General features: G+C 66.9%; 55 protein-coding genes (2 of these 55 only partly in view). 38 read left to right on the top strand and 17 right to left on the bottom strand.

Translation table 11 applies throughout. The features are described 5' to 3' along the window. The 10 genes in view from RD110_RS22790 to RD110_RS22745 are tightly spaced (at most 52 nt apart) and all read left to right on the top strand, a layout consistent with a single transcriptional unit that may run on beyond the window. On the top strand, window positions 1-803 hold the 3' portion of the coding sequence (locus tag RD110_RS22790) for an amidohydrolase family protein (RefSeq protein ID WP_239467102.1). The gene continues 295 nt to the left of window position 1, outside the view; only the last 803 of its 1,098 coding nucleotides appear in the window; its start codon lies off the left edge, out of view; its stop codon occupies window positions 801-803. Continuing rightward, entirely contained in the window at window positions 800-1,714 is a 915-nt protein-coding gene (locus RD110_RS22785; protein WP_076202216.1) for a VOC family protein, read from the top strand. Before RD110_RS22790 ends, RD110_RS22785 begins: the two co-directional genes overlap by 4 nt. A gap of 40 nt (window positions 1,715-1,754) precedes the next feature. Further along, on the top strand, window positions 1,755-2,618 hold the full coding sequence (locus RD110_RS22780; protein WP_076202214.1) for a fumarylacetoacetate hydrolase family protein: 864 nt from the start codon (window positions 1,755-1,757) through the stop codon (window positions 2,616-2,618). 4 nt (window positions 2,619-2,622) lie between these two features. Further along, window positions 2,623-4,179 (top strand): bifunctional 3-(3-hydroxy-phenyl)propionate/3-hydroxycinnamic acid hydroxylase, encoded by a 1,557-nt coding sequence (locus RD110_RS22775; protein WP_076202213.1) that lies wholly within the window; start codon window positions 2,623-2,625, stop codon window positions 4,177-4,179. Window positions 4,180-4,202: 23 nt separating this feature from the next. Then, entirely contained in the window at window positions 4,203-5,177 is a 975-nt protein-coding gene (locus RD110_RS22770) for a Bug family tripartite tricarboxylate transporter substrate binding protein (RefSeq protein ID WP_083686487.1), read from the top strand. A 13-nt stretch (window positions 5,178-5,190) separates the two neighbouring features. After that, window positions 5,191-6,213, top strand: a complete 1,023-nt coding sequence (locus tag RD110_RS22765) for a Bug family tripartite tricarboxylate transporter substrate binding protein (RefSeq protein ID WP_083686485.1) — start codon at window positions 5,191-5,193, stop codon at window positions 6,211-6,213. Between the two features lie 51 nt (window positions 6,214-6,264). After that, window positions 6,265-6,690, top strand: coding sequence for a GlcG/HbpS family heme-binding protein (locus tag RD110_RS22760; protein WP_157900306.1), 426 nt, complete (start codon window positions 6,265-6,267; stop codon window positions 6,688-6,690). 52 nt (window positions 6,691-6,742) lie between these two features. Next, window positions 6,743-7,654: a tripartite tricarboxylate transporter substrate binding protein gene (locus tag RD110_RS22755; protein WP_083686483.1), complete on the top strand. Its 912-nt coding sequence runs from the start codon at window positions 6,743-6,745 to the stop codon at window positions 7,652-7,654. A 33-nt stretch (window positions 7,655-7,687) separates the two neighbouring features. After that, window positions 7,688-8,665 (top strand): Bug family tripartite tricarboxylate transporter substrate binding protein, encoded by a 978-nt coding sequence (locus RD110_RS22750; RefSeq protein WP_076202207.1) that lies wholly within the window; start codon window positions 7,688-7,690, stop codon window positions 8,663-8,665. Beyond that, window positions 8,665-9,900, top strand: a complete 1,236-nt coding sequence (locus RD110_RS22745; RefSeq protein ID WP_239467101.1) for an alpha-hydroxy acid oxidase — start codon at window positions 8,665-8,667, stop codon at window positions 9,898-9,900. Before RD110_RS22750 ends, RD110_RS22745 begins: the two co-directional genes overlap by 1 nt. Here RD110_RS22745 and RD110_RS22740 read toward each other — a convergent pair. From RD110_RS22740 to RD110_RS22730, 3 genes are all read right to left on the bottom strand, one after another. Further along, on the bottom strand, window positions 9,874-11,328 hold the full coding sequence (locus tag RD110_RS22740) for a class II fumarate hydratase (protein ID WP_076202205.1): 1,455 nt from the start codon (window positions 11,326-11,328) through the stop codon (window positions 9,874-9,876). The two genes, RD110_RS22745 and RD110_RS22740, sit on opposite strands and share 27 nt — an antisense overlap. Before the next feature lie 2 nt (window positions 11,329-11,330). After that, on the bottom strand, window positions 11,331-12,305 hold the full coding sequence (locus RD110_RS22735) for a tripartite tricarboxylate transporter substrate binding protein BugD (protein WP_076202203.1): 975 nt from the start codon (window positions 12,303-12,305) through the stop codon (window positions 11,331-11,333). Between the two features lie 69 nt (window positions 12,306-12,374). Beyond that, the gene (locus RD110_RS22730; protein ID WP_076202201.1) at window positions 12,375-13,751 is read right to left on the bottom strand and encodes a class-II fumarase/aspartase family protein; all 1,377 of its coding nucleotides are present in this window, start codon (window positions 13,749-13,751) and stop codon (window positions 12,375-12,377) included. Between the two features lie 104 nt (window positions 13,752-13,855). Between RD110_RS22730 and RD110_RS22725 the strand changes: the two genes are divergently transcribed. Further along, window positions 13,856-14,605: a GntR family transcriptional regulator gene (locus tag RD110_RS22725; RefSeq protein ID WP_076202199.1), complete on the top strand. Its 750-nt coding sequence runs from the start codon at window positions 13,856-13,858 to the stop codon at window positions 14,603-14,605. A 39-nt stretch (window positions 14,606-14,644) separates the two neighbouring features. Here RD110_RS22725 and RD110_RS22720 read toward each other — a convergent pair whose 3' ends face one another. Beyond that, window positions 14,645-15,784 carry an aminotransferase class V-fold PLP-dependent enzyme gene (locus RD110_RS22720; RefSeq protein ID WP_076202198.1) on the bottom strand — a complete coding sequence of 380 codons (1,140 nt, stop codon included), beginning with the start codon at window positions 15,782-15,784 and terminating at the stop codon, window positions 14,645-14,647. A 116-nt stretch (window positions 15,785-15,900) separates the two neighbouring features. Between RD110_RS22720 and RD110_RS22715 the strand changes: the two genes are divergently transcribed. Next, window positions 15,901-16,617 (top strand): Crp/Fnr family transcriptional regulator, encoded by a 717-nt coding sequence (locus RD110_RS22715; RefSeq protein WP_076202196.1) that lies wholly within the window; start codon window positions 15,901-15,903, stop codon window positions 16,615-16,617. Between the two features lie 15 nt (window positions 16,618-16,632). On the opposite strand, the gene RD110_RS22710 is transcribed toward RD110_RS22715, so the two are convergent. Then, window positions 16,633-17,547, bottom strand: coding sequence for a LysR family transcriptional regulator (locus RD110_RS22710; protein WP_076202195.1), 915 nt, complete (start codon window positions 17,545-17,547; stop codon window positions 16,633-16,635). A gap of 270 nt (window positions 17,548-17,817) precedes the next feature. On the opposite strand from RD110_RS22710, the gene RD110_RS22705 reads away from it, so the two are divergent. The 4 genes from RD110_RS22705 (at window position 17,818) to RD110_RS22690 (ending at window position 22,716) form a co-directional block, all read left to right on the top strand. Beyond that, the gene (locus RD110_RS22705; protein ID WP_076205502.1) at window positions 17,818-19,185 is read left to right on the top strand and encodes a M20 family metallopeptidase; all 1,368 of its coding nucleotides are present in this window, start codon (window positions 17,818-17,820) and stop codon (window positions 19,183-19,185) included. 128 nt (window positions 19,186-19,313) lie between these two features. After that, on the top strand, window positions 19,314-20,468 hold the full coding sequence (locus RD110_RS22700; protein WP_076202193.1) for a porin: 1,155 nt from the start codon (window positions 19,314-19,316) through the stop codon (window positions 20,466-20,468). A gap of 39 nt (window positions 20,469-20,507) precedes the next feature. Beyond that, window positions 20,508-21,515, top strand: coding sequence for a Bug family tripartite tricarboxylate transporter substrate binding protein (locus tag RD110_RS22695; protein WP_076202192.1), 1,008 nt, complete (start codon window positions 20,508-20,510; stop codon window positions 21,513-21,515). Between the two features lie 34 nt (window positions 21,516-21,549). Further along, a complete protein-coding gene (locus RD110_RS22690) occupies window positions 21,550-22,716 on the top strand; it encodes a cupin domain-containing protein (protein ID WP_083686479.1) in 1,167 nt (388 codons plus the stop codon). Between the two features lie 15 nt (window positions 22,717-22,731). Here RD110_RS22690 and RD110_RS22685 read toward each other — a convergent pair whose 3' ends face one another. Beyond that, entirely contained in the window at window positions 22,732-23,592 is an 861-nt protein-coding gene (locus RD110_RS22685) for a LysR family transcriptional regulator (RefSeq protein ID WP_076202190.1), read from the bottom strand. 22 nt (window positions 23,593-23,614) lie between these two features. On the opposite strand from RD110_RS22685, the gene RD110_RS28875 reads away from it, so the two are divergent. From RD110_RS28875 to RD110_RS22665, 5 genes are read left to right on the top strand one after another with little or no spacing between them, the layout of a single operon-like run. Next, window positions 23,615-23,749 (top strand): hypothetical protein, encoded by a 135-nt coding sequence (locus RD110_RS28875; RefSeq protein ID WP_275425856.1) that lies wholly within the window; start codon window positions 23,615-23,617, stop codon window positions 23,747-23,749. Between the two features lie 40 nt (window positions 23,750-23,789). Beyond that, on the top strand, window positions 23,790-24,791 hold the full coding sequence (locus tag RD110_RS22680) for a TRAP transporter substrate-binding protein (RefSeq protein WP_076202189.1): 1,002 nt from the start codon (window positions 23,790-23,792) through the stop codon (window positions 24,789-24,791). Between the two features lie 11 nt (window positions 24,792-24,802). Next, window positions 24,803-25,321 (top strand): TRAP transporter small permease, encoded by a 519-nt coding sequence (locus RD110_RS22675; RefSeq protein WP_076202187.1) that lies wholly within the window; start codon window positions 24,803-24,805, stop codon window positions 25,319-25,321. Beyond that, window positions 25,318-26,604 (top strand): TRAP transporter large permease, encoded by a 1,287-nt coding sequence (locus RD110_RS22670; RefSeq protein ID WP_076202185.1) that lies wholly within the window; start codon window positions 25,318-25,320, stop codon window positions 26,602-26,604. Before RD110_RS22675 ends, RD110_RS22670 begins: the two co-directional genes overlap by 4 nt. 3 nt (window positions 26,605-26,607) lie before the next feature. Next, window positions 26,608-27,855: an aspartate aminotransferase family protein gene (locus RD110_RS22665; RefSeq protein ID WP_076202183.1), complete on the top strand. Its 1,248-nt coding sequence runs from the start codon at window positions 26,608-26,610 to the stop codon at window positions 27,853-27,855. Between the two features lie 27 nt (window positions 27,856-27,882). Here the strand turns inward: RD110_RS22665 and RD110_RS22660 are convergent, their stop codons facing one another. Continuing rightward, window positions 27,883-28,851, bottom strand: a complete 969-nt coding sequence (locus RD110_RS22660; protein ID WP_076202182.1) for a Bug family tripartite tricarboxylate transporter substrate binding protein — start codon at window positions 28,849-28,851, stop codon at window positions 27,883-27,885. 187 nt (window positions 28,852-29,038) lie between these two features. Continuing rightward, window positions 29,039-29,797: an IclR family transcriptional regulator gene (locus tag RD110_RS22655; protein WP_076202180.1), complete on the bottom strand. Its 759-nt coding sequence runs from the start codon at window positions 29,795-29,797 to the stop codon at window positions 29,039-29,041. 154 nt (window positions 29,798-29,951) lie between these two features. Between RD110_RS22655 and RD110_RS22650 the strand changes: the two genes are divergently transcribed. From RD110_RS22650 to RD110_RS22610, 9 genes are all read left to right on the top strand, one after another. Continuing rightward, window positions 29,952-30,884 carry a Bug family tripartite tricarboxylate transporter substrate binding protein gene (locus RD110_RS22650; protein WP_076205497.1) on the top strand — a complete coding sequence of 311 codons (933 nt, stop codon included), beginning with the start codon at window positions 29,952-29,954 and terminating at the stop codon, window positions 30,882-30,884. Between the two features lie 23 nt (window positions 30,885-30,907). Beyond that, window positions 30,908-31,819 (top strand): amidohydrolase family protein, encoded by a 912-nt coding sequence (locus tag RD110_RS22645; protein WP_076205495.1) that lies wholly within the window; start codon window positions 30,908-30,910, stop codon window positions 31,817-31,819. Window positions 31,820-31,840: 21 nt separating this feature from the next. Beyond that, entirely contained in the window at window positions 31,841-32,827 is a 987-nt protein-coding gene (locus tag RD110_RS22640) for a Bug family tripartite tricarboxylate transporter substrate binding protein (RefSeq protein WP_076202179.1), read from the top strand. A 50-nt stretch (window positions 32,828-32,877) separates the two neighbouring features. Then, on the top strand, window positions 32,878-33,567 hold the full coding sequence (locus tag RD110_RS22635; protein WP_076202177.1) for an RraA family protein: 690 nt from the start codon (window positions 32,878-32,880) through the stop codon (window positions 33,565-33,567). Continuing rightward, entirely contained in the window at window positions 33,564-34,490 is a 927-nt protein-coding gene (locus tag RD110_RS22630; RefSeq protein WP_076202176.1) for an NAD(P)-dependent oxidoreductase, read from the top strand. Before RD110_RS22635 ends, RD110_RS22630 begins: the two co-directional genes overlap by 4 nt. A gap of 9 nt (window positions 34,491-34,499) precedes the next feature. Further along, window positions 34,500-35,564, top strand: coding sequence for a cyclase family protein (locus tag RD110_RS22625; RefSeq protein ID WP_076202174.1), 1,065 nt, complete (start codon window positions 34,500-34,502; stop codon window positions 35,562-35,564). A 54-nt stretch (window positions 35,565-35,618) separates the two neighbouring features. Beyond that, the gene (locus tag RD110_RS22620) at window positions 35,619-36,608 is read left to right on the top strand and encodes a Bug family tripartite tricarboxylate transporter substrate binding protein (protein WP_076202173.1); all 990 of its coding nucleotides are present in this window, start codon (window positions 35,619-35,621) and stop codon (window positions 36,606-36,608) included. Between the two features lie 83 nt (window positions 36,609-36,691). After that, the gene (locus RD110_RS22615) at window positions 36,692-37,684 is read left to right on the top strand and encodes a Bug family tripartite tricarboxylate transporter substrate binding protein (protein ID WP_157900305.1); all 993 of its coding nucleotides are present in this window, start codon (window positions 36,692-36,694) and stop codon (window positions 37,682-37,684) included. A gap of 9 nt (window positions 37,685-37,693) precedes the next feature. Next, the gene (locus RD110_RS22610) at window positions 37,694-38,614 is read left to right on the top strand and encodes an SMP-30/gluconolactonase/LRE family protein (RefSeq protein ID WP_076202171.1); all 921 of its coding nucleotides are present in this window, start codon (window positions 37,694-37,696) and stop codon (window positions 38,612-38,614) included. A 25-nt stretch (window positions 38,615-38,639) separates the two neighbouring features. Here the strand turns inward: RD110_RS22610 and RD110_RS22605 are convergent, their stop codons facing one another. The 4 genes from RD110_RS22605 to RD110_RS22590 form a co-directional block, all read right to left on the bottom strand. Beyond that, window positions 38,640-41,168, bottom strand: coding sequence for a response regulator (locus RD110_RS22605; protein WP_076202169.1), 2,529 nt, complete (start codon window positions 41,166-41,168; stop codon window positions 38,640-38,642). Further along, complete coding sequence (locus tag RD110_RS22600) at window positions 41,165-41,626, bottom strand: response regulator (protein ID WP_076202168.1); 462 nt, start codon at window positions 41,624-41,626, stop codon at window positions 41,165-41,167. The genes RD110_RS22605 and RD110_RS22600 overlap by 4 nt, the downstream gene beginning before the upstream one ends. After that, window positions 41,619-43,862, bottom strand: coding sequence for an ATP-binding protein (locus RD110_RS22595; protein WP_083686475.1), 2,244 nt, complete (start codon window positions 43,860-43,862; stop codon window positions 41,619-41,621). The genes RD110_RS22600 and RD110_RS22595 overlap by 8 nt, the downstream gene beginning before the upstream one ends. Before the next feature lie 107 nt (window positions 43,863-43,969). Beyond that, window positions 43,970-44,887 carry a LysR substrate-binding domain-containing protein gene (locus RD110_RS22590; RefSeq protein ID WP_076202166.1) on the bottom strand — a complete coding sequence of 306 codons (918 nt, stop codon included), beginning with the start codon at window positions 44,885-44,887 and terminating at the stop codon, window positions 43,970-43,972. Window positions 44,888-45,043: 156 nt separating this feature from the next. Here RD110_RS22590 and RD110_RS22585 point away from each other — a divergent pair, with 156 nt between their 5' ends. The 5 genes from RD110_RS22585 to RD110_RS22565 are packed head-to-tail and all read left to right on the top strand — an operon-like array spanning window position 45,044 to window position 49,332. Next, complete coding sequence (locus RD110_RS22585) at window positions 45,044-45,844, top strand: ABC transporter permease (protein WP_076202164.1); 801 nt, start codon at window positions 45,044-45,046, stop codon at window positions 45,842-45,844. Then, entirely contained in the window at window positions 45,841-46,869 is a 1,029-nt protein-coding gene (locus tag RD110_RS22580; protein ID WP_076202162.1) for an ABC transporter ATP-binding protein, read from the top strand. Before RD110_RS22585 ends, RD110_RS22580 begins: the two co-directional genes overlap by 4 nt. Window positions 46,870-46,928: 59 nt before the next feature. Beyond that, window positions 46,929-48,008, top strand: coding sequence for an extracellular solute-binding protein (locus tag RD110_RS22575; RefSeq protein WP_076202160.1), 1,080 nt, complete (start codon window positions 46,929-46,931; stop codon window positions 48,006-48,008). 3 nt (window positions 48,009-48,011) lie between these two features. Further along, a complete protein-coding gene (locus tag RD110_RS22570; protein ID WP_076202158.1) occupies window positions 48,012-48,833 on the top strand; it encodes an ABC transporter permease in 822 nt (273 codons plus the stop codon). Next, the gene (locus RD110_RS22565; protein ID WP_076202157.1) at window positions 48,784-49,332 is read left to right on the top strand and encodes a TIGR00725 family protein; all 549 of its coding nucleotides are present in this window, start codon (window positions 48,784-48,786) and stop codon (window positions 49,330-49,332) included. Before RD110_RS22570 ends, RD110_RS22565 begins: the two co-directional genes overlap by 50 nt. 12 nt (window positions 49,333-49,344) lie before the next feature. Here the strand turns inward: RD110_RS22565 and RD110_RS22560 are convergent, their stop codons facing one another. After that, window positions 49,345-49,551, bottom strand: a complete 207-nt coding sequence (locus RD110_RS22560; RefSeq protein WP_076202155.1) for a YgaP family membrane protein — start codon at window positions 49,549-49,551, stop codon at window positions 49,345-49,347. A 28-nt stretch (window positions 49,552-49,579) separates the two neighbouring features. After that, the gene (locus tag RD110_RS22555) at window positions 49,580-49,990 is read right to left on the bottom strand and encodes a hypothetical protein (RefSeq protein ID WP_157900304.1); all 411 of its coding nucleotides are present in this window, start codon (window positions 49,988-49,990) and stop codon (window positions 49,580-49,582) included. A gap of 187 nt (window positions 49,991-50,177) precedes the next feature. Here RD110_RS22555 and RD110_RS22550 point away from each other — a divergent pair, with 187 nt between their 5' ends. Further along, a complete protein-coding gene (locus RD110_RS22550; RefSeq protein WP_076202152.1) occupies window positions 50,178-50,996 on the top strand; it encodes a universal stress protein in 819 nt (272 codons plus the stop codon). A gap of 62 nt (window positions 50,997-51,058) precedes the next feature. Here RD110_RS22550 and RD110_RS22545 read toward each other — a convergent pair whose 3' ends face one another. Beyond that, the gene (locus RD110_RS22545; protein WP_157900303.1) at window positions 51,059-51,544 is read right to left on the bottom strand and encodes a Rossmann-fold NAD(P)-binding domain-containing protein; all 486 of its coding nucleotides are present in this window, start codon (window positions 51,542-51,544) and stop codon (window positions 51,059-51,061) included. 232 nt (window positions 51,545-51,776) lie between these two features. Here RD110_RS22545 and RD110_RS22540 point away from each other — a divergent pair, with 232 nt between their 5' ends. Further along, window positions 51,777-52,580, top strand: a complete 804-nt coding sequence (locus RD110_RS22540; RefSeq protein ID WP_083686473.1) for a Crp/Fnr family transcriptional regulator — start codon at window positions 51,777-51,779, stop codon at window positions 52,578-52,580. A 95-nt stretch (window positions 52,581-52,675) separates the two neighbouring features. Here the strand turns inward: RD110_RS22540 and RD110_RS22535 are convergent, their stop codons facing one another. Together RD110_RS22535 and RD110_RS22530 are read right to left on the bottom strand one after the other, a co-directional pair. Next, the gene (locus RD110_RS22535) at window positions 52,676-54,766 is read right to left on the bottom strand and encodes an ATP-binding protein (RefSeq protein WP_239467100.1); all 2,091 of its coding nucleotides are present in this window, start codon (window positions 54,764-54,766) and stop codon (window positions 52,676-52,678) included. A 2-nt stretch (window positions 54,767-54,768) separates the two neighbouring features. Beyond that, the gene (locus tag RD110_RS22530) at window positions 54,769-55,503 is read right to left on the bottom strand and encodes a winged helix-turn-helix domain-containing protein (RefSeq protein ID WP_076202147.1); all 735 of its coding nucleotides are present in this window, start codon (window positions 55,501-55,503) and stop codon (window positions 54,769-54,771) included. Window positions 55,504-55,673: 170 nt separating this feature from the next. Between RD110_RS22530 and RD110_RS22525 the strand changes: the two genes are divergently transcribed. After that, window positions 55,674-55,805: the beginning of an FAD-dependent oxidoreductase gene (locus tag RD110_RS22525; protein ID WP_076202146.1), read on the top strand. 2,202 nt of this gene lie beyond the right edge of the window; 132 of the gene's 2,334 nt are visible here — the first part of the coding sequence; the start codon lies at window positions 55,674-55,676; its stop codon lies beyond the right edge, outside the window.

Below are 55,805 nucleotides of genomic sequence, written 5' to 3'. Positions count from 1 at the left end.
TCTCGCCGATGCCCGAGTTGCTGTCCTACTGGATGAGCGCCGAGGACGCCGGCCCGCTGCTGCGGTACCTGAACGAACAGATTGCCGCGATGGTGGCCGAATCGGGCGGGCGGCTCATCGGCATGGGCGCCGTACCGCTGCAGGACATCGACAAGGCCATTGCCGAGCTGAGGTACGTGACACAGACCCTGGGCTTCGCGGGCGTGGAGATCGGCAGCAACGTCAACGGCACGCCGATCGGCGACCCGAGATTCCTTCCTTTCTTCGAGGCGTGCGAAGCGCTGGACGCGGCGGTCTTCGTGCATGCGTTGAAGCCCGCCGGCATGGACCGACTGGTGGGGCCGGCACCCCTGCAGCAGGTGCTGGCCTACCCGACCGAGGTGGGCCTGGCCGCCGCCTCGGTGATCACCGGCAATCTCCTGGTCCATCGGCCGCGGCTGCGCATCGCGTTCAGCCACGGCGGCGGCACGCTGGCCTCGCTGCTGCCGCGGCTGCACAAGGGATGGGGCGTATTCCCCGCGGTGCGCGACCAGTTGCAGCGCGACCCCATCGAGCAGGCCCGCCAGCTGTTCTACGACACGCTGGTCTTCGATCCGCTGACGCTGCGGCATCTCGCCGCGCAGTTCGGTTCTTCGCAGCTGATGGCGGGCACCGACTACCCCTTCAATTTCCACGATGCGGCGCCGCTGGCCCACATCGAGGCGGCTTTCGACGACGTGGCCACGGTGGCCGCGCTGGCCCACGGCAATGCGCGGCGCTTCCTGGCCCGCGCCTTCACCTCTCTTGAAAAGGAAACGACATGACATCGCCCTGGATCGGCGGACTGCGCAGCGTGGCCCTGAATGTGCCCGACCTGGCGCGCGCCGAGGATTTCTACACCCGCGTCTGGCATCTCGACGTCGCGGCACGCGAGGCCGGCGCGCTCTACCTGCGGGGCACCGGCGCCGACCACCATCTGCTCGCGCTGCACCAGGGCGGCCCGTCCGTCGAGATCCGGCAGGTCACCCTGAGGGCGCGCAACCCGGCGGCGCTCGACGCCATCGCGCTGGCCGCCGTTGCAGCCGGTGGCCGTGTGGCAAAGCCGCTGGCTGCGCTGGCAGAGCCTGCCGGCGGCATCGGCCTGACCATCCGCGACGCGGCGGGGCGGCTGATCCAGGTCGTGCATGGCGACGCGCAGCATGCCGATGCACACGAGGCCAAGGACCGGCCGATCCGCCTGGCGCATGCGGTGCTCAACAGCCACGACGTCGAAGCCACGCGGCGCTTCTTCGAGCAGGCGCTCGGGTTCACGCTGGCGGATCGCACCCGGATCATGGCCTTCCTCAATTGCGCCAGCGACCACCACAGCATCGCCCTGGGCGACACCGACAACGACGCGTTGAACCACATCGCCTTCGTGATGCCCGATCTCGAATCCGTCATGCGCGGAGGAGGGCGCATGCGCGACGCCGGCCACGAGATCGAATGGGGACCGGGCCGGCACGGGCCCGGCGACAACGCCTTCAACTACTTCATCGGGCCGTTTGGCGAAGTCATCGAATACACCGCGGAAGTGGAGCAGATCGACGACAGCTACAAGGCGGGAGGGCCCGATGACTGGCAGTGGCCGCCCGGCCGCGTCGACCAGTGGGGCATTTCCCAGCCGCCTTCGCCCCGGCTCAAGGCAGCGCAAAGGCAGGTCTTTTTCGTGCAGACACCCGCCGCGGCCGGCTGACCGCCGTCGCGATTTTTTCCGACCTTCACCCTCGACAACCATGAAATTCACGACTTTCCTCCAAGATGGCCAGGCCCGGTTGGGCGTGGTCGACGGCGATGCCGTCATCGATTTGAACCGGGCGCAACCGGATGTGCCTGCGGGCCTGCGCGAGGCCTTGCGTGCGGGTGTTGACCTGCAGGCCGCCGGCGCCCGCGCGATCGCGTCCGGCGCCCCACGCGCGGCCATGGCCGGCCTCACGTTGGCGCCGCTGGTGCCTGAGCCCGGCAAGGTCATCTGCCTCGGGCTCAACTACTTCGACCATGCCAAGGAAGGCGGCCGCGAGAAGCCGGAATACCCGTGGTTCTTCTACCGCGGCGCCACGTCGTTGATCGCGCATGGGCAAGCCGGCATCCTGCCCAAGGTGTCCGCCAAGTTCGACTACGAGGCGGAACTCGCCCTGGTGATCGGCCGGCGCGTGCCACGCCACGTGGCCCAGGCCGATGCGCCGGCCTATGTCTTCGGCTACACCTGCTTCAACGACATGTCGGTGCGCGACTACCAGAAGCGCACGCCGCAATGGACCATCGGCAAGAACTTCGACGGCACGGGCGGCTTCGGCCCGGTGCTGGTCACGGCCGACGCTATGCCGCCGGCGGCGGTGGGGCTGAAGATCGAAGGACGCCTGAACGGCGAGGTCATGCAGAGCGCCAACACGGCCGACATGATCTGGGGCGTGGCCGAGACCATCTCGCTGCTGAGCGACGTGCTCACGCTGGAGCCCGGCGACGTGATCGTCATGGGCACGCCGGCCGGCGTCGGCCAGGCCCGCACCCCGCCGGTCTGGATGAAGGCGGGCGACAGTTTCGAGGTCGAGATCGAAGGCATCGGCCGGCTGGTCAACCCGATCCGCGCCGAGGACTGAAACCATGGTTTCCAGCACAGAACGCGGCCTCTACGACGTCGCGGTGGTCGGCTTCGGCCCGTCGGGCGCGGTGGCGGCCGGCCTGCTCTCCGGCATGGGCCTGACGGTGTATGTCTGCGACCGGCTCAAGGACGTCTACGACAAGCCGCGCGCGATCGCCATCGACCACGAAGTCCTGCGCGTCTTCCAGCAGTTGGGCGTGGTGGATGCGGTGGCCGGGTACGTGGAGCCTTTCACGCCGTCCGAGTACTACGGCGTGGACGGCCAGTTGATCAAGCGGCTGACCATGGTCGAGCCGCCTTACCCGCTCGGCTACACGCCGTCGAACGTTTTCACCCAGCCACCGGTCGAGGCCATCCTGCGCGAGCACGTGCGCAAGGCGGAAACGGCGCGGGTCGAACTCGGCGTCCATGTGATCGACCTGTTCCAGGACGCGGACGCGGTGACCCTGAAGGTGCGCGGGGAAGACGGGGAGGAAGGCCAGGTCCGCGCGCGCTACGTGGTGGCCTGCGACGGTGCCTCCAGCACTGTTCGGGACCTGGTCGGCCTGAAGCTGGAAGACCTCGAATTCGACGAGCCGTGGCTGGTGGTCGACGTGCTGGCGAATGCGCAAGGCCTGGCCAAGCTGCCGAAGACCAGCGTCCAGTACTGCGAGCCCGGGCGGCCCTGTACGCTGGTCATCGGCCCCGGCAACCACCGCCGTTGGGAGATCTCGCTCAAGGCCGGGGAAGACCCGAAGAAGTTCGCCGAGCCCGCGGAAATCTGGAAGCTGCTGGCGCGCTGGCTCACGCCGGAAGACGGCGTGTTGTGGCGGCAGGCCAGCTACCGCTTCCATGCGCTGGTCGCCGAGCGGTGGCGGCACGGCCGGGTCTTCATCGCCGGCGACGCCGCGCACCAGCAGCCGCCCTTTCTGGGGCAGGGCATGTGCCAGGGCGTGCGGGACGTGGCCAATCTGAGCTGGAAGCTCGCTTCGGTCATCCATGGAGAAGTGCATGGCGCAGCGGCCGAAATGCTGCTCGATTCGTATGCGGAGGAACGTAGGGCCCACGTGTGCCAGCTCACCAGCCGCATCAAGGGCATCGGCGCGGTGATCGGTGAGCGCGACGAACACAGGGCCCGGGAGCGCGATGCGCGCATGCTGGCCGAATGCGGCGGTGTCGTGCGCGACATGCCGCGCCAGGACGTCATCCCGGGCCTGGAGGCCGGGCTGCTTTCGCCTTCCGCCCACGCGGCCAATGGCCGCATCTTTCCGCAGCCGTGGATCGCCATCGGTGGAGACCGCGTGCGCTTCGATGCCCTGGCCGGCAACGGCTGGTGGCTGGTCCTGGCCGAGGAGGCGCCCGGCGCCGATGCTGTGGCACGGGCCGCATCGCCCGCCTGGCTGAAGACGCTGCAGATGGGGCCCGATCTGCGCGAGGCGGACGGGGTCGTCGCTGCGTGGTTCCAGCAGCATGGCTGCGTGGCCGCAGTGGTCCGGCCCGACCGCTACGTCTACGGCGTGGCCGCCAATGCCGCCGAGCTGCAGGCCCTGCTGACCGCGCTCGGTGCGCTGCTGAACTAGAAAAACAACCAACGGAGACAGACATGCAAAGAAGAACCTTCCAACTCGGCCTGGCCGGCGCGGCGTTGCTGCAAGCCAGACTCGCCGCCGCGCAGGACGCCTGGCCGAGCAAGCCGATCAAGATGATCCTGTCCCAGCCCGCGGGCTCGGGGCCGGACAACGTGGCCCGCCTGCTGGGCGATGGCCTGGGCCATGCGCTCGGGCAGCCGCTGGTCATCGACAACAAGCCCGGTGGCCAGAACCTGATCGGCGCGCAGTCGGCCGCGCGTGCACCGGCGGATGGCTACACCCTGTATTTCGCAACCACCGCCGCCCTGGTGACGAACAGCTATCTGTTCAAGACGCTGCCGTACGACCCTCTCAAGGATTTCGTGCCCGTCGCCTTCGTCGCCAACAGTCCGTTCGCCGTCCTGGTGCGGGCCGATTCCAACATCGCCTCGCTGCCCGATCTGGTGGCGCAGAGTCAGCGCGATCCGGGCAAGCTCTCCATCGCCAACGAAGGCCCGCGCACCTTCGGCGGCATGATCGCGCGCCTCATCAATGCCCGCGCCAAGGCCCAGGCGAACCTGGTGTCCTACAGCTCGGTGGGGGTGGCGCTGCAGGACATCATCGGTGGCCACGCGCAGGCGGTGGTGGCCGATCTGGCCTCGAGTTCCCAGTTGGCCAAACAGGGACGGCTCCGCGTGCTGGCCGTCACCTCGTCCAAACGCGTGCCGGGCTGGGAGCAGGTGCCCACGGCGGCCGAATACCTGCCGGGCGTGGAGATGACGGGCTGGATGGCCGTGGTCGCACCGACCGGCACCGCGGCCACCACCGTGACGCGGTTGAACGCGGAGATCAACAGGCTGCTGGCGCTGCCGGCCAACGCCGAAAAGATCCTGGCCGTCGGCCCCATTCCGTCGCCCGGTGGCTCGCCGAAGGATTTCGAGGCCTTCCTGCTGGAAGAGCACAAGCGGCTGGCGCAGATCGTCGGCGAAATCGGCCTGCTGCCGGAATGAGGAGCGATCTCTCATGAGGACACGCACGATCCACAGCGCGCAGCCTTCGCCGGGCCGCCGGCAGTGGCTGCGCATCGCCGCCTCGATGGCCGCATTGGTGACGCTGGGCCAGCGCGCCGGCATGGCCCTGGCCCAGACGCCTTACCCTGCGCGGCCGGTCAGGCTGATCGTGCCCAACGCCGCGGGCAGCTCCGTGGACACCATCGGCCGCATCACCGCCAACCAGCTCGCGGTGGCTCTGCAACAGCCCGTGGTGGTCGACAACCGCGCGGGCGCCGCCGGCGCCATCGGTGTCGATGTGACGCGCGCGGCGCCGGCGGACGGCTACACCCTGATGATCGCCTCCAGCAGCGCCATCAGCGTGGCGCCACTGCTGCAGAAGGCGGTGAGCTACGACCCGTTGAGGGATTTCGAGTTCATTTCGCTGATGGCGGTGCTGCCGAACGTCCTCGTCTGCCATCCGGCTTTGCCGGTGCACACGCCGGCCGAGCTGATCAGCTTTGCCAAGGCCCGCGGCGGCCGGACGCACATGGCCTCGGCCGGGATCGGTTCGGTCAGCCATCTGGCCGGCGTCGCGCTGCAGAACGCGGGGGGATTCGAATCGCTGCACGTGCCCTACAAGGGCGGCAGCCAGGGCGTGGCCTCGGTGGTCTCCGGCGAGACGGATTGGGTGCTGACGCCGGCGCCCGCGGCGCTCGGGCTGGTCGGGGCCGGCAGGCTCAGGCTCCTGGGGCACAGCATGGGACGCGATGCGCATCCACTGCCGAACGTGCCTTCCATCGCAGAAACGCTGCCGGGTTTCGAATTCGCCAGCTGGATCGGGCTGATGGGGCCGAAGGGACTGCCGGCCTCCATCGTGGAAAGCCTTCGTACCGCGCTCGCCACGGCCCTGCAGCAGCCCGCAGTGCGAGAAGCCTTCGAAGCCAACGGCGCCGTGCCCGCACCCAGCACGCCACAGGAATTCCGCAGCCACCTGGTGCGCGACATCGAGATCAACCGCAAGGCGATCCAGTCCGCAGGCATCAAGCCCGAATAGCCGCGCGGCGCGGCAAGACGCTTTCCAACCACTTCACCCGAGGACCACCCCGTGCCCCATCTGACGCTCGATCAGGCGAATCAAATCATCCAGGCCGCACTGGCCCGCGCCAGGGAGGCCGGCTACAAGCCCATGGCGGTCGCCGTGCTCGACGACGCCGGCCAGTTGAAGGCTTTCCAGCGAGAGGACGGCGCCAGCATGTTCCGCTTCGACGTGGCCCGGGCCAAGGCCTGGGGCGCGGTCGGCATGGGCGCCTCCAGTCGTGTGCTCGCGGAGCGCGCCAAGGGCAACCCCAACTTCTTCGTGTCGCTGGCGGCGACGGCCGAAGGCAAGTTCCTGGCACAGCCGGGCGCCGTTCTCATCGTCGACGCGGCGGGCGCCCTGCTCGGAGCCGTCGGTGCCAGTGGCGGCAGCGGTGACGAGGACGAGGAAATCTGCACCGCAGGCGTTCGGGCCGCGGGGCTGTCGACGGGTTGATCCACCACAGCCCTCCGCGTCCACCAGACCTTCAACCCAGAGAGACAAAAGCATGGAAAAACTACCCCCGAAGATCCGGATGGTGCTGCCCTACGTGGCCGGCGGCGGCAGCGACCAGCGCGCGCGCCTGACCGCCAGGTATCTGGCGCGCCACCTCGAGCGCGAAGTCACCGTGGAAAACCTCACCGGCGCGGTGAAGGGCCACACCGCCATCGCGTCAGCTGTGCCGGACGGCGCGACGATCGGCATGATCACCGGCGAGATCGGCATGATGCACTGGCACGAGGGCGTCACGGAACTGACGCCGGCGGACTACACACCGCTGGCTGTGCCCTTCGTGGAGTCGGCCGCGGTCATCGTCAAGGCCGATGCGCCTTTTCGCAACCTGGCGGAGTTCCTGGCGCATGGCCGGCAGGGGCCCATCGTCGGCTCCGGCGGGCCGGACTTCAGCGTCTGGAAGTTCGCGCTGGTCGGCCTGCTGCACGCGGCCGGCATCCCCACCAGCCATGTGCGCTACATCGAAACCTACAGCGGCGAACAGGGCCTGCAAAAGGTGCTGGAAGGCCAGGCGCTGGTGGCACCGATCACCATGACCGATGCACGCGGCCCCCTGCGCGCCGGCCAGGCCCGTGCGCTGGCCACGATGGAAGACACACGGCATGCGGCCTTCCCCGAGGTGCCCACTGTGCACGAAGCCTCGGGCCTTTCCTGGTCGGTCGCCCACTGGCGCGGGGTGGTTGCGCCGCGTGGCCTGTCGCCGGACTTCACGGGCCAGTTCATCGACGCATTGCGCAAGGTGGCGGCCGACCCCGACTTTGTTCGCGAGGCCGCCGCCAGTTCGTTCACGGTGCGCTGGCGCGACGGCGACGCGTTCGCGGCCTACATGGCCGAGGACGATGCCCGCTTCGGCGAAATCATCCGGCTGCTGGGCACGACGGCCGGCAGTGCCACCGGGCTGTACTGAATCGTCATCGATCAAACAACGAAGGAGACAAACATGCGATCCATCAGGCTTTCTCTTCGGGCGCTCGCCCTCGTCGGCGCCGCATGGCTGGCGTCCGCAGGCCACGCGCAGACCTATCCGTCCAAACCCATCAAGCTGGTCGTGCCGATCGCGGCGGGCAGCGTGACCGATGTGGTGCTGCGCGCGGCCGTGCCCGCCCTGCAGCAGCGGCTGGGGCAGCCGCTCATCATCGACAACCGCCCCGGCGCGAGCGGTATCGTCGGCGCGGAAGCCTGTACGAAGGCGCCCGCGGATGGCTACACCATCTGCGCGGTCTACCACTCGACCATGTCGTTCAACCCCTTCATGTTCGACAAGCTCCCCTACGACCCCGCGACCGATTTCGCGCCCGTGGGGCGGCTGTTCTTCGTGACCGAGGCCATCGTCGTGCCCACCGCGCTGCCGGTGCAGAGCGTCGCCGACCTCAAGGCTTATGCGCTCAAGCATCCGAACGGCGTGAACCTGGGCACGCTCGGCGAGGGGTCGCTGCAGGAACTGTTCGTTGCCTGGCTCAACAGCGAGTGGAAGACGCAGATCATCGGCGTCCCGTACAAGGGCGGCGCGCCGATCGCCAATGCCGTCACGGCCGGTGAGATCCAGGTCGGGCAAATGGGCCTGGGCAACTTCATCGGCCTGGTCCAGGCCGGGCAATTGCGGGCCCTGACGGTTTCGACGGCCCAGCGGTCCAGGCAGCTGCCGAACGTGCAGACGATCGGCGAGGCCGGCCTGGGCGGCTTCCCCTCGCGGCCTTGGTGGGGCATCGCTGCGCCGGCGGCCACACCGGCCGCCATCGTGGCCAGGCTCAATGCCGAGTTCAACGCGGTGTTTTCCGACCCCAAGATGATCGAGTTCATGGATGCACGCTATGTCGAGCCCGCCGTCGACTCGCCCGGCGAATTCGCCGATTTCCTCAAGCAGGACCGGGAGGCCGCAGGCGCCCTGGTGCGCATGGCCAAGGGCGTGAAGCGCTGATGCCGTCGCGCATGCGGGGCGGCCTGGACCGCGCGTTTTCGATCGACGATCTCGCCGCCTTGGCCAGGCGCCGTCTGCCACGCGCCGTCTACGACTTCTATGAGGGCGGTGCGGAAGACGAGACGAGCCTGCGCGCGAACAGGGAAGCGTTCGGCGGCGTGCGGCTGCTGCCCAGGGCGCTGGTGGACGTCGGCACGGTGGACACGGCGGCGAGCCTCCTCGGCGCAACAGTGGCCCTGCCGCTGGGCATTGCGCCCATGGGAGCTGTCGGATTCGGCCGACGCGGGGGTGACGTCGATCTCGCCAGGGCGGCGGCGAAAGCCGGCATTCCCTACGTGCTTTCGACCACGGGCACGGCATCCATCGAGCGCATCGGCGACGTGGGCGGCCGCCTCTGGTTCCAGCTCTACCCCTTGAAGCGGCGGGACGCGGCCGTGCGTCTCGTCGAACGGGCGCGCGCCGCGGGATTCGAGGCACTGGTCCTCACGGTGGATGTGCCGGTCGGCGGCAAGCGCGAACGGGACCTGCGCAACGACTTCGCCATGCCTTTCCGGTACACGCCGCGCAACGTGCTCGACTTCGCGTCGAGGCCCGCCTGGGCCCTCGACATGCTTTGGCACGGCGTGCCGGTCCTGGAGAACATGGCCGGGCTGGCCGATACCGCGGCCGATGCATCGCAGATGGCTTCTTCGGTCGGCCGTGAATTCGACCCCGCGTTCGGCTGGCACGATCTCGACGCCTTGCGCGACGCGTGGCGGGGCAAGCTCATCGTCAAGGGCATCCTGCGTGCCGCCGATGCACGCCGCGCGGTTGATATCGGCTGTGACGGCGTGATCGTCTCGAACCATGGCGGGCGCCAGCTGGATGCGGCGGTGGACAGCCTCACCGCGCTGCCCGCCATCGTGGCAGAGGTGGGCCACCGCGCCGACGTGATGGTGGACGGCGGCATCCGTCGCGGCAGCGACATCGTCAAGGCCCTGGCCCTGGGCGCCAAGGCGGTACTGATCGGCAGGCCCGCCCTCTACGGCGTGTGTGCGCAGGGCGAAGCCGGCGCCACGCGCTCGATCGACATCCTGCGCGACGAGCTGGTGCGCACGCTGCGACTGTGCGGGCTGCCGGCCGTGGCGCGCGTCACGGCGGATGCGTTGTACGAGCCGGAGGCCATCTTCGGTGCGCGCCACACAGGGGAGGCCGCGCATGGAACGGCTTCAGCGGGGGCCGTCCACCGGGAGTGAGGGCGCTGCGGCGTCAGGATGCGGGCGCGCCCGGGTGGGCGATGGCCCGACGGCCATGCGCCAGGGATCGGCGAGCCGGTCGTAGTCTTCGCCGCTCAGGTGGCCCAGCTGAATGCAGGCCGCGCGGGTGCCAATGCCCTGCGCCAACGCGGTCCGGGTGATCTGCGCCACCTTCTCGTAGCCGATCTCGGTGTTGAGCGCGGTGGCCAGCATGAGGCTGTTGTCCACATTGGCGGCAAGCTGGCGCTCGTGGATGCCGATGCCCCGTACCATGCGCTCGGCGAAGACGCTGCAGCCGTCGCTCAGGAGTTCGATCGACTGCAGCAGGTTGTGGATCAGCAGCGGCTTGGCCACGTTGAGCTCGAAGTTGCTCGAAGCGTTGGCCATGGTCACGGTGAAATGGTTGCCCATCACCTGCAGGCTTGCCTGGACCAGGACCTCGGCAATGGTCGGGTTGCGCTTGCCGGGCATGATCGAACTCGTCAGGCCGTCATCGGGCAGTGCCAGTTCGCCGAGGCCGCACCGCGGGCCCGAGCCCAGGAGCCGCAGGTCGTTGGCCATTTTCACCAGCGACGTGGCAATGACATTGAGGGCCCCCGATACTTCGACCAGCGCATCGTGGGCGCCCATGCCTTCGAACTTGCTGGGGTTCGGCGTGAAGGCGAGGCCAGTCAGTGCGCTGATCTCTTCGCAGAAGAAAGTGTCGAATCCCGGCGGCGCGTTCAGGCCCGTGCCAGCCGCGGTGCCGCCCTGCGGCAGCGACAGCAACCGGGGCATCGTGGCGTCGATGCGGTCGACGCCGTGCCCGACCTGCCGCGCGAACGCGTCGAAGGCCTGGCCCAACGTCATCGGCACCGCGTCCATCAGGTGTGTGCGGGCGATCTTCAGCACGTCGGCGAAGGCTACCGCGCGTTCCGCCCAGGCGTCGCGCAGGAACGCGAGCGCCGGTTTCAAGCGGCGTTCCAGTTCCAGCGCTGTCACCACATGCATGACCGTCGGGAAGCTGTCGTTCGACGACTGCGAGGCGTTCACATGGTCGTTGGGATGCACCGGCGACTTGGTGCCCAGGGGTTGCCCGAGAAGGCCGTTGGCCCGGTTGGCGATGACCTCGTTGGCGTTCATGTTGGTCTGAGTACCCGAGCCCGTCTGCCAGACCGTCAACGGAAAGTGCTGGTCGAACAGCCCGCGGCTCAACTCCGAGGCCGCCGAGACGATGGACGTGGCCAGTTCCGCCGGCAAGACCCCGCAGCGAAGGTTGGCCCGCGCGGCGGCCATCTTCTGCAGGCCGAGGGTGCGCACCAGGCCGACCGGGAAACGCTCGTGGCCGATGTCGAAGACGCCGAGTGCGCGCTGGGTCTGCGCCCCCCAGTAGCGGTCGGCCGGAATCTCGACCGGGCCGAAGGCGTCATGCTCGATGCGCGTGGCCATCTTCAGTCCAGCGAGATGTTCGCCTTGGCCGCGACGGCTCGCCAGCGCGCCACCTCGGCCTCCGTGTGTTTGCCAAGCGCCGAACCCGTGTACTCTTGCGCCGGTAGCATCTGAATGGCCTGGGCCGCCATCTTGTCGGTGAAGGACTTGTCGGTCATCACTTTCAGATAGGCCTGCTGCACCTTGTCGAGCACGGGTTTGGGCGTGCCCTTGGGCGCGTAGATGCCGTACCAGGTCGAGGCCTCGAACCCCGGCAGCACGGTTTCGTTGAGCGTCGGCACGTTCTTGAGCTGTGGCAGGCGCACCTTGGACGTCACGGCCAGTGCGCGCACTTTCTCCTCCGTGATCTGTGGCAGCGCGGTGTTGGTCTGGTCGAAGATGCCATCGACTTGGCCACCGATCACGTCCACCAAAGCCGGGCCTGCGCCCTTGTAGGGCACCAGCGTGACCTTCATGCCGGCGGAATTCGCCACCAGCGCGGCGATGAGGTGCGAGCTGGACCCCACGCCGGCGTTGCTGATGAACAGCTTGTCGGGGTTCTTCCTGCCGAAGTCGATCAGGCCTTGGATGTCCTTGGCCGGATGTTCGCGGCGGACCATGAGCACCAGCGGCGTGTCCGGGAAGCGGAACACGGGCTCGAAATCCTTCACCGGGTCATAAGCCAGTTTCTTGTACAGCGCGGGGGCCGCGCCCATGTAGCCCATGTGGCCGACGAGCATGGTGTAGCCATCGGCCGTGGCGCGTGCCGCCTTCGCCGCGCCCACCGTGCCACCGGCACCTGGGGCGTTGTCGATGATGATGGGCTGGCCCAGTTCGCGGGACACGCGCTCGGCGATGCCGCGTGCGAGCGCATCCGTCGGGCCGCCGGCGGCAAACGGCACGATCCAGCTGATCGGCTTGTTCGGATAGGTCTGCGCGAAGGCGAGCGAGGTGCTCGCCAGGCCGGCGAAGATGGCAGTGCGGATCAGGTTCTTCATGTCTCTCTCCAGGGATTTGTAAATGGATCGGGTTCAGGTCGGTGCGGGTCTCGTTCGCGTGACGCGTGCTCAGGCCGCGATTTCGGCCGACAGGGTCAGCGCGCGGTCCACCATCTGCGGTGCCAGGCCAAGGTAGTTCGCGGGGTCGGTGAGGCGGTCGATGTCGGCGCGGTCGAACACCTCGGTGACGGCGGGCAGCGCGGCCAGTGCGTCGGCGAGGGTGCCGCCGTGTTCGTTGACGGTGCGGCACGCGTCGTAGACCACGTCGTGCGCCCGCTGCCGTCCGATGTGCGGCGCCATGCCCATCATCACGGCCTCGGCCACGATCAGGCCCTTGGTGATACCCAGGTTGTGCGCCATGCGGGCTTCGTCCACGATCAGGCCGCCGAGCGCGAACTTGGCCTGGTGCAGCGCGCCCGCACTGAGGATGAAGCTTTCGGGAATGGCGATCCACTCCGCGTGCCAGGGGCCGGTGGCGCGTTCGAAATCCTGCACCATCGCATCCACCATCAGGCCGGCGTGCTGGCGCACGGCCTTGCTCGCGGCCAGCATCAGCTCGCTGGAGATCGGGTTGCGCTTTTGCGGCATGGTGCTGCTCGCACCGCGGCCCTTGACGAAAGGCTCGTAGACCTCGGCGAACTCGGTCGAGGCCATGATCATGATGTCGAGCGCGATCTTGCCGAGCGAACCGGTGACCAGCGCCAGCAGGTTCACGGCTTCGGCAAAGCCGTCGCGCGCCACGTGCCAGGTGGTGGCCGGCACACCCAGGCCGAGTTCTTCTGCCATGGCGCGCTGCACGGCGAAGCCCTTGTCGCCGAGCGAGGCCAGCGTGCCGGCGGCACCGGCGAATTCGACCAGCGCCACGCGCGGACGGAGTTGCGCCAGGCGTTCCTGGTGCCGGTCGAACATCGCCAGCCAGATTGCCACCTTGTAGCCGAAGGTCACCGGCAGCGCCTGCTGCAGGTGCGTGCGGCCGGCCATCGGCGTGTTGCGGTGTTTCTTCGCCAGCGCGGCCAGGATGCCGCGCAGTTCGCGAATGTCGGCGTCGATGCTGTCCAGCGCATCGCGCACCTGCAGTGCCACCGCCGTGTCCATGATGTCCTGCGTGGTGGCACCCCAGTGCACGTAGCGGCCGGCTTCGCCACACATGGCGACGAGCTGGTGCACCAGTGGCAGGATCGGGTAGCCGACGATGTCGGTTTCTTCGCGCATGTGGTCGAAGTCGATGCGCTCGATCCTCGATTCTCGCGCGATCACCTCGGCGGCTTCGGCCGGGATCACGCCGCAGCGCGCTTCGGCCTTGGCCAGGGCGACCTCGGCATCGATGTAGCGTTGGATCAATGCGCGGTCGGAAAAGATGGCGCGCATCCCCGCCGTGCCGAAGGCGTCGCGAAACAGGATGGAGTCGACGACCGTGCTGGCCATCGGAAGCGGGGGAGTCGACATAATTGACCTCGGAAAAGTTGAATGACCAGGACATGTCCAATATGTCCGAACATATGAAGCTTAATATGTTCGGACATAATTAAATATCGGGTTTACCCTTAACCATGAACACACAGCTTGAGCCGGTCGCGTCGAAGGCCAATTCCGTCAACATCGCCCGTCATCTCACCGAGGCCATCACGTCCGCGCATTTCGAGGTGGGTACCCTGCTGCCCACCGAACTCGAGTTGTGCAAGCATTACGGGACGAGCCGGCACACCATCCGGGCCGCGCTGGCGGAACTGCAGGCGCTGGGGTTGGTGTCGCGGCGCAAGAACGTCGGAACCCGGGTGGTCTCGGCGAAGCCGAAGCTGTCATTCAGGCCGTCGCTGGCCTCGGTCGACGATCTGGTCCACTTCGGCACCGAGCACGTGCGCGTGGTGCAATCGATCGAACGGGTCGAGGCCGGCGGCGCGCTGGCCGGCGAACTCGGCTGCGCCGAGGGCGCTGTCTGGCTGCGCTTCTCGAGCTTGCGCATGGAGACGGAAAAGGGCAGCCTGCCGATCGGCTGGACCGATGTCTACGTCGATCCGGCCTACCACGAGATTGCCGATGTGGTGCGGGCCTCGCCGGACACGCTGATCAGTGCATTGATCGAGGAGCGATTCGGCCGGCGGATCGAGGAGATCCAGCAGGACGTCCGCGCGTCCGCGCTGGATGACGCCGACATCGCCAAGGCCCTGGGGCTGGAGGTCGGGGCTTCCGTCTTGAAGATCGTCCGGCGCTACCTGGATGCCGACAGTGTTGCCTTCGAGGTGTCGGTGTCGGTGCATCCCGCGGAGCGGTTCTCCATCTCGATGCGCCTGCGCCGATGACCTGCGGCGGGTGTCGGTCGCCGTGATGCGCCGGCAGGTTCAGCCGGCCAGCATGCCGGAAAGCGTTCTCAGCGCGCCGATCACTTCTTGCTCGGTGTTGTAAAAATGGGGCGCGATGCGGATGACGTCGTTGCGGGCGGAGACGATGAAGCCCTTCTCCGCCATGAGACGCTCGATCCGCGCGGCGTCCTTCACCTTGACCGCGGTGGTGGCGCCTTTGCGGTGTGGATCGGCCGGACTCGCGAGTTCGAGGCCGAGACGCCTGGCCTCCTCGAGCGCCACACCCGAAAGATGCCGGAGGTAGGTCTCAACCGTCGGTATGTCCAGGGAGTTCAACAGCTTCAGTGCGGCCCGGGCTGCGAACGCATTCACCATGGGCGGGGTGCCGGTATTGAAACGCGCGGCGCCCTTTGCGAAATCCAGACCATGGATGTCGAATGCGAAAGGGTTGACCCGGCCGAACCAGCCGGTGTTGCTGGGGAAGAGGCGTTGCGCCACGGCGCGGCGCACGTAGGCGAAGGCGATGCCTGGGCAGCCCAGCATGAACTTCTGCGCACCGCTGGCCAGTACATCGATCTGGTCGCGTTCCACGTCGATGTCGATGGCGCCGGCCGACTGGTAGGCATCCACGAACACCAGCGCGCCATGCGCATGCGCCAGGCGTGCCACACCGGCGATGTCCTGCAGAAAACCGTTGTAGTAGGAAACGTGGGAGACACTGACCAGGGCGGTATGGCGGTCGATGGTTTCGGCGTACGCCGCCAGGCTGATGCAGTGTTCGGCGTCTGGCTGGACGAAGCGGACCTTGGCCCCCTTGCGCTCGTGCGCGAGCCACACATGGCCGATCGAAGGGAAATCGATGTCGCCCACCACGATGCCGTTTTGCGCGGGTTCGAATGTCAGTGCGCTGCCCAGGGACGAAGCGATGTCGGAAACCGAGGACATGACGGCAATTTCGTCAGGATGGGCATGGATGAGTTTGGCAAACTCGGATTTGGCATCGTTGACGGCCTCCATCCAGCCCATCCAGTCCATGCCGTCTTCCTGCCAGCTCGCCAGGTAATCCTGAATTGCTGCCCTGACGGGCAGCGCGAGCGCGCTTTGGGAGCAACTGGAGAGTTGGGCCTTGCGGGTGAGAATGGGGAATAGAGTACGGGTTTCGCTGAAGGGATGTTGCATGATGGATCGTGATGGCCGCAAAGCCGCAAGCCTAGGATGCATCGACGCGGGCGTCTGCCAAATGCTTTACACCACAACGGGGTGGCCTGCCGGTTGCCGGATGCAAGAGAGGCCCGATGCGCACGGGTGATGCCCGATCGACGCTGGAGGGCGCGAACCGTCCCCGTCGTACCTTCTGGATCGAGGCGCCGGCGTTCGACTGGACGGCGCTCACGAACGGTCGCCAGGCGCGAACCCTGAGTCAGGGTTCGACACTCTTCGAGCAGGGCGATCCCGTCCGGTCGATCTTCGTCATCTCGCGCGGCCGCGTCCGGCTGGCGACCTATTCGGACGAAGGCAAGGAAAGGCACCTGATGGTGATCGGCCCCGGGGGGCTGGTGGGCGACTGGGGCGTCGCCGATCGGGGAAGTCATCTGACCGCCGCGGTCGCGTCGGTCGATACGACCGTGTACGAAGTACCTGCTGCCGGGTTTCTCCGTGCGCTCCAGGCCGAGCCGGAGCTGTTGGCGCAGGCCATGGCGTTTGCCGAGCAGCGGATCCAGGCGCTGCTCCAGCACCATGATTTGCTGAGTGCCGGACCCGCCGTCAAGCGTGTCGCGCTGGCGCTGACCGGGCTGGCGCATGCCCATGGTGTGCCCCACCCACGCGGCGTGCGCCTTCAGGTCCGATTCACGCAAGCGGAGATGGCCAGCATCTGCAGCCTGTCGCGCATGAGTGTGTCGACCGTGCTGAAGGACCTGTTTTCCCGCGGACTGCTGCTGCGTGACGGGCGCTGGCTGGTAATCGCAGAACCCGGAAAGATCGATGCGCTGATCGGCTCTCCCGATCGATGAACACGTCCACCGCGGCTAGATTTCGGCTTCGCCGAGGCGGCCTTTCACATAGCTCAGAAACGTCTTGACGACGCCTGGCAGCGTGCGGCCCACCAGGGTCTGGAGCTCGATGTTGCGACCCTCCAGCATCTTGTCTTGCAGAGGAACGGCGACCATCGTCCCCTCGGCCACGTAGTTTCTGACCGACACCTCGCCGGCCAGTGACAGGATGCCGCCGGAGAGAACGAATCGGTGCAGTGCCGTGGCGCAGTTGCTGGTGACCCTTGGCTCGATGAGCAGGCCGGAGCGGCTGCAGGCAACGTCGAACAATTGGCGCAGGCTGCTCTCTGGTGTCGGCAGCGCGAGCGCGTGGGCCGCGAGCTGGCTGAGCCGGATGCTCTTCGATTTCGCCAGGGCATGGTCCGGCCGCATGATGACCATGACCGGTGCCGGCTGTCGGTGCTCGACTTTGATGTCCTTCTGGGCCAGCCGATTGAAGGTCATGCCGATGTCGGCGTCTCCGGTGCGCACCATCTCCGACACGTGGGCCGGCCCCGAGACCTGCAGGGTGAAGTGGATGCCCGGGTATTTTTCCTGGAAATCGATGACCAGGCCCGGCAGGAAGTTGATCGCGAAGCCTTCGGTGCAGGCCAGGCTCACATGACCCTTGTGAAAGCCCTGCAGGGCAAGGATGTCCAGCACCACCCGGTCCGCCTCCAGCGCCGCGCGCCGCGCATGGGTGGCCAGCATTTCACCCGCGGCACTCAGCACCATGCCGCGCGGCCTGCGTTCGAACAGTTGTACGTCCAGCGCATTCTCCAGGCCGCTGATCTGCCGGCTGATCGCCGAGGTCGCCACGCAGAGGCGTTCCGAAGCCCCGTTGATGGAGCCGCAGCGGGCCACCTCGAGGAAGTAGCGCAGTGAGGTTTCTTTGAGATGGTCTGACTTCATGGCAACAGGAGGGGGATTTTCGAGTTGCCGTTTCGGCAATCATTGAATGCCAATTATCTAACGACGGCAACTTGCAAGCGGCCTATTATTTCCCCAACGGCGATCACCGCCAACGGCCCCACGCACCGCAAACCCATGAAAAACATTCTGCAAGAAACCCCAGGCGAAACGTCCCCCGCGCAGGGCGAAGACCCGCGCCATCCGCAGCAGGCCAGCCGCGCGCAAGGCCGCCGCGATGCGATCCGCCGGGTGGAGGCCCATTTCGATTCGATGGCGTTCCAGCGGGTCCTGGCGGCGCGTGTGGCCATGCGGACCGAGAGCCAGCGTCCCGAAAGCCTGCCGTTGCTGCATCGCTACCTGACCGAACTGATCGTGCCCGAGCTTGAGGCCATGGGTTTCTCGTACCGGATCATCGACAACCCCGAGCCCGGACGCAGCCCCTTCCTGTTGGCCGAACGCATCGAGGGCGACGATGTGCCGACAGTGCTGAGCTACGGCCACGGCGATGTCGTCAACGGTTACGACGCACAGTGGCGCGAAGGGCTCAGTCCCTGGACGCTGACCGTCGAAGGCGACCGCTGGTACGGCCGCGGCACGGCCGACAACAAGGTTCAGCACTCCATCAACCTGGCGGCGCTGGCGCAGGTGCGACAGGCCCGCGGCGGCAAGCTCGGCTTCAACATGAAGATCCTGCTCGAGATGGGCGAGGAAGCAGGCTCGCACGGCCTGCATGAGGTGTGCAGGCAGTACCGGGATTTCCTGAAGGCCGACGTGTTCATCTCATCGGACGGCCCCCGCCTGGCCGCCGACGAGCCAACGGTCTTCCTCGGCGCGCGCGGTGGGTTGAATTTCGATCTGCGCATCCAGTTGCGGGAGGGCGCACACCACTCCGGCAATTGGGGTGGCCTGCTCAGCAACCCGGGCGTGCGGCTGGCCCATGCGATTGCGAGCATGGTGGACGAGCGTGGCCGCATCCTCGTGCCCGCGTTGTTGCCTAACTGCCTGCCGGACAACGTTCGCCAGGCGTTGCGGACCATCGAAGTCGGCACCGATGCCGACGCGCCGGCCATCGCGCCGAACTGGGGCGAACCCGGGTTGACGCCTTCCGAGCGTGTGTTCGGCTGGAACTCCTTCGAAGTCATCACCTTCAAGACCGGCAACCCGGAAGCGCCTGTCAATGCCATCCCGGCAAGTGCCTACGCGATGTGCCAGATCCGGTACGTGGTGGGCAGCGACAACACGAACTTCATTGCCCACATCCGGCGCCATCTCGACGACCACGGCTTCGATGACGTGGCGGTGAGCCAGAACGGAACCGAGGCCATGGCCACGCGGCTGGACCCGGACTCGCCCTGGGTGCACTGGTGCATGGCGTCGATCGACCGCACGGTAGGGCGGCCACCCCGGCTGCTCCCCAACCTTGGCGGATCGCTGCCGAACGACGCGTTTGCCGACATCCTTGGCCTGCCGACATTGTGGATTCCTCACTCTTATCCGGGCTGTGCGCAGCACGCACCCAACGAGCACGTGCTCGCCAGCGTGACGCGGCAGGCCTTGCAGATCATGGCTGGCGTGTTCTGGGACCTGGGCGAGGCCGACACGCCTTCCAGGCGCAGCACGGTTCCGGCGAGCCCATAGATCGGCACAACCCACCTGAACGAGCCCGCGGATCGGGTTCGGTTGGATCGCTGTGTCCGATTTTTGTCGACAGACCTCGGCCTTTGAAGCCGCCAAAGATTCTTTAACTTCCAAATCGGAGAATTCACATGGGAAAGCAATGGAGCGCCATCGCGTTGGTGGGCGGTTGTGCGTTGGTGTCGGGGACCGCCTACGGCCAATCGTCGGTGTCGCTGTACGGGCTGCTGGACACGGGCATCACCTACACCAACCGCAACGTCGATGCGTCCGGACAATCGGTGGGGCACCGGCTGTCGGTTCACCCCGGGGCGATGCAAGCCTCGCGGCTGGGCTTTCGCGGAACGGAGGATCTCGGCTGCGGGCTGAAGACGCTGTTCGTCATCGAGTCCGGCATCAACCTGGACACCGGCACCGCAGCGCAGGGCGGCCTGCTGTTCGGTCGGCGCTCGGTGGTGGGCATGCAGGGCGGCTCCGGAACGGTGCTGGCCGGCCGGCAGCCGGACTTCCTGGACGACATGGGCGCTTTGTCATCGACCTTGGATTTTGGGTCGCAGGTCTCGACCATCCACGGACTCGATCGCACCTATACCGATCGCACCAACAATTCGGTGCGGTACACGTCGCCCCGGATCGCTGGGGTGATGGGCACCGCCATGATCGGGTTCGGTGAAAACGCCACGGTCACCTCGGGCCGGGCGCTCGGCGCGGGACTCGACTACACCGACGACAAACTCCGCCTTGCGGCGGGCTACTACCAGTCGCAACTGGGCGTCGCCGGTTCGGCCAGCAGCTTTGCCGATACGGGCGCGGCCAACATCGGCGCGCAGCCACCGGCCGCCGGCGTGGTCGGGGTGCCCGGCGACGTCGCGCTGCGCACCTTCACCCTGGGCGCAGCCTACCAATGGGGTAACACGCGGCTGCACGGCACATGGTCCAACACCGTGCAGCCGCTGGCGGTGGCCAGTGCTTCCCGCGCATTGCGGGGCCCAGGGAGCGAACGCGTGAATGTACTGGACCTGGGCGTCAGCTACGCCGTCACTGCGGCGCTGAACCTCAACGCCAGCGTCATTCATGACAAGGTGAAGTTCGTCGCCGCGCCGTCGGGCAGCCTGACGCAATACAACCTGGGCCTGGACTATTTCCTGTCGAAGCGGACCGACTTGTACGCCAATGCCGGCTACCAGACCGCCTCGCGCATGCTCACCCCCGGCATGGGGGAGGGCGCGCCTGGTGGCAGCAGCTCCCAGGTGCTGACCCGCGTGGGCATACGGCACAAGTTTTGATTCACCCACACCCTGAAACTGCAACACTCGGAGAAGCCCATGACAACCACGCCCGTGAATGCCAACCGGCGGCGCATCGCCCTCGCTGCCGCCGGTCTGCTGCTGAATTGCGCCGGATCGCGCATCGCGGCCGCCGCCTCCCCCTCCTCCTGGCCGAACAAGGCCATCCGGATCGTGGTGCCGTTCGCGCCCGGTGGCGCCTCGGACACCATCGCCAGGATACTGTCCGAGCAGTTGGCCAAGCGTCTCGAGCAGCCGGTCATCATCGATAACAAACCGGGCGGTGCCACCATCATCGGCGTCGACAGCGTGGCCAAGTCGGCGGCGGACGGCAACACGATCCTGCTTGCCGGCGTCGGCAGCTTCAGCGTGCTGCCGGCACTGCGAAAGACGCTGCCTTTCGACGTCGAGCGCGACTTCGCACCGATTGCCCTGGTCAACTACACGCCGAACATCCTGGTCACCGCATCGGAGAAGCCCTACCGGACCTTGGCCGAGTTGCTGCAGGCGGCGAAGAACCATCCGAACACCATCCGCTATGCGACCTATGGCGACGGCAGCGCCAACCACCTGTGCGGTGCGCTGCTCGCGCATGCGGCCGGGGTCGAGCTCGAAGCCATCCCCTACAAAGGTGCGGCCGATGCGAAGCTGGCGCTGCTGCGCGGCGAGGTCGACCTGAGTTTCGAGACGCTCGCCAGCGTCGGTGGGGAGCTCAAGAGCGGGCGCCTGAGGGCATTGGCGCACGGAGGGGCGGGCCGCACGGGCCTGTTGCCGGATTTGCCGGGCCTGTCCGAGCTCGGTTATGGGCAGGCCGCAGTTCAGCCTTTCTTCGGAATGATGGTGCCGGCTGCCACGCCTGAGGCGATCAAGTCGAGGTTGACCAAGGAGGTTCTCGAGATCATGGCGCAACCGGACGTGAAGGCGCGCGCGGTGGCGGCCTACCTGGAGCCGGTCGCCATCGGCCCGGCGGAGATGAAGACGACCATCCAGGCCAGTACCGCCACCTTCCGGCGCGTCGCGCAGCAACTGAAGCTCTCGCTCGACTGAACCAGCCATCCGCAGCTTTCCAAGAGACAAAACAATGACCGAACCCACAGCCAACATCGAAAAGACAGCGGGCCTTTCCGCTACACCGGCCAGGCCTCTCACGCTGCAGGGCGTCCGCGGCGCCATGGTCCAGCTGGGCTGCGACGCGTTGCTGCCGACGCTGACGTTCTTCACGGAGGAACTGAGCTTTCGCATCGATGCGATCTTTCCCGCGGACAACCCGAAGACAGCGCTGATCTCGGGCTACGGCCTGCGGCTCCAGTTGTCCGCCGGTGTAGCCAATGCCACGCCGCGCATCAGCCTGCTCTGCGATGACCCCGCCACCGTCGACGGCGGCCGGCGGGAATTGACCGCACCCAACGGAACGGTCGTGCGTTTCGTCGAGGCGGATCCCGCCTACCGACTGCCCGCGACCGTGCAGGCCCTGGTCGTGAGCCGCTCCGGCGATGCGACGCACTGGACCGTCGGGCGGGCTGGACTGCGCTACCGCGATCTGCTGCCGGAGCGCCATGGCGGGGCATTCATCGCATCGCACATCCGCATCCTGGAGGGCGGCGAGGTGCCGGACTACGTGCACTACCACAAGGTGCGGTTCCAGATGATCTTCTGCCGAACCGGATGGGTGCGCGTGTTGTACGAAGGGCAGGGCGGCCCCATCCTTCTCAAGGCAGGCGACTGTGTCCTGCAGCCCCCGATGATTCGCCACCGCGTGCTGGAGAGTTCGGCCGGGGCCGAGGTCATCGAGGTGGGGACGCCGGCGGAACACATCACCATTGCGGAACACCAATTGACCCTGCCCTCGGAGGACCTGCCGGCGACGCATGACTTCGGCGGCCAGCGTTTCGTCTGCCATTTGGCCGAGGCGGCACCCTGGAAGCCCTGGCGGCTCGATGGATTCGAGCACCAGGACACCGGTATCGGCGCTGCAACCGATGGGCTGGCCGGCGTCCGCATCGTCAGGCCGGCCGGCACCGGCGCATCGACAACACGCCAGCAGCATGAGTCCGAGTTCTGTTTCTATTTCGTGCTGGCCGGTGAAACCGACATCTGCTACGACGATCAGCGCCTGCATCTGGGCGTCGATGACAGCATCACCCTGCCCACCGGGCAGCGCTATGCATTCGAAAATGCTTCGGCGGATTTCAAGCTGCTGGAGGTGACCCTGCCCGATGCCGTTGCGCTGACGGCGACGGTGGATTGAAGGGCGTCACATGGATCAACCGGCCAGCGTACCCTGGAACTCTTCGCGCAGAAAAGAGGCGAGCTGCCTGGTCGGCAGGCGAGACTGCTGCGGAAGCACCATGGCCAGGCGCAACTGGGGAAGTTCGGGCAGTCCGTGCTCCGGCCCGAGCTTGCGCCAGCCGGCGGGTACGGCGGTCTCGGGCAGGACCGTCAACAAATCGCCCGAATGAACGGCAAGCTGGATGCCCGCCAGGTCGGAAGAGGAATAGACGATGCGCCAGCGGCGGTCGGCCTGGTCCAGGGCTGAAAGCACCTGCGGCCGCGCCCGGCAGCCCTCCGGGAACAGGGCGAGGTGCAGGCAGTTCGCGCGTTCGGGAAAGCGTCCTGCGGCCGAGCACCACACCTGTCTTTCGCGTCGAACGAGTTCGCCCTTGGGCTCGGCCAGGCTCTGGGTGATGATGGCGATATCCAGTTCCCGGTTCTCGACCATGTATTCGAGGCGGTGGGAAAAATCGTATTGCAGGTCGAGGTTGATCTTCGGATGCATCGGTACGAAACGCTGCATCAAGGCCGTGCCGAACAAGGTCAGGTAATCGTCTGGCATGCCGAGGCGCACGCGGCTTTCGTTGCTGCCGTCGGGCAGGGTCGCCAGCGCCTCGTCCTCGATCGCCCGTATGCGGCGTGCGTAACCCAGCAGTCTCTCGCCGACCGGTGTCAGGGTCACGCGGCGATGGCCGCGGTCGAACAGACGCAGGTCCAGCCGTTCCTCCCACTTGCTCACCGCCATGCTGACCGCGGCCTGCGTACGGCCGAGCCGCTCCGCGGCCGCTGTGAAGCTTCCCGTTTCCGCAACGGCCACGAAGGCCGCCATTGCATCGCTGTCCAGATTGCGCATTGTTCAGTCTCGCCGCCACCGCATGAAATTTGAAAGCAGGACCGATGCCGCCTTCCCCCAAGCGCTGTCGCCAGCGCAACCATCAGCAACGCTGATGGAGGCATCAAAACTTTGCGTCATCGGTTTCGATTCACAAAATTATCATGAGCCTGGGTGAATCAAACAAGGTCGCAAACTAGGTTGCAAAGGGGAAATCCATGTTTCATACGGTCCATTTTCGATATCGCAATTTCCGGGCCACGCTGGTCGCAGGCATGCTGGGTCTGTCGAGTGTCCTGGGCGGTGCCGCGCATGCGGAAACCGTGCTCAGGCTGGCGCACGCGTCGGCCCCGAAAAGCCTCATCAACCAGGCGGTCCAGCGGTTCGCGGCCGAGGTCTCGGAAATGACCAAAGGCTCGGTCAAGGTCCAGATCTTCCCGAACGCGCAACTGGGCGACGAAGGGCCGATTGCCGACGGCGTCGGCGCCGGCTCGATCGACATTGGCCTTGGTGGCGCGGTCGACGCGATCGATCCTCGCCTGAATGTGCTCTCCCTGCCGTTCCTGTTCCGCGACGCGGACAACGTGCACAAGTTTCTCGACAGTGCCGAGGGCCAGAAGGTGCAACAGTTCGGCCAGGATCGGGGTTACCTGATGCTCGGCGCGCTGGATTCCGGCTTCCGCCAGTTCGCGACGAACAAGCCGATCGCCGTGCCCGGCGACCTGGCCGGCGTCAAGATCCGCACGCCGCCGAATCCCGTCATTCTGGCGACGATGAAGCAGCTCGGCGCCTTGGCGGAATCGATTCCGTTCGGCCAGGTCTACACCGCGCTGCAGTCGCGCGTGGTGGCTGCGGTCGAGCCGGAGATGCGCGACTACTATGACTCGCGCTGGTTCGAGGTGGCCAAGAACCTTTCGGTGTCGAACTATATCTGGACCGCCAACTGGTGGTACATGAACAAGGGCAAGTTTGCCAAGCTCCGCCCTGAAGAGCAGGCGGCCGTCAAGAAGTCCGCGGCCGACACGGTGGCGTGGTACCGCGGCGAGTTGTCGAAGACCTACGCGGAGACCCAGAAGAAGCTGGAGGAGAAGGGCGTCAAGGTGAGCACCGTGAACACCACGCCCTTCGTGGCCCTGGTGGCGCCGGTGTACACCACCTTCTCGCGTGAATGGGGCGCCGACCTGGTGACCAGCGTCAAGCAAGCGGCTTCGGCCAACTGAAGCGCAACGCCATGAACCAGGCTTCCCTGCAAACCTCGCCCGGCGGGCGAGGCTGGATCAAGCTCGTCTTCGAGTTCGTCGGCGTGATGGCCTTCGTCATCATGTTCGCCTCCACCTTGCTCGGTGTGATTGCGCGCTACTTCGAGTTCGGTGGCGTGGAATGGTCCTTCGAGGTCGCGAGCATCGCCTTCATCTGGATCACCTTCGTCGGCGTCGTCAATGCCGAGATGCGCAGGGAAAACGTGGCGTTCGAGGCCATCAACCATGCGTCGCCTCCGCGCATCAAGGCGTTCTTCGATGCGGTGGCCGCCGCCGCGTTGCTGACGATGGGGATGGCTTTCCTGTTCAGCGGCTGGGCGGTATGGCAGCGCTCGTGGATGGTCCCGACCTCGGTACTGAGGCTGCCGACGGGCATCATCACGGCAACGGTGCTGGTGCTCGGCGTTTCTGCGGTCTGCATGGCCCTCTCGCGGTTGGCCGGCATCCTGGCCACGCTGCGCACGCACGGCGGAAAGGCAGGTGCGGCATGACCGTCGCCATCCTCATCGGAAGCTTCTCGCTGATGCTCCTGATCGGCGTGCCGATCGCCTGGTGCATGGGCGTGGCGAGCATCCTGGCCATCTATTTCGGCCACCTCGGCCTGCCGCTGGAATGGTTCGCGCAGGAGACACTGCGCGGTGCCGACGCGATCTCGCTGGCCGCCATTCCACTGTTCCTGTTCGCCGGGGAGCTGATGAACCGCGGCGGGCTGACCGTGCGCATCATGCGCCTGGCCGAACACGTCTTCGGCCGCATCACGGGCGGGCTCGCCCTGGTCAACGTCGCCACGGCGCTCGTCTACGGCGGCATCAGCGGCTCGGCCACGGCCGACACCGGCGCGGTCGGGTCGATCATGATTCCGGAAATGGCCAAGCGCGGCTATCCCAAGGCCTTCGCCGCGGCGGTGACGGCGGCTTCCGGCACGCTGGGCATCATCGGGCCGCAGAGTGTCGTGCTGATCCTGTATGGCGTGCTGACGAACACCTCGATCGGCGGCCTGCTGGTCGCCGCGATCCTGCCGGGCACGTTCATCGCCGCGACCTTCATGATCACGTCCTACATCGTCGCGCGCCGGCATGGCTTTCCGCGCAACGATGCGCCGGTCAACTGGCGCGAGATCGGACGGGATGCGCTGGGCGCATTGCCAGCGTTGCTGATGCCGGCGCTGGTGCTGGGCTCCATCATCGGCGGCATCGCCACCGCCACGGAAGCCTCGGCCCTGGCCGTGGTCTATTCGTTCCTCGTCGGCATCTTCGTCTACCGCGAGCTGCCCCTGCGCTCGCTCTATTCGGCAGCCGCCGCGGCTGCGGCCACCACCGGGGTGATCATGATGATCATGGCGCTGGCGACGCCCTTCGCCTGGATATTGACGGTGCAGCAGGTGCCCACGGACGCCGCCGCCTGGATCACCGGGCTGCACACCTCGCCGCTGATGACCATCGTCATGGTCCTGCTGCTGCTCAAGGTGGTGGGCTTCTGGCTGGACCTGGGCCCGGCGCTGATCATCCTCGCGCCGATCCTCGTGCCGATCGCCCTCGACGCCGGCATGACGCCCTACCAGACCGGCATCGCCTTCACGATGACGCTGGGCATCGGCCTGTTCACCCCGCCCATCGGCACCAACATCTTCGTGGTCTGCAACGTCGCCAAGATCGACATGTGGTCCGTTTCCGTCTGGCTCGTGCCCTACTGGATCGCCAGCGTGGTCTGTGTCGCGGCCCTGGTGGCATTTCCGTGGCTGAACGATGGGCTGCCACGTCTGTTTGGAGTTTGAAAGATGCAACATCTGGTAGGTGGTATTTCCAGCGGCGGCAGGACCGTCCCCGATCTCGAGGGGCGACCTTTCCTGGTCGACAGGGCGCAAGGGGCTTACGTCTGGGACGACCAGGGCCGGCGCTACGTGGACACCGCGCTCGGGTTCGGGGCGACATTCCTGGGCCACAATGAGCCGGTGGTGACCGAAGCGATCCGCGAGGCGCTGGACCGGGGCTCCATGCCCGCCTACGCGCATGCGCTGGAGGAAGAAGCCGCGGCCAGCCTGGCGGCCCACACCCAGGACCTGACGAAGGTGGTTTTCGTGAACTCGGGCAGCGAGGCCGTGCACCTGGCCTGTCGCGTGGCGCGCGCCGTCACCGGCCGGCGCAAGATCGTGAAGATGGCCGCGGGCTACGACGGCTGGTTCGACGACATGGCCTTCGGCAACGCGGGCTCGGCCGAGGCCAAGATGGCGGCCACCGAGCGGCCCGCGCAGGGCGACACCCTGCTGCTGCGCTTCAACGACAGCCAGGACGTCGAACGCTTGTTCGAGGATTGCGACGACATCGCCGCCGTCGTGCTCGAGCCCATGATGGCGAATGCGGGCTGCATCCTTGCGGCGCCGGGTTATCTTCACCACGTGGCCCTGGTCGCCCGCAGCAAAGGCGCACTGGTCATCATGGACGAGGTGCTGATGGGCTTTCGGCTGCACGCCGGGCTCGCCAGTCACCTGCTGGGCATCCAACCCGACCTGGCCACCGTGGGCAAGGCCATCGGCAACGGTGTCGCCGTGGCGGCGCTCGTCGGCACGCAGGAGGTGATGGCGGCCTTCGAAAACCGTGGCGTCACCAGGGCCGGCACCTACAACGGCAACCCTGTGGCCTGCGCCGCGGTGAAGGCCGCCATGCATGCGCTCGACCGAGTCGATTACGCGGCGCTCCAACAGTCCGGGAATGATCTGCGGCAGCACACGGTGGATGCGTTCGCGCGGGAAGGCGTCCAGGTCTGCACCAGTGGCTACGGCACGGTCTTCACCATCTGGCGCGGCCCAAACCCGCCGTCGAACTACCGCGAGGCGGCCAGGATGTCCGATGCCGACTTCACCGCCAGGCTGCACGTCGCGCTGCGCCGCAATGGGGTCATGTCCATGTTCAGTACCTATGGCCGCCACTACCTTTCGGCCAGGCATGACGACGACGTCCTTCAGCGATGGGCCGGCGCCACCGCAAGCGCCGCACGGGAGATGGCGGCCGGGCCTGCGCAACGGTAGCCTCGGCACGGCTTCGGCCGGGCTTGTCTACTTCTGCAGATTGAGGGCGGCCGTCAGCTTCTTGAAATAGGCGGACTGGCTGGCCATGAAAGCCTGGAACTGCTCGCCGTCCATGTAGGCGGGAAGCAGGTTGCCACGCGTCAGGCCCTCCTTGAACGCCGGGTCTTCGGCCACCTTGCGCGTGACGTCGCGCAACACCTGCACGGTTTCGGCGGGGGTGTTCAACGGCACGCCGAGGCCACGCCAGGTCCCCACCACCAGGTCGATGCCCTTTTCCTTGAAGGTTTCGATCTTGTCGTAGGGCGCCGCGAGCCGCCGGTCGGCCATCGACACCAGCACGCGCACCTTGCCGGCGACAACGAACTGGCCAATCTCGGCCGGGCTCACGGTGATCGCGTCCACGTGCCCGCCCACGAGTGCGGCCACGCTCGGTGCGGCGCCCTGGTAGGGGACATGGTTGAATTTCACGCCGGTCTTGTCTTCCACGGCGGCCGCGGCAAGGTGCCAGATCGAGCCCGTGCCGGCGTTGCCCATCGACACGCTGCCGGGCTGCTTCTTCGACTGTTCGAGCAGATCCTCGATGGTCTTGTACGGCGACTCGGCGCGCACCGCGATCAGGCCCGGATCACCGTTGAGGCGGCCCAGGGGAATGAAGTCGGCCACCGTCAACTTGGTCATGCCCAGGTGCGGAATGATGGCCAGCTCGGAGATCAGCACCGCGATCTTGTAGCCGTCGGCCGGGGCGCGCTGCACCTCGCCCATGCCGATGGCACCACTGGCGCCGGGCTTGTTGCTGACCACGATGGGCTGGTTCAGGTATTTCTTGGCCGTCTCGCCAAACAGGCGCGCCATCACGTCGGTGCCACCGCCGGCGGAAGAGGGCACGACCATCTCGATCGGGTGGTTGGGGAAATCCGCCGCGAGGGCCGGTAGCGTGGAGAAAGTTGTCGCCAGGCTCAGAAAGGCTGCCGGCAGGAAAGTGCGCAGTGGTTTCATGGTTGTCTCTCAGGGTCGGTTGTTCGAGGGAAGGGGCGACGCCGTGCACACGAGCGCTCCTGCAGGCCAGATTGGAGAAGCGGGTGTGGCAGAGTGCCGCCGGGCTGTGCCGAGCGTCAAGAATATCGTGATATTTCAGTAAATATGACAGGGTTTGCACCAACACCGCATGACGTAAAGGCGCCTTTCAGGGGTGCCAGGTTGCTGTCGGGCCAACTCTCACCGGTCGCTGCCCGCCAGCCAGCGCGTAGGACAACTGGTTCGCCGCTTCGATGATGGTGGTGGCGTGCTCTTCCAGTTTGGCTTGGGGCAAACGCGCGGTCGGCCCCGAGATGCAGACCGACCCCAGCAGGCGCCATTGCACGCCGAAGATCGGTGCGGACACGCTGGAGACCTCGGGTTCCCGCTCGCCAAGGGAGAGGTGATAACCGCGCCGTCGGATGGACTCGTACGTCTCACCCGGTTCTCCTGAAAAGGCGAGGATCACGCGGCCTGGCGCGCCCAGGTTCAACGGCAGCGCTGCACCGACCCGTACATGGTGCCGGATGGCCTGCGGCCCTTCGACACGGAAGAGGCAGGTGCGGGCGTCGCCTTCGCGCACGTAGAAGGAAGCGCTTTCCCCGGTCCTGCTCGCCAGTTCACGCAGCACCGGCTCCACCACCTCTTGAACGTTGAACGTCGCTTGATAACAGGCCCCCAGCCATCCGGCGGCCCGCCCGAGCCGCCACGTTCCATCTTCCTTCTGGACCAGGTATTGGTCCAGCGCCAGCGTGCGCGCAATGCGCAGGGCGGTGGTCTTGTGCATCCCGGTGCGGCGGCTGAGTTCGGCCAAGCTCAGCTGCGCATCCGCCACGCCAAAGGCTTCCAGAAGCCGCAGCGCGCGCGTCACGGCAATGACGCCACCTTCTTCACCGGAGTTTGCGGCGCGCTCGTTTTCGTCCGTCATTCGTGGACCTCGTTTCAAACAGTGCAACGCCATTGTACTGAATGGAACGAGGCTGGAAAATAGTCTCATCGAACAAACAACGGAGACATCCATGACCTTTCGCCTCATCGGCCTCAGATCGGCGGCGGTGACAGCCGCTTTCGCCACGGCATTCATGGCCTTGCCGCAGGGCGAGGCTTTCGCGCAGAGCTACCCCCAGCGGCCCATCCGCGTCGTCGTGCCGTTTCCAGCCGGTGGGGGTACGGACATCATCGCCCGCGAGATCGCCAACCAGGTGGCCGTGACGGAGCGGTGGACTCTGATCATCGACAACCGCCCTGGCTCCGGCGGCAATCTGGGTGTGGATACCGCAGCGAAGGCGGCGCCCGACGGCTACACCATCGTGCTCGGCCAGACCAGCAATCTGGCGATCAATCCGACGCTGTACCCCAAGCTGCCCTATGACCCCGAGAAAGACCTGACCGCCATTGGCCTGGTCGCCAGCGCACCGCTGGTGCTGGTCGTGGCGGCCGACTCGCCGTTCAAGACGCTCGCGGATGTCGTGGCCGCGGCCAAGGCCAAGCCCGGCGCGCTCAACTACGCCAGCTCGGGCAATGGCACGGTCGCGCACCTGGCCACGGAGCAGTTCCAGAAGATTGCGGGCGTGACCTTCACGCATGTGCCGTACAAAGGCGCGGCGCAAGGCTCGACGGACCTGATCGGTGGTTCGGTCCAGATGTACATGTCGTCGGTGCCCACCTTGATCGGTCATATCCGCAGCGGCAAGATGCGCGCCCTGGCCGTCACCTCGGCGCAACGCAGTGCCGACTTGCCCAACGTCCCCACCGTGGCCGAGTCAGGCTACAAGGGGTTCGAGGCGGTCACGTGGTTCGGGATCGCGGGGCCATCGAACCTGCCCAAGGAGGTGGTGACGCGCCTCAACCTGGCGTTCAACAAGGCCATCCAGTCCGGCGACGTGCAGCGCAAGCTCAGCGCACAGGGCGCAACGGTGACCGGTGGCACGCCGGAGGCCTTCGCCACACTCATCCACAACGAGATCGTGCGGTGGGGTGCGATCGTCAAAAGCTCGGGCGCCAGGATCGATTGACACCGATGTCGCTCGTCCCCGAGATGGATCACCGGATACCGACACCGGGGCGCCCCGAGCCCCTGCCTTCAGCGGACGCTCTCGTCGCACCGTTCTCGGCCGGCCGGGGACGCTGCGAGGTCGAGGTCCCCGCCGGCGCCTGCGACTGCCACGTGCATGTCTACGACGCCAGCTATCCCGCCGTGCCCGGCGCGCGCTTGACGCCCCCGGACGCGAGCGTGGCGGACTACCGCCGCCTGCAGCGGCGCACGGGCACGCAGCGGGTCGTCTTCGTGACGCCGTCGACCTACGGAAGCGACAACCGCCCGATGCTCGAAGCCCTGGCGACGTTCGGTGATGCAGCACGCGGTGTCGCGGTGGTCGATGCATCCATCGACGCCGCCACCTTGCGCCGGCTGCACGACGCGGGGGTGCGGGGTGTGCGGCTCAATCTGTCGCTGGGTCTGACGAATTCCGCCGAACAGATGGCTCCGCTGGCGGCCCGCATCGCAGACCTCGGCTGGCACCTGCAGTTGTTGATGCCCCCGGCGCAGTTGGCCACGCTCGGGCCGGCGCTCAGGGCGCTGCCGGTACCGGTAGTGTTCGACCATTTCGGACGGATCAGCCCCTCCATGGCCGGCCACGCGGCGCACCGCCTGGTGCTGGAACTGCTGGCAGAAGGGCGCGCCTGGATGAAGTTGTCGGGCGGCTACATCGTCACGGAGCAGGGCCCGCCCGGCTACGGCGATATCGCGCCCCTGGCGCGCAGCTACCTGGCGGTAGCACCCCACCGCATGTTGTGGGGTAGCGACTGGCCACACGCCTCCGCCTCTGCCGGGCATCAGCCCCTGCCGGACGACGCCCGGCAGATGGCGCTGCTCGCCGACTGGGCCGAAACACCGGCCTCGCTGCAACGGGTGCTGGTCGACAACCCGGCCGAGCTCTACGGCTTCTGACTTTTCAACGAAGGAATCACCATGGTTTCCCTGCATCGCCGCGCCTGGTGCGCCGCTGCCCTGTCTGCCATCGCGCTGGTCGCCGCGCCAGTGTCGGCGCAGGGCAACTGGCCGACCGGCAAACCCATCACCTGGGTCGTTCCCTATCCACCCGGCGGTACCACCGACATTCTGGGGCGGGCCATTGCGCTGCGCCTGGGGTCGGCGCTCGGGACCACCGTCATCGTCGACAACAAGGCCGGTGCGACCGGCACCATCGGTTCGGCCTTCGTCGCCCGCGCCGCGCCGGACGGCTACGCCTTGCTCGGTACCTCCATCGGACCGCAAGCCATCGTGCCCAGTCTCGTGCCGCAGATGCAGTACGACGCCGTCAAGGCCTTCGAGCCGATCACGCTGATCGGCAACATCCGGCATGTGCTGGTGACGGGGTCTGCCGTGCCTTTCAAGACCGTCGCCGATCTGGTCGCCCAGGCCAAGGCCGCGCCGGACAGCCTGTCGTTCGCCTCCGGCGGCGGCGGGACCATCCTGCAGATGCAGGGAGAACTGCTTGGCCTTCAGACCGGCGCGAGGATGACCCATGTGCCCTACAAGGGCGACACGCCGGCCATCCAGGACGTGCTGGCCGGCCACGTGAGCTTCATGTTCGCGCCCGTCGCCGCCGCGCTGCCCCATATCCAGAGCGGCCGTCTCAAGGCCCTGGCCGTGACCTCGGCCGAACCGCTCAAGGCGTTGCCCGCGGTGCCCACCATGGCGCAGGCCGGTTTCAAGGATTTCACCGTCGAACAATGGCAGGCGGTCTACGCACCAGCAGGCACGCCCACGGCCGTGGTGCAGCGGCTGCACACCGAGATCGTGCGCATTCTCAAGGACCCGGAGATCGTCGCCATGGCCGACAAGCTCGGGGTCACCCTGGTCGGCAGCACGCCGCAGCAGCTCGCCGACACCCAGAAGGCCGACCTCGCCAAGTGGGCCAAGGTCATCAAGGCGGCCGGCATCAAGGCGGACTGATCGCCTCGATGAGCTTCTCTTTCTTCCCTTCACCTACCTGAAAGCGCTTCATGAGCAACAACCTTCCCGACATCATTCGCGACTTTGCCCGCGTCCCCGCCGACATCGTCAAGCAAGCCGCCGAATTCCAGCCCGCGATCCTGGCCGACGTGGCCGGCCGCCGTGGCGCCATGCATGGCCGCATCAAGCCGCTGCACCCGCGCATGAAACTGGCCGGTACGGCGATCACCGTGGAGGTTCGTCCAGGCGACAACCTCATGATCCATGCCGCCATCGCCCTGGCCAAGCCCGGCGACGTGCTGGTGGTTGATGGCAAGGGCGACCAGACTTCGGCGCTGATGGGCACGATCATGATGACCGCCTGCCGGCAACTCGGTATCGCCGGCGTGGTACTCGATGGCGCCGCGCGCGACAGTCTCGAGATCGACGAGATGGACTATCCGGTGTTCTCCGTGGGCACCAACCCCAACGGCCCGACGAAGAACGTTGGCGGCCGCATCGGCCACCCGGTGTGCGTCGGCGGTGTCACGGTGTACCCGGGCGACTTCGTGATCGGCGACGCGGACGGTGTCGTGGTGGTGGAGCGCGAAAAGATCGAAGCCCTGCTGCCGCTCGCCAGCAAGAAGGTCAAGGACGAGGCCGCGCGCATCGCCGCGATCAAGACCGGAGACACCGCCGCCAAGTGGCTGACGGCGGCCTTGCGCAGCGCCGGCGTGCTGCAGGAAGGAGAGTCCCTGTGAGTACCTTCCTCGTGACCGGCGCCGACCTGGCGCCGCAGGCCATGGCGCTGCTCGAAGGCCATGACGTGATCTTCGCCGGCAAGACGCCCTCCGAGGACGACATCGTTGAACTGTGCCGTGTCCACAACCCCGAGGCCGTCATCATGCGCTACAGCCGTATCGGCGCCACGGCAATGGATGCAGCCCCCGCGCTCAAGGTCATCTCCAAGCATGGCAGCGGCACCGACACCATCGACAAGGTCGCGGCCAAGGCACGTGGCATCGCCGTGGTCGCGGCCGCCGGCGCCAACGCGGCCGCCGTGGCGGAGCAGGCCCTGGCGCTGCTGCTCGCTTGTACCAAGTCCGTTGTCACGCTCGACGCCCGCATGCATGCGGGCCATTGGGACAAGGCGACGCACAAGAGCGTCGAGCTCGGCGGTCGCACGGTCGGCCTGATCGGACTGGGCGCCATCGGGCTGCGCTTCGCACGCATGGCCGACGCGCTGGGTATGAGGGTGATCGGTTTCGATCCGTTCGCCAAGGAACTGCCGGACTACATCGAACGGGTCGAGTTGCCGGCGATCTGGGAGCGCGCCGATGCGATCTCGCTGCATTGCCCGCTCACGGAAGAGAACCGGGGATTGCTCAACGCCAAGACCCTGGCGCAATGCAAGGGGGGCGTGATCGTGGTCAACACGGCCAGGGGCGGACTGATCGACGAATCCGCCCTGTTGTCGGCGGTGCAGTCCGGACAGGTGATGTGCGCAGGCCTCGACAGCTTTGCCGTCGAGCCGATGACGGCCGGGCACCCTTTCCAGGGACAAAAGGGATTCGTGCTGAGCCCGCACATCGGTGGCGTGACCAGCGATGCCTACGTGAATATGGGCGTCGCAGCGGTGAAGAATGCGCTCGAAGTCCTGAGCCGCCAGCCGGCCCACGCCTGAGGGGCTGCCGTGACACGCCGATGGAAACATGCACCCGCAGGCGCGAACTGGGGCGAGTTCGGCGTCGACGATCAACGTGGGCGCATGAACCTGGTCGATCGCGCCAAGGTGTTGCAGGGCATTGCCGAGGTAAGGGAGGGGCTGACGTTCTGCCTGTCCCTGCCCCTCGACGTGCCCGGCGGCATGGCACTCAATCCGCGTCGCCTGCCCGTGCAGAAGTTCTCCACGTTGCGAGACGGTAAAAGCCGGGGGCAGCAGGGCTTCTGCTGGTCCTACGCGGACGAGGATACGGACCTCACCGACGTGGTGTGCGACGAGGTGCTGCTCATGAACACGCAGTATTCGACGCAGTGGGACAGCCTGGCGCACATGGGCAGCCGTTTCGACGCGGACGGTGACGGACATGCCGAAGCGGTGTTCTACAACGGTTTCCGGGCCGGCGTTGAAATCCACGGCGCTACCGAAGATCCCGATGCCGTTGCCGACTGGGCGCGCTTCCCGGGCCCCAACGCCGGCGCGCTCGGCATCGAGCACCTGGCCGAGCACGGCGCGCAGGGCCGGGGCGTGATGATCGATCTGGAACACCACCTGGGCCGCCGGCGACAGGCCGTGGGTTACGACCAGGTCATGCGCATCCTGGAGGCCGATGGCATCGCCATCGAACCCGGCGACATGGTGTGCCTGCACACCGGTTTCGCCGACACCTTGCTGGCCATGAACCGGCAACCGGACATCGAGCGCCTGCATGAGACCGGAACGGGGCTGGACGGCCGCGACGCCAAGTTGTTGAACTGGATCGTGGACAGCCGGCTGGCCTGCCTGCTGGCGGACAACCCTGCCGTCGAACTGGTCGAGCCCCGACTCACCACGCCGACACCGCTGCGCGGGCCACGCCTTCCGCTGCACGAGCACTGCCTTTTCAAGAATGGCATCCACCTCGGCGAACTGTGGCTGCTGACGCCGCTGGCGAGGTGGCTGCGCACGCATGGCCGCCATCGCTTCCTGCTGACCGCGCCACCGTTGCGGCTGCCAGGCGCCGCAGGCTCCCCGGCAACCCCCGTTGCCACCGTTTGAAACCCTTCGCATCCCAAAGCCGGTGAACACGGCAACCTTCATCCAGGACGAGACATGAAATACACGCCCAGCCCATCCCTTGTTTCCTCGCTCTGCCTCGTGGCCGGCAGCCTGTTGTGGGCAAGCCCCGGCCATGCCCAGACCGCCTCCTATCCCGACAAGCCCGTCAAGCTGGTGGTCGGCTTCGCCGCAGGCGGCCCGACGGACGTGGTGGCCCGCGCATTTGCCGATTACGCCAGCCGCACGCTCGGTCAGCCGTTCATCATCGACAACAAGCCCGGTGCCAACACCATCATTGCCGCGCAAGCCGTGGCCAGTGCGCCCGCCGATGGCTACACCCTCCTCTTCGGCGCGACGAACCACACGATGATTCCGGCGCTGTACAGCAAGGTGAAATTCGATGCTGTGCATTCGTTCGCGCCGATCTGCACCGTCGCGACGAGTCCCACGGTACTGGTCGTGGGGCCGGGTATGCCGGTCAAGACCCTGAGCGAATTCATGGATCGCGCACGCAAGAGCCCCGGCAGTGTGAGCGCCGGCACGGCGGGCGTCGGCAGCTCCGGGCATTTCGCCACCGAAATGTTCGCACGCAGCGCCGGCCTGAAGCTGAACCACGTGCCCTACAAAGGCGCCGCGCCCGTCGTCACGGACCTGATGGGTGGGCAACTGGACAGTTCCTTTGCCACGCTGGGATCGGTGTTGCAGCAGATCAGGACGGGCAAGGTGAATGCGCTGGCCGTGGCTTCCGCCAGGCGTTCGCCGCTTCTGCCGCAGGTGCCGACTTTCGTCGAAGCCGGTGGCGGCAGTTATTCCGCCGACGCCTGGTACGGCCTGCTGGCCCCTGCGGGGACACCGGCCCCGGTGGCCAAGGCCCTGGAACGTGTGGCCACGGAGTTTGCCAGGAGCGAGGCCGCCGCCGAGAAGCTGCGTGGCCTCGGTCTGGACGCCGACACCACTTGCGGCAGCGCCTTCTCGGCCCAGGTCGAGCGTGAGGTAGCCACCTACACCAAGCTTGCCCGCGACCTGGACCTCAAGGCGGAATGAGCGAAGAAGACACCACCTCCATCCGGCCGACGGCCGGGCTATCGGCGGCTCGAAAGGCTGCCAAACTCGACAGAGAGACAAACATGAACCATCCCCTGAAAATTTCCCGTCGCACCACTGTCGTGTGGTGCGCTCTCGCGGTCGCATGCGCGCTTCCGGCCGGCGCCATGGCCCAAGGCGCCTACCCGGACAAGGTCGTCAAGATCGTCGTGCCCTATCCGCCGGGCGGCGCCGTCGACCAGGTCACGCGCAGGATTGCGCAGAAGCTGACCGAGCAGACGGGCCAGAGCTTCATCGTCGAGAACAAGGCGGGGGGCACCGGCACGATCGGGGCGCTGCAGGTGGCCCGCTCGGCCCCGGATGGGTACACCCTGATGGCCAACGACACGACCTATTCGATTCTTCCCAACGTCTTCAAGAAGCTGCCATGGGACTACGACCAGGACCTCGTGCCGGTGTCCGCGTTCAACTTTGCGCCGATGGCGCTGGTGGTTGCGGGCGATTCGAATTTCAAGACCGTGGCCGACCTGGTGGCGTATTCCAGGGCCAATCCAGGCAAACTCAACTACGGCACGGGCGGCGCGGGCACCACACCGCACTTTTCGACGGAGGCCCTCAAGAGCGTGGCCCGGCTTGACGCCACCCATGTGCCGTTCAAGGGCGCCGGCGAAGCCACCCTGGCCTTGATGGGCCACAGCATCGACTTCCAGATCGCATCGACGCCTGGCGTCATGGGGCAGGTCAAGGGGGGCAAGCTGCGGCTGCTCGCCATCAGCGGCGACAAGCGGCTGAAGGCCGCACCGGACACGCCGACCTTCGAGGAGGCCGGCATCCATGGCTACGGCGTCATCAACTTCACGGGCCTGTGGGCGCCGAAAGGCACGCCGGCGGCGACACTGCAGCGCCTGCAGAAGGAAATCGCCGTGGCCATGGCCAGCGCGGACATCCAGAAATTCGCCGATGATCTGGGCGCCGTGCCCAAAGTGGTGGACGGAACGGCGTTTGCCAGGATGCTGGCGGACAACACCCAGCTGTGGAGCAAGGTGGCGGCTTCGGCCCAGATCGAAAAGCAGTAGAGGACCGCCATGTTTTTTCTGCAAGCACCTGTGGTACGTGAACTCGAAACCTTCACCAGCATGCCCGAGCGCTGGCGCAGGACCGGCGTGCGCAGCGCCTGGGCCGATGCCAACCGGGGTGGCCAGCCCGTCGATTCGTTTCTCGAGGGGCCGGTGTTCGACGATGCCGGGAACCTCTATGTCACGGACATCCCCTGGGGCCGCATCTTCCGGATCGATGCGGCGGGCGAATGGAGTCTTGTCGCCGAATACGACGGCGAGCCGAACGGGATGAAGTTCCTCAATGCGCGGGAGCTCCTGGTGACCGACTACAAGCAGGGGCTTGTTCGCGTCGATGTGGCGACAGGCAACGTGACGCCGTATCTCGAACGGCGCAACAGCGAACGGTTCAAGGGCGTGAACGACCTGGTGTTCGACGCGAAGGGCAATCTGTTCTTCACCGACCAGGGGCAGAGCGGTCTGCACGATCCCACCGGCCGCGTCTACCGCCTCTCACCGACAGGAAAGCTGGATGTCCTTCTCGCCAATGTGCCGAGTCCCAACGGCGTGGCGCTTTCGGCGGACGAACGGGTCTTGTTCCTGGCCGTCACGCGTGGCAACTGCATCTGGCGCGTGCCGCTGATGGAGGATGGCAGCGTGACCAAGGTGAGTCAGTTCTTCACCTCGTATGGACCCAGCGGACCCGACGGCCTGGCCGTGGACGAGTCGGACCGGCTGATCATCGCCAATCCGGGCCTGGGTTACGTGTGGGTCCTCAACCGGCGGGCGGAACCGGTGCAGATTCTGCGGGGCCCGTCTGGCGCGTCGACGACCAATGTCGCGTTCGGCGGGGAGCGGCGGAGCACCTTGTTCGTGACGGACTCGACCCACGGCACCGTGCTTTTTTCGAAGATGGACAGCGCCGGCCTTCCCCTGCGCCGGCTCGGCTGAGCCAATCACGGCCGCCCGTGCGAGCTCAGGGGCCGGGCGAATCTGCAAGCATCTCCTTGGCACGCCGCACCAGCACGCTCAACTCGAAGGGTTTCGTCAACACGTGCATGCCGATGTCCAGATGCCCGTGACTCAGCACGGCGTTCTCCGCATAGCCCGTGATGAAGAGCACCTGCAGTCCCGGGCGTGCCAGACGTGCGGCCTCGGCGACCTGACGCCCATTCATGCCACCGGGCAGGCCCACGTCGGTGACCAGCATGTCGACGCGTCCTGCGGTCTGCAGCAACTGGAGCGCCTCGGCGCCGTCGCCGGCCTCGAGCACCCGGTAGCCGGCTTCCCGAAGCTCTTCGACGAGCAACATGCGCAATGAGGCCTCGTCATCGACCACCAGGACCGTACGCCCGTGCTGTGCAGGCATGGCTTCCTGGACCGCATCGGGTTTGGCCGCCGCCTCTTCCTCGCCGGCATGGCGAGGCAGGTAGATGCAGACCATCGTGCCCTTGCCGACTTCGGAATAGATGCGCACCTGCCCGCCCGATTGCTTGGAGAACCCATAGACCATCGACAGCCCCAGGCCCGTGCCCTGCCCGAGCGGCTTGGTCGTGTAGAACGGATCGAAGGCGCGCGCCACGACCTCCGGCGGCATGCCGACACCGTTGTCGCTCACGCACAGCGACACGTACTGGCCTGGCGATACGTCGCGCTCGCGTGCGGTACGTTCGTCGAGCCAGCGGTTGCCGGTCTCGATGCTGAGTTTGCCGCCATCCGGCATGGCATCGCGCGCGTTGATGCACAGGTTCAGCAAGGCATTCTCGAGCTGGTTCGGATCGGCCTCCACCGTCCACAGGCCGGCGGCGCCGACCACCTCCATCGTGATGCCCGGGCCCATGGTGCGCGCGATCAGTTCCTGCATGCCGGCCACCAGGCGGTTCATGTCCAGGGGCTTGGGATCGAGCGTCTGCTGGCGCGAGAAGGCCAGCAGGCGGTGCGTCAGCGCGGCGCCACGCGCGGTTGCACCCTGGGCGAGTTCGACGTAGCGGTCGATGTCCTGCGCCCGGCCTTCCTTGTTGCGGCGGCGGATCAGTTCGAGGCAGCCCTTGATCGCCCCCAGCAGGTTGTTGAAGTCATGGGCCAGGCCACCGGTCAACTGGCCCACGGCTTCGAGCTTCTGGCTCTGGCGCAGCTGTTCCTTGGCGGCATCGAGTTCCGCTGCGTGCACCTTCTCGGAAGTGATGTCGCGCGCCACGGTGTAGACATGGCCGTCGTCGCGCACCGCGGTCCAGGAAAGCCAGCGGTAGTCGCCGAGGGTGGTGCGGCAGCGGTTCTCGAAATGGGTCGTCTTTGCGCCGTTCTTCAGCGCCGCCATGGCCGCATCCGTGGCGTCGAGATCCTCGGGATGCACCAGGGTGCGCAAAGGTGCCGCGCGCACTTCGGCTTCCTGCCAGCCCAGCACCGCCTGCCATGCGGGATTGATGCTCTCGAAATGGCCGTCGACGCTGGCCACGCCCAGCAGGTCCTGGTTCAGCGCCCAGGTGCGGTCGCGTTCATAGGTCCGTTGCTGCACCTGGCTCTCGAGCGATCGCGCCAGCAGCTGGAGTTCGGCCTGCGCCTCGCGCCGGGCGATCGAGGAGCGGACCCGGTCGCCGACTTCCCGCACGAATCCGATCTCGGTGTCCGTCCATGCGCGTACGCTGCCGTGGTTCAGGTAGAGCAGGCCGACGAGGTTGCCTTTCTCGGTGAGCGGCATGTTGACCACGGCGCGGGCGTTGATCCGCTCCAGCGCGGCGGCGGTGTCCTTCGTTCGCGGATCGGTGCGCGCATCCTCGAACGCCACCGTGCGGCCCTGGGCCAGGTCCTCGATGTAGGAGCCGTAGTCGCGGAACCGCAGGCGACCCGCGAGCGAGTTCACGCCGGGCGCGTTCCAGTCCTTGGCGATGTCGATGGTCTCCGCGAGCTTGTTCACGATGCCGTAACCCGCGCGGTCCACCTTGAGCTCATGCGCCAGGGTTTCGGCCGCCGCATACGCAATCTCGACCGGATCGTCCAGGTCGCGGATCCGGTCGCTCAGGTTGATGAGCGCGAGCCGCTGGTTGTCGACGACCGAGAAGTCGCGGTGCACCTTGTCCAGCTGCACTTCGACGGTCTGCCTCGCATTGCGCTCGGCCGCCTCGCGCAGCGCGCGCTCGAGCACCTGCGGCAAGCGGCCGAGTCGCCCCTTGGCCACATAGTCGGTGGCCCCGCGCTTGAGAAGCTCGACCGCGTTGTCCTCGCCGATGATGCCCGAGACGAAGATGAAGGGCACCCGCGGCACGAGCTGGCTGGCCAGCGACAGGGCCTGGGTCCCCGAAAAGCCGGGCAATTCGTAGTCCGACAGGATGACGTCCGGTGCGGTCTGCACCAGGGCCCGGTGGTAGTGCGCCTCATTGGCCACCACGTCGATCGACGCCTTGGGGTAGATCTCGCGCAGCGCTTCCGTGAGCAGTTCGGCGTCGAAGGCGGAGTCTTCCAACAGCAAGACGCGCAGCGGGGCGTGTGGGTCGGCGGTGCTTTTCATGGTTCGCCGCGCCGGCTGACCTTGAGCGAGCCGGGCGGTGGTTCGTTCAGCACGGCCCAGAATATGCCCAGGTCGGCGATGGCGCTCACGAATTGATCGAAGGCGACTGGCTTGACCACATAGGCGTTCACGCCGAGCTCGTAGCTCCTGAGCACATCCGCCTCTTCCTGCGACGAGGTCAGCATGACGATGGGAATGGCACGCAGCGCCGCGTCGCCGCGCACGGCCTGCAGCACCTCGATGCCGTTGACCTTGGGCAGTTTGAGGTCGAGCAGTACCACCGCGGGGTTGCCTTCGGCCCGGTCCGCGTGCGGGCCCTCGCGGCGCAGGTAGTCCAATGCCTGTTCTCCATCGCGCATCACGACCACGTCGTTGGCCAACTGGCTGCGCTCCAGAGCAATCAGGGTCAGTTCGAGGTCGCGTTTGTCGTCTTCGACGAGCAGGATCGGTTTAAGCAAGGAGATCTCCAGTTCTGGAATCGAGGTGCGGGTCTGCCGCGGGTCGGGGCAGGACGAAGCCGAAACGGGCGCCATGGCCGACTTCGCCGTGCGCGTACACCGTTCCGCCATGGCGTTCGACGATGCGCTTCACATTGGCCAGCCCGATGCCCGTGCCTTCGAATTCCTCGGCGGCATGCAGGCGTTGGAACACGCCGAATAGCTTGTCCACGTACTTCATCTGGAAGCCGACACCGTTGTCTTCGACTTCGATGCCGTCGCCGTCCGCCCGTCTCACGGGCCGGATGGTGATGCGCGGCGGGGTGCGGGTGCGGGAGTACTTCACCGCATTCGCCATCAGGTTGCGCACCGCGACCTGCAGCAGCAACGGGTCCGCCTGCAGCGCGGGCAGGTCTGGCGCGATTTGCCATTCGACCTGCGAGGCCCGCTCGTGCCGGCTCAGTTCGCGGACCAGGCCTTCGACCATCACGCCGACGTTCACGGATCTCACCTTCAGCGCCGAGCGGCTCATGCGCGAGAACTCCAGCAGCGCGTCGACCAGCTTGCCGGAGAACACCGACGCCTCCTTGACGTTGGCCAGGTATTTCCTGGCGCGCTCGGAAAGCTGCCCGCCTTCCGCATCGACCACCAGGTCCACATAGCCCGCGATGTGCCGCATCGGCGCGCGAAGATCGTGCGACACCGTGTACGAAAAGGCTTCCAGCTCCTTGTTGACCCTGCCGAGCTCGGTCGCCATCTCGGCCACTTCCTCGGCTCGGCGCAGCACGATGCCGATCAGCGCCTGGCGCAACTCGTTGACCGCACCGACCTCCTCGGCCGACCATGGCAGCGACCGGCCGCGCACGGTCTCCACCCAACTGGCAAAGCTGGCCCGCGGATGGATGTGGCCATCGCCACCCGGCTCGGCCTTGCGCGGGTCGCCGGCCCATGTCACCGTCGTCACGATTTCCGGCCTGAACCAGAGGATCAGGTGGCGGTGCACCTGCGAAATGGAGATCGCCAGGACGCCGGCCGCGTGCGGAATCGGCGCCTGTCCGAAGTGCTGGGCCAGCGCGCTGCTCTCGTACACCGTCACACCCAGCCCGGCGACCCAGTTGGCGAGTGCCTGGATCTGGTCGTCACCAGGCACTTCGCCCGTGGTCCACAGCTGGTCGTCCCGCACCACGGCCGCGCCCCGCGACTGCGTCAGGCGCAGCAGCTGGGAGGGGTGCGCCACCAGTTGCTGCAGCGAGGCGTCGCTGTCGGACAACTGCGCGACCAGTTCCAGGGTGAGTTGGCGCAGCGCCAGGCTGCTCCTGGCCGAACTGGTCACCTCGTTGGACTGGATGCTCAACGCCAGCAGTTCGCCCAGGTGTTCGCAGGCGCGCCGCAAGGGCAGCGACAGCCGCCGCGGCGTGTGGTGATGGCAGGAAATCAGGCCCCACAGCCGGCCGTCGATCACGATCGACACGGACATCGAGGCCAGCGTGCCCATGTTGCGCATGTAGGCCAGGTGCACCGGCGATACGCTTCGCAACTGGGCCTGCGACAGGTCGACCGCCTCGGTGGCCAGTTCGGGCGCCAGCGCCGCCAGCGGCACCGGGGTGTAGTCGGCGTCGGCGATGAGCCGCACGCGATTGAGCAGGTACAGCTCGCGCGCCTGGGGGGGAATGTCGGCGGCGGGAAAATGGTGGCCGAGGTAGCTGTCGTAGCCCGGATCGAGTTCCTCGGCCAGTACCTCCCCGTGGCCGGCGGCGTCGAACCGGTAGACCAGGCATCGGCCAAAGCCGGTGAGGCATTTCATCTCGGCCGCGGCGAGGCGGGCGAGTTCGTTCAGTTCGCCCGCCCGCTGCAGCCTGGGGAGGAAGGACCGGGTCAGGCGGTAGAGCGGGGCGTCGTCGCCTGGACCGTCGGTCGCATATTCGAACTCCACGACGCAATGCTGGCGTGTGCGGTGCGCGGACACGTCGAAGCGCTCGCCGTCAAGCACAAGCGCGCCGAGCCCGACAGGGAGTGCGTCGGGGACGAGCGAGCGCAGCCGTTGTGGATCGAGCAGGCCAATGGCGCTTCGTGCACGCGGCTGGTCCTGGTTGTCGCTGAAGGCCAGCAGTCCGCAGTCCATCGGATCGAGCACCAGCAGCCAGCCGTGGGGCTGGATGGCGCCCGGAGTGCGGATCGGCTCCGCTGCACAGTCTGCCAGGCCGGTCGGGGTGGTTTCAGCCAGGCGTGGGGGCCGGAGGCGAGGGTCAACGTGCACGTTTCAACAGTTTCAAAAAATGGAAATACAAGTCCGTGGATTATTGCAAAACGCGCAATTTCCACGGTTTTCAGCCATGCCCCAGCGGCAGAACCTCGCCCGGCCGTTCAACCCCGCCCTTCGGCCCCGCGGGATTCTGCCCCTTGTGCCAGCAGCCAAGTGCGAAAGGCCGCGAAGCCGGGCAGCATGAGCCGGTCGGGCCGGTAACAGAGGTAGTGGCCCTGGTCGACGATGACTGGCACTCCGCACGGCGACACCAGCACACCTTCGGCCAGTTCGCCCTGGACCAGGATGCGCGGGACGAGTCCGATGCCCAGGCCGTTGACGGCCGCCTGGATCAACGAGGCATATTGCGCGAAACGCGGCCCGGAGACGGTCTGGTTTTCGGCCATGCCGTGGTCGGCCGCCCATTGGCGCCATGCCGTCGGCGCACCCTCGTGATGCAGCAGCGTGTGGCCCAGCAGATCCGCCGGTTGCGCGATGCGGTGCCGCTCTTCGACCAGCGAGCGGGCGGCGATCAACACGAATTCGCGCCCGGCGATGTATTCGGACACGACGCCCGGCCAGCCGTCGGTGCCATATCGGATCGCGGCGTCCACGCCGACAGGAATGCCTTCCGTGGGTTCGAGGTGCCGGCTGAAGCTGAGGGTGACCTGCCGGCTTTGCCGGCCGAACGCGGGCAGGCGGGGAATCAGCCACTTGGTGAGGAAGGTGGGCACGCTGGCGAGCGTCAGCAGCCCGGCGCCGGCGTCGCCCGAACGCGCCTCGAAGGTGGCGGTCTCGATGGCGCGCAGGCCGCCGGCGATCTTCTGCCAGTACACCCGGCCCTGGGGCGTGAGCTGCACGCCGCGGCCATTGCGCTGCAACAGTTCGCGTCCGCCGAGGAAGGCCTCCAGCCCCGCGATCTGCTTGCTGACCGCACTCACGGTGATGCACAGCGCGCCGGCCGCCAGCGTGATGCTTTCGTGCCGCGCGACCGCGTCGAAAGCCAGCAGCTCCTGGATGGTGGGGCAGTCGCGCTTCATGCCGGAGCCTGCCGCAGCTTCATGAAGGCTCGATGACAAACACTTTCCGATTGCTCAACAGACGTCATCCACTTTTCACCCATCTTCATTGGGCCTCCTCCTAGAATTTGCAACGACGGTGACGCCACCCTGGCAACACTGGCGCAGCCGGAAAGTATGCCCGGTGTTCACAACAATGGAGACATTCATTTGATTCGCGGCCTTGCCCTGATTTACGGCCTCTACCTGGTGCTGCCGATCGCCCTGCTCATGGTGGGCAGCACAGGCGAGAATTGGACCAACACCCTGTTGCCGACCGGCCTGACCGCCCGCTGGTACCTCGATCTGTGGCAGGACCCGTCGTTTCGCAAGGCCTTCGTCAACAGCCTGCTGGTGGCGCTGGCGGCCTGCGCGATCAACACCGTGCTGGCCATGCCGCTGGCCTATGCGCTCTACCACGGCGCGCGACGAGGCGGCGGCCTGGCGTCGCGCCTGGTCAGCGCCATGCCGATCGCGGTGCCGACGATCACCCTGGGCTTCGGCTACATCATCGTCTTCAACAGCGACTGGCTGCCCTGGCTCGGCTCGATGCCGCTGCTGATTGCCGCCCATGCCATCCACACGCTGCCCTACCTGACCAACACCTTGCTCGCCGACCTGCGTCACCTCGGGCTCGAGCGCCTGGAGCAGGCCGCTGCGACGCTCGGCGCATCGAACTGGCGCCAGTTCACCACCGTCGTGCTGCCCAGCCTGCGCCAGAGTCTCATCAGTGGCCTGGTGATGGTCGCGGCCATTTCCGTGGGCGAGTTCGGCCTGTCGAACCTGCTGACCAGCTTCCAGAACCGCACCTATCCCGTGGTGCTGCTGCAGGCCTTCTACGGTGCCACGGGCTTCGCCTGCGCGGCCACGGTGATCCTGCTGCTGCTCGCCGGGGCTTCGGCCCTGTTTTCTTCTTCCCTCATCAGGTCACGTTCATGAGCCTTGTCCTCGATCAAGTCAGCTACCGCTACCCCGGCACCACGCAGGGCCTGCACGACATCTCGCTGGACGTGCGCACCGGCGAACTGGTCGCGGTGATCGGGCCGAGCGGCTCGGGGAAGTCGACCCTGCTCAAGCTCGTCTCCGGCCTGGAGACCGGCCACAGCGGTCGCATCGCGCTTGACGGCGAAGACTTGTCGAACAAGCCGGTGCACCAGCGCCACATCGGCATGGTGTTCCAGAGTTATGCGCTGTTTCCGCACCTCGACGTGCTGGACAACGTGGCCTACGGCCTGAAGCTGCGCAAGATGCCCGCGGCCGAGCGCACGCGGCGCGCGCAGGAACTGCTCGACGTCGTCGGACTGGGCGATTACGCGCAACGCGCCGTGGCGCAACTCTCGGGCGGCCAGCAGCAGCGCGTGGCGCTGGCCCGTGCGTTGGCCATCGACCCGCGCGCGCTGCTGCTCGACGAGCCGCTGTCCGCACTCGACGCCAGCGTGCGTGGCCATCTGCGCGACCAGATCCGAGCGATCCAGCAGCGCTTCAATGCCACCACGCTGCTGGTGACGCACGACCAGGAAGAAGCGCTCACCATGGCCGATCGCGTGGCCGTGATGAAGGACGGCCGGCTGCTGCAGATCGCGGCGCCGCGCGAGTTGTACGAGCGTCCGGCCAGCCGGGCCGTGGCCCAGTTCGTCGGCCTGTCGACCCTGCTGCCGGCCACGGTCTGCGCCAGCGATCGCGTGGACCTCGGATTCGCGGAGCTCGCCGCGCCGACCGGCTCGCGCAGGCCCGGCGCGGCCGTGCACGTGCTGATCCGGCCCGAACACATCCAGGGCGATCCGCCTGCGGGGAGCCTGAACCGGCTCACAGGCCGCGCCGGCGCGCAGCGCTTCCTGGGGGCCCTGACCCGCTACGACTTCGAGGTGCCCGGCGCCAGCCGCCCCTTTCTGGCGGATTCGGCCTGGCCGGCGCGCGAGGCCATCGGCATCGCACCGGAACACGTGCGGCTGCTGGACGACTGACCCGCCACCAAGCCCGATCTTGCCAACTCACTTTCACCCCCAACACCAAGGAGCTTTCCATGCAACGCAGACATTTGATCCAGGCCGCCGGCGCACTTCCGCTGGCCGCGCTCGTCGCGCGCACCGCTTTCGCCTTCGATGGGCCCGAACTCTATGCCGGCGAGAAGGCCCTGTACGCCGAAGCCCAGAAGGAAGGCCTTTGCGTTTCCTTCGACACCGGCCCTGAATGGGCCAACTGGAAGTCGTTGTTCCGCGACTTCAAGAAGCGCTATCCCGAGATCGAGCTGACCTACAACGACATCGGCTCGGCCGCCACCGTGGTTGCGCTGGACAAGACGCGCCGGCGCCCGCAGGCCGATACGGCGTACTACTTCGCGGCGTCCGCGGTCGACGCGGTGAAGAAAGACGTGGTCGCGCCCTTCAAACCGGTGAACTTCGACAAGCTGCCGGGCGTGTTCCGCGAGGCCGAGGGCCGCTGGTTCACGATCCACACGCTCAACATTGCGTTCCTGGTCAACAAGAAGCTGGTGAAGAACACGCCTACCGGCTGGGCCGACCTGCTCAAGCCCGAGTTCAAGAGCTCGGTGGTCTACCTCGATCCGCGCTCCACCGGCATCGGCCAGGTGTTGACCTTCGCCGCGGCCTACGCCAACGGCGGCGACGTCGACAACATCAAGCCCGGCACCGACTACCTTGGCAGGCTGCACACCGCCGGCAATGTATTGCGGGTGGAGGGCACCACGCCCTATGCCAAGTTCCTCAAGGGCGAGATCCCGGTGTGGATCAGCTACGAGAACGACGGGCTCAAGGCCAAGCATGTCGACGGCATGGGGGATGCGGTCGAGGTGGTGATCCCCAAAGAGGCCAGCGTTGCGGCCCCGTACGCCATCAGCCTGGTGAAGAACGGCCCGAACCCGAACGCCGGCAAGCTGTGGCTCAACTTCATCATGAGCGAGTCCGGGCAGTCGCTGTTCGCGCAAGGCTTCGTGCGGCCGGCCGTGCCCGGCATCACCCTGTCGGCCGACGTCGCGGCCAAAATGCCACCGGCGCCGCAGGTCCGGCCGCTGGATGTGGTGAAGGCGTCCGAGCGCAAGGCCGAGCTCGACCAGCTCTGGGCACAAGCGACGGTGGGCAAGTAGGCCATGCGGCGTTTCGGGGCCTGGCCGGCCTGGCTCTTCATGGCGCTGTTCTTCGCGGCACCGCTGGCGGCGTTGCTGCCCGAAGCCTTTGCGGATGGCGGCAGCGCGTTCGCGCGGCTGTTCGGCCAGCCGCTGTTTCTTGGTGCGCTGCGCAACACCTTGCTGCTCGGTGTGGCCGCTGGCACCGTGTCGGCCGCCGTGGGCACCTGCATTGCGATCGAGCTTGCGCGGCAGCCGGCCCACCGCCGCCAGTGGATGATGACGCTGCTCGGGCTACCGCTGGCCTTCTCGGGACTGGTGATCGCCTACGGGTTCATCCTTGCGTTCGGACGCGCCGGCTTCGTGACGCAACTGCTCGCGGGTCTCGGCGCCGACCCGGCCGTGGTCGGCAGCTGGATCTACAGCGTGACAGGCCTGGGTCTTGCCTATGCCTACTACCTGATCCCGCGCGTGGCGCTGTCGCTGTACCCGGTGTTCGCCAACCTGGACCTGCGCCCGGCACTGGCGGCGCGCACGCTGGGGGCGTCGCGCGCCCGCGCCTTCTGGGACACCGTCGTGCCCGAGGTGGCGCCGTCCGTTCTGGCCAGCGCCTGCGTCGTGGCCGCCCTGGCCATGGGCACCTACGGCACGGCGCTGGCCCTGGTCGGCACGCAGCTGAACATCCTCCCGCTGATGCTGCTCTCGCAGGTCAGCGACGGGGGATCGGATTTTCCGCTGGCAGCGGCGCTCTCGCTGGTGCTGATGGTGGTATGTGTGATCGTGATGGGAGTGGGAGATGTCGTCACACGAAAGCGTGAACGCCGTGCCGTCGGCGCCGGTCATTGAGGCGCTCGCGCGGCTGGCGCAGCGGCAGGAGGGAAGCCATCGGCACCGCCAGCCGGTCGCCGTGATCGGGCCCGGGGATGGCGGACCGCGCGAGTGCGAGGCGGCCGAGTTCGTTGCCCGCCACCTCGCCGGGGCCGGCATGGCCATCGTCTGCGGGGGGCGGGGCGGTGTGATGGCGGCGGCGGCCCGCGGCGCAACCGGGGCCGGCGGCATCGCCATCGGCATCCTGCCGGAGGAGGACGACCGCAACGCCAACGAATGGCTCAGCGTGGCCGTGCCGACCGGCATGGGCGAACTGCGCAACGCGATCGTCGCGCGCAGCGGTGTCTGCCTGGTGGCCATCGGCGGCAACATGGGCACGCTGTCCGAGATGGCGATGGGCCTGAAATGGGGCAAGCCTGTTTTCGTGCTGCACGGCGACGTGGCGCTGCCCGGCGCGGTGGCAGCCGCGGACGCGGAAGATCTGCTGGCGAAGGTGGTCGACTGCCTGCTGACCTAGCCGGTGGCAGGCTCAATGGCGCGCATCTGCGCGGGTGCTCCAGCCGAACAGGCGGTATGCGGGACAACTGCCGGCAATCGCAGTCAACAGCGGCAGCACGCCGACATAGCCCCAGGCGCCGATGCTGCCGAATGCGGCCAGGCCGATGAGCACGACACCGAGGCCGATGCGTGCGAGCCTGTCGAGCAGGCCGAGGTTCTGGGCGAGCAAGTGCGTCATGGTTTTCCTTCGTAGAAGCAGGGACGCTTCAACTTTCAGACGCGGCGGGCCAGTACAGGACGAGTTCGCGGGCGCCGTGTCGGACGTCCACCACGCGGCTTTGGCTCAGCCCACCGTAGGTCGCGGTGACGTGGTACACGCCAGGCTCCATGGCCACATAGAAGAGCGGGCCGCAGTCCTCGAAACGTAGCTGGCCGCCGTTCTGTCCGCGCTCGATGACGACGCTCACACCCGTGATGTAGGCACCGCTGCGCGTCTCTGCGAAGCTCATGCGCAGCCGATACTGGTGGCGCGCCGCGGCCATTTCCTGCCGGCTCTCGTCGCCGATGCCACCGTTCTGGAACGGGACCGCCTGGCCCGCGTGCGCCGCAAGTGGCGGCGCGATACAGAACGCAACACACAAGGCCGCCGTCGCTGCGGCGCGTGAACAGGTCTTCATGGCCATCTCCTTCGAACAAGCCCACTCTAGGCGCCACGGCGCAAGCCGCCTTGTCCTGGATCAACCCGCTTCCTGATCGGTCGTGCCGATTGCTGCACGAGGCCTTCGCTCATTGACGTGGCGCAAGCCGTGCGCAGGGCCGTCGGCTAACTTGGTGTCCCGCGTCCGCCATCCATCGGAGGTTCCCATGAAAACCCTTGCCTCGATCCTTGTTCACCTGGACTCGTCCTCGCACGCCGCCAAGCGGATGCAGGTCGCGCGCCAATTGGCCGATGCCTTCGATGCCGAAACCACCGTGCAATACGCGGTGGTTTCGGCTCTGCAGCAATACGCTGCTTCGCTTCGGGGCGGAGGACAGGCCGTGCCGATCATGGAGGAGCTCGACCGCGCGCGTCGCGCCAAGGCCCACCGCATCTTCGAGGCACATGCCGCCGGTGCGCCACGGCTGAGCTGGGGCGAGCAGCTGCCTTCGGCGCCGGATGGTTTCATGCAGCGGGCGTTCTACGCGGACTTGCTTGTGCTGGGGCAGCGGGATCCGGACGACACGCAAGGCGAAGACGTGCCCACCGACTTCGTGCCGGACGTCATGGCGGCCACCGGCAAGCCGACGCTGCTCGTGCCCCACGCCGGCCCGGCCACCGAGGTCGGTGGTACGGTGCTGATCGCGTGGAAGGAAAACCGCGAGGCGGCCCGCGCTGTCAGCGCGGCGCTGCCCTGGCTCATGCGGGCGAAGCGGGTGCATGCGCTGGCCTACGGCGACGATGCGGAATTCGCGCTCGTCCGGCTCGCGGGCTACCTGAAGCATCATGGCATCGACCCGGTCCTGCATGCCGACCGGGACACCGGCGATGTCGGTGAACGCCTGCTGTCGCGTGCCGCCGACCTGAACGGCCAGCTTCTCGTCATGGGTTGCTACCACCACAGCCGGTTGCGTGAACTGCTGCTCGGTGGATCCACCCGCACGCTGCTGGAACGCATGACCCTGCCGGTGCTGATGGCGCACTGAGCGTGTGGTCGGGCCGCCTGCCCTGGGCGTCTTGCGCCAGGTACCGCCTGGCTTGGGAGCGCTCATCCGATCCGTTCGAGCAGCACCGCCTGGATCAGCCAGATCCATTTCTCCTCGTCGCTGCCTTCGCCACCCATGGCTGTGACGGCCTCCGCCAGCGGGTGCGCTGGCGTGGCCAGGCCCGCGAACACCGGCACACCCGACTTCGCCGCGATGCGGCCGACAAGCGACGGCGCGATGCCCTGGCACTCGATTCCGCTATAGAGGCGAGCCAAGACCCCGGCGAGCCGGTCGATGTCGGCCGGAAGGCTGCTGTCTGTGAGCGCCGGGGTGACCTGCGACACATGGGCGCCGAGGGCTTCTGCAGCGCGGCAGAACCGCTCGGCGCTGGCCTTGTCGACTTCCCGGGTCAGCAAGCCCAGGTGGCTCCCGCGCAGCGCGAGCCTGCGCACCGAGCGAGCCGGTGCATTGCGCAGACCACGCGCGCTGGCCAGCAGCCTCGAGAGGCTGGGCAGGCCATGGAGATCGATATGGGGACGGGCACACATCATGAAGCGGAGGTGTCGGTGGGCATGCAGCGTTCGGTTCGAATCTTGGAAGCGGCTGCGGGCTGAGGTTTGATGTGCATCAAGCGCCGGTCAACTGTGGCTGACGGCTGCCGTGGTGTGCTGTTACCGACGGTTCACACAACGGCACGCGGCGTTTCAGACGGTTTTCATGCATGCCGCAGGCTGACCCTAACCTCAATCCAAACCATCACCATTCACTTCGGAGCCTTCCATGTTCATCCAAACCCAACTGCACCCCGCCACAGTCCAGAACTTCCAGGTCCAGCCGCTGCGCGGCGACCCGTCGACCCGGGTCGAGCGGCCCGTGCGCCGTCGAGGGCTGGTCGAGCAGGCGCACATCGCGGATACGGCCGCGCTGCTGAATTCGGCCTTGGCACCGAGCCGACGCATCGTGCATGCGGGCGAGGCCGTCTACCAGGCGGGGATCGGCTTCACGCACCTGCATTTCGCCCACTCGGGCGCCTTCAAGGTGGTCAATCTGGCCCAGGATGGCCGGGAGCAGATCGTCGGGCTGAAGTTCCGCGGCGATTGGCTGGGCCTGGACGGCATTGCCAACGGCGTCTACGCCTGTGATGCGGTGGCGATGGACACCGGGGAGCTCTGGTCGTTCCGCTACGATGCGCTGCTGGCCGCCTGCGCGCAGCAACCGGCCCTGCTCACCGCCTTGCACCAGGCGATGGGACTGCAGATGGCCCAGAGCCGCAACTCCCTGATGTCGGTGTGCACGCTGCCGGCCGACGCGCGCGTCGCCAATTTTCTGCACGAGTGGGCGTTGGCGCTGCAGGCGCGGGGCCTGCGGACCGACCAGATCGCATTGCGACTCACGCGCGCCGAGATCGGCAACCACCTGGGCATGACGCTGGAGACCGTGAGCCGCGCACTGACGCTGCTGTCGAGGATGCAATTGATCGCGTTTCCGGTGAAGGGCCGGCGCGACATTGCCATTCCGGACATCGATGGCCTGGACGACTTCGTGCAGGACAGCCTGGCCGGGCTGGGTCCGGTGCTGCACTGAGCGTGCTGCGCCACGCGGGCAGGCAACTGGCCGACCTGACGCGGCATTTGCGCATCCGATCGAACCTGCAGCCCCGAGGGCGCCTGGGGGGATGTTCAGCGCTGGTGCAGGGCCAGTGCCAGCGCGCCTGACAACTCCTCGCGCGAGAAGGGCTTGGCCAGCAGTTCCCAGTCCGGCGGCGCTTCCTGGTTCACCTGTAGCAAATCGGTGGAAAAGGCCGACATCAGCACCACTGCCATGGAGGGGCGCAAGCCTTGCGCCTTGGCCGCCAGCGCGGTGCCGCGCATGCCCCTGCCCAATGCCACGTCGGTCAGCAGCAGGTCGACGGTACCCAGGCGGGGCAGGGCATCGAGTGCGGCCTCGCCGCTATTGAAAGCATGCACTTTGCAGCCGATGTCATGAAGGAGGCGGACCGTCGTGGCCTGCACGTCGTGATCGTCCTCCACCAGCAGGACGTGCAAGCCGACGGGCAATGCCTCGGATGGCGGTGCAGGTTCCGCGCAGGCCTGCCGTGCCGCGGCGCAAGGCATGTACAGCCGGACCGTGGTGCCCCGCCCGGATTCGCTGTCGATGCGTACCGTGCCGTGGGACTGCTTGACGAAGCCGAACACCGTGCTCAGGCCCAGGCCGGTGCCACGGCCCTGCGGTTTGGTGGTGAAGAACGGCTCGAAAGCGCGTTCCTTCACCTGGGGCGGCATGCCGCAGCCGTCGTCCGTAACGGCGATGGTCACGAAACCTTCGGTCCCTCTTGCGGCGTCTTCCGTCAACTCCGTGCGCACGTCGTCTGGCAGGGCCTGGCTGCGCGTTGCCTCGAAGCGCAGCCTGCCGCCTTCGGGCATCGCGTCGCGCGCATTCACGGCGATGTTCAGCAACGCAGCTTCGAGCTCGACTTCGTCCACCTGGATCGCCGGGCATTGGGGGTCGACCCGCACGGAGATTTCGATGCGCCGGTCCAGCGTACGGCGCAGCATGTCGGCCAGCGACGAGATGAGAGCCGCCACGTTCACTGCCGTAGGCTGCAACACCTGGCGCCGCGAGAACGCCAGCAGCTTGGCGGTGAGCTCGGCGGCTCGCCGCGCGGCACGGGCTGCCGTGCCCACCAGTTCCCTGGCTTCGTCGTCGATCGAGGAAGGGGGGCGTTCTCCGAGCACTTCCAGATTGCCCTGGATCACGGTCAGGAGGTTATTGAAGTCATGGGCGATGCCGCCGGACAACTGGCCAACGCTCTCCAGGGTCTGGGCATGGCGCAGGGCGGCGTCCGCCCGAACGCGTTGCAGGTAGGTGCCGAGCAGGCTCGCCAGGGATTCGAGGTAGTGCATCTCCTCGCTGCCGAAACGCGACGGCGTGCGGGAACGCGCCGCCAGCGCGCCGATCATCCGGCCATGATCGTGCACTGGCGTGACTCCTGCGCTGGCCAGTCCCGCCCGGAGGTAGGCCTCGGGCACGTCAAAACGGGTTTCGCGGCAGTAGTCCTCGACGATCAGGTTGTGGCCACCCGCCAGAACCAGGCCTAGCGAACTCTTTTTCTCATAGGGAATGCGCATGCCGGTCTGCTGGCCCTGGATGTCGCCGACCGAACTGGCCACGCGCAGGTGCTGGTGGTCGTCCTCCAGCAGGAAGACGGCGACGTTTTCGACTTCCAGTGCCTCGGCAGCGACACCGGGCAACAGGTCGAGCACCGTCTGTGGGTCCCGCGCGTTGACCACCACATGCCCGAGTCGCGCCAGGCTTTCGCTGTACCGTGCCCGGCGCAAGGCCTGACGTACGCGTGGGTACGCGCCGATCGAACGGATCGATGCCAGCACCATGGGGCGACCGGACCGCGCCATGGGGCTGAGTGCGATCTCCACCATCACCTCCTGGCCATCTTTGCATCGCACGCAGAGTTCGCTGCGCTCCCCCATGGGTCGTGCCTGTGGCGCGCGCGCGTAGTCCTGGCGGTGCGTGGCATGCGCAGCGCGCGCATTGGCGGGCACCAGCATGTCCACGTTCATCTGCCGAAGCTCCTGTTCGGAGTAGCCGAGGAGATTGGTGGCGGCGTGGTTGGCCAGCACGATGGCGCCGTCGCCGTCCACGGCGAGCAGGGCATCCGGATTGGCCAGGAAGATGGCAGCCAGCATGGCGCTGTCGGCCTGCATGTCGCCGCCCGTGCCGGCCACCCATGGATGCGACTGATGCCGGGCCATGCTCATCCCTCGCGCGTGACGGGCGGCACGAACAGGTAGCCCGCGCCCCGGACCGATTTGATGCGTCGCGGGTGATCCGGGTCCTCCTCGATCTTCCTGCGCAACCGGCTGACCTGTACGTCGATCGTGCGGTCGAACGGCCCGCCATCGCGGCCGCGGGTATGGTCTAGCAGGAAGTCGCGGCTCAGTACACGGCCGGCGTGGCGCGCGAAGACCTGCAGCAGGTCGAATTCGCCAGAAGTCAGAGGCACTTCGCCGCCGGCCTCGTCGATCAGCCTGCGCGCGCCCGGGTCGAGCCGCCAGCCATCGAAGCACAGGGATGGTTCGGACAGCGGAGCCGGGCCGCTCGCGCCGTCGAAATCGGCCGGATGGAGCCGACGCAGCACGGCTTTGATCCGGGCGGCCATCTCGCGAAGATCGAACGGCTTGGTGATGTAGTCGTCCGCGCCAAGCTCCAGCCCGACCACGCGGTCCACGGCTTCGCCCCGGCCGGTGACGATCACCAGCCCGCAGCGCCATTGCTGGCGCAATTGCCTGGCGATGGATAGGCCGTCCTCACCCGGCAACCCCAGATCGAGCAGGACCAGGGCGGCCGGATCGCGGGACATGAGGGCGTACATTTCGGCGCCATTCTTCAGGCAACTCACACGGTACCCGTGCCCGCTGAGATAGTTCGAAACCAGCATCCGGATGTCGAGTTCATCGTCCAGGATGGCGAGGTGGATGGATTGTTTCACGGGCGTCGGGCGGGTGGGCCAGTTGTGAGGTAGCGAAAACCTTGTTTCAATTATTGCGCGGGCTTTTCACTGCGTATGCTGGACAGTCTGTAACAGATCGAATCATCGGGGCTCGGCCGAGTTTGAGGTGGCTCAAAGCTTTCGCGCGCCGCGGTCGACAAGATGCCTGCATGGACCACGCAGGCTTGCATCCGGAAGAAGGCTCAACCGCCATCGAGGCCCGAGACTGCGACTTCGTCCTGATCGGCGGCGGACTGGCCAGCGCCACGGCGGCGGAAACGCTGCGGGCCGAAGGTGCCACG

The sequence above is a fragment of the Rhodoferax koreense genome, assembly GCF_001955695.1.
Lineage (GTDB): Bacteria > Pseudomonadota > Gammaproteobacteria > Burkholderiales > Burkholderiaceae_C > Rhodoferax_B > Rhodoferax_B koreensis.
This window is presented reverse-complemented; position numbering and strand designations above follow the sequence as displayed.

Coding starts and splice junctions, on each gene's coding strand:
- RD110_RS22785 (WP_076202216.1), top strand. CDS start 800: ATGACATCGCCCTGGATCGGCGGACTGCGCAGCGTGGCCCTGAATGTG.
- RD110_RS22780 (WP_076202214.1), top strand. CDS start 1,755: ATGAAATTCACGACTTTCCTCCAAGATGGCCAGGCCCGGTTGGGCGTG.
- RD110_RS22775 (WP_076202213.1), top strand. CDS start 2,623: ATGGTTTCCAGCACAGAACGCGGCCTCTACGACGTCGCGGTGGTCGGC.
- RD110_RS22770 (WP_083686487.1), top strand. CDS start 4,203: ATGCAAAGAAGAACCTTCCAACTCGGCCTGGCCGGCGCGGCGTTGCTG.
- RD110_RS22765 (WP_083686485.1), top strand. CDS start 5,191: ATGAGGACACGCACGATCCACAGCGCGCAGCCTTCGCCGGGCCGCCGG.
- RD110_RS22755 (WP_083686483.1), top strand. CDS start 6,743: ATGGAAAAACTACCCCCGAAGATCCGGATGGTGCTGCCCTACGTGGCC.
- RD110_RS22750 (WP_076202207.1), top strand. CDS start 7,688: ATGCGATCCATCAGGCTTTCTCTTCGGGCGCTCGCCCTCGTCGGCGCC.
- RD110_RS22745 (WP_239467101.1), top strand. CDS start 8,665: ATGCCGTCGCGCATGCGGGGCGGCCTGGACCGCGCGTTTTCGATCGAC.
- RD110_RS22740 (WP_076202205.1), bottom strand. CDS start 11,328: ATGGCCACGCGCATCGAGCATGACGCCTTCGGCCCGGTCGAGATTCCG.
- RD110_RS22735 (WP_076202203.1), bottom strand. CDS start 12,305: ATGAAGAACCTGATCCGCACTGCCATCTTCGCCGGCCTGGCGAGCACC.
- RD110_RS22730 (WP_076202201.1), bottom strand. CDS start 13,751: ATGTCGACTCCCCCGCTTCCGATGGCCAGCACGGTCGTCGACTCCATC.
- RD110_RS22725 (WP_076202199.1), top strand. CDS start 13,856: ATGAACACACAGCTTGAGCCGGTCGCGTCGAAGGCCAATTCCGTCAAC.
- RD110_RS22720 (WP_076202198.1), bottom strand. CDS start 15,784: ATGCAACATCCCTTCAGCGAAACCCGTACTCTATTCCCCATTCTCACC.
- RD110_RS22715 (WP_076202196.1), top strand. CDS start 15,901: ATGCGCACGGGTGATGCCCGATCGACGCTGGAGGGCGCGAACCGTCCC.
- RD110_RS22710 (WP_076202195.1), bottom strand. CDS start 17,547: ATGAAGTCAGACCATCTCAAAGAAACCTCACTGCGCTACTTCCTCGAG.
- RD110_RS22705 (WP_076205502.1), top strand. CDS start 17,818: ATGGCGTTCCAGCGGGTCCTGGCGGCGCGTGTGGCCATGCGGACCGAG.
- RD110_RS22700 (WP_076202193.1), top strand. CDS start 19,314: ATGGGAAAGCAATGGAGCGCCATCGCGTTGGTGGGCGGTTGTGCGTTG.
- RD110_RS22695 (WP_076202192.1), top strand. CDS start 20,508: ATGACAACCACGCCCGTGAATGCCAACCGGCGGCGCATCGCCCTCGCT.
- RD110_RS22690 (WP_083686479.1), top strand. CDS start 21,550: ATGACCGAACCCACAGCCAACATCGAAAAGACAGCGGGCCTTTCCGCT.
- RD110_RS22685 (WP_076202190.1), bottom strand. CDS start 23,592: ATGCGCAATCTGGACAGCGATGCAATGGCGGCCTTCGTGGCCGTTGCG.
- RD110_RS28875 (WP_275425856.1), top strand. CDS start 23,615: ATGAAATTTGAAAGCAGGACCGATGCCGCCTTCCCCCAAGCGCTGTCG.
- RD110_RS22680 (WP_076202189.1), top strand. CDS start 23,790: ATGTTTCATACGGTCCATTTTCGATATCGCAATTTCCGGGCCACGCTG.
- RD110_RS22675 (WP_076202187.1), top strand. CDS start 24,803: ATGAACCAGGCTTCCCTGCAAACCTCGCCCGGCGGGCGAGGCTGGATC.
- RD110_RS22670 (WP_076202185.1), top strand. CDS start 25,318: ATGACCGTCGCCATCCTCATCGGAAGCTTCTCGCTGATGCTCCTGATC.
- RD110_RS22665 (WP_076202183.1), top strand. CDS start 26,608: ATGCAACATCTGGTAGGTGGTATTTCCAGCGGCGGCAGGACCGTCCCC.
- RD110_RS22660 (WP_076202182.1), bottom strand. CDS start 28,851: ATGAAACCACTGCGCACTTTCCTGCCGGCAGCCTTTCTGAGCCTGGCG.
- RD110_RS22655 (WP_076202180.1), bottom strand. CDS start 29,797: ATGACGGACGAAAACGAGCGCGCCGCAAACTCCGGTGAAGAAGGTGGC.
- RD110_RS22650 (WP_076205497.1), top strand. CDS start 29,952: ATGGCCTTGCCGCAGGGCGAGGCTTTCGCGCAGAGCTACCCCCAGCGG.
- RD110_RS22645 (WP_076205495.1), top strand. CDS start 30,908: ATGGATCACCGGATACCGACACCGGGGCGCCCCGAGCCCCTGCCTTCA.
- RD110_RS22640 (WP_076202179.1), top strand. CDS start 31,841: ATGGTTTCCCTGCATCGCCGCGCCTGGTGCGCCGCTGCCCTGTCTGCC.
- RD110_RS22635 (WP_076202177.1), top strand. CDS start 32,878: ATGAGCAACAACCTTCCCGACATCATTCGCGACTTTGCCCGCGTCCCC.
- RD110_RS22620 (WP_076202173.1), top strand. CDS start 35,619: ATGAAATACACGCCCAGCCCATCCCTTGTTTCCTCGCTCTGCCTCGTG.
- RD110_RS22615 (WP_157900305.1), top strand. CDS start 36,692: ATGAACCATCCCCTGAAAATTTCCCGTCGCACCACTGTCGTGTGGTGC.
- RD110_RS22610 (WP_076202171.1), top strand. CDS start 37,694: ATGTTTTTTCTGCAAGCACCTGTGGTACGTGAACTCGAAACCTTCACC.
- RD110_RS22605 (WP_076202169.1), bottom strand. CDS start 41,168: ATGAAAAGCACCGCCGACCCACACGCCCCGCTGCGCGTCTTGCTGTTG.
- RD110_RS22590 (WP_076202166.1), bottom strand. CDS start 44,887: ATGAAGCGCGACTGCCCCACCATCCAGGAGCTGCTGGCTTTCGACGCG.
- RD110_RS22585 (WP_076202164.1), top strand. CDS start 45,044: ATGCCCGGTGTTCACAACAATGGAGACATTCATTTGATTCGCGGCCTT.
- RD110_RS22580 (WP_076202162.1), top strand. CDS start 45,841: ATGAGCCTTGTCCTCGATCAAGTCAGCTACCGCTACCCCGGCACCACG.
- RD110_RS22575 (WP_076202160.1), top strand. CDS start 46,929: ATGCAACGCAGACATTTGATCCAGGCCGCCGGCGCACTTCCGCTGGCC.
- RD110_RS22570 (WP_076202158.1), top strand. CDS start 48,012: ATGCGGCGTTTCGGGGCCTGGCCGGCCTGGCTCTTCATGGCGCTGTTC.
- RD110_RS22565 (WP_076202157.1), top strand. CDS start 48,784: ATGTCGTCACACGAAAGCGTGAACGCCGTGCCGTCGGCGCCGGTCATT.
- RD110_RS22560 (WP_076202155.1), bottom strand. CDS start 49,551: ATGACGCACTTGCTCGCCCAGAACCTCGGCCTGCTCGACAGGCTCGCA.
- RD110_RS22555 (WP_157900304.1), bottom strand. CDS start 49,990: ATGAAGACCTGTTCACGCGCCGCAGCGACGGCGGCCTTGTGTGTTGCG.
- RD110_RS22550 (WP_076202152.1), top strand. CDS start 50,178: ATGAAAACCCTTGCCTCGATCCTTGTTCACCTGGACTCGTCCTCGCAC.
- RD110_RS22545 (WP_157900303.1), bottom strand. CDS start 51,544: ATGTGTGCCCGTCCCCATATCGATCTCCATGGCCTGCCCAGCCTCTCG.
- RD110_RS22540 (WP_083686473.1), top strand. CDS start 51,777: ATGTTCATCCAAACCCAACTGCACCCCGCCACAGTCCAGAACTTCCAG.
- RD110_RS22535 (WP_239467100.1), bottom strand. CDS start 54,766: ATGGCCCGGCATCAGTCGCATCCATGGGTGGCCGGCACGGGCGGCGAC.